Raw genomic sequence first — 57,092 nt, 5'->3', positions numbered from 1 at the left:
CGGGGCAAAGCCATCGATTATTATGTCGAGCCCAAGTTTCAGAATACCGCCAAAACCGTGTTCGGCAATACCCCGGCCATGCTGGACTTCTTTTCCAAGAAGCTAGGCGTAGAGTTTCCGTGGGAGAAATATGCGCAGGTGTCTATCCGGGACTTCGTTTCCGGTGCCATGGAGAATACATCGGCCACCACCATTCGGCAGGAGTGGACGCAGCTAACACCCCGGGAGCTGATCGACAAAACCTACCTCACCGAAGGTACCATTGCCCATGAGTTGTTTCACCAATGGTTTGGCGACTATGTAACGGCCGAGTCATGGTCGAATCTGCCCTTGAATGAAGCCTTTGCTGACTATTCGGAGCTACTCTGGGCTGAGTTCAAGTACGGGGCCGACGCGGCCGATCTGGTGCAGCAGGAGAAAGTAAGTCTTTACCTGAGTGAAGCTGAGAGTAAGCGCGAGCCGCTGATTCGCTACCACTATGCCGAGCGAGAAGATATGTTCGACCGCCACTCGTACGATAAAGGCGGCCGGGTACTACATATGCTCCGCAAATACGTGGGCGACGACGCCTTCTACGCCTCGCTGAATCGTTACCTGACGACCAATAAGTTTTCGGCTTCTGAAATCTCGAAGCTGCGCGTGGCTTTTGAAGAAACGACCGGTGAGGATCTGATGTGGTTCTTCGACCAGTGGTTTATGCAGCGTGGTCACCCGGAACTACAGGTTACGCACTCGTATGCCAACGGACAGGTAACGCTACGCGTGCGGCAGCTCCAAGATTCCACTTTTACGCCCATATATCGGTTGCCCGTTACCATCACCACCTGGATTAACAAGCAGGCGACCGATACGCGTATCGTGGTAACCAAGGCCGATCAAACTTTTCAGGTGGCCGCGCCTCAGCGTCCCAACCTCGTGAAGTTTGATGGGGAAGGCCAACTGCTGGCTAAAGTGCAGGAAGAACGCACCCAGGATGAGTTGCTGTTTCAATACTACAACGCCCGCAATTACCTGCAGAAGTACGAGGCCATTGATGAGCTTCGTAATAAAGTTGGTGACTTGGCAGTGAGTGGTATGCTACGAAACGCCCTCAATGACAACTTCTGGGCCGTCCGTAAGGCCGCGCTGGAGGCATTGCGCAAGTACAAAGGCCCCGAGGGCAATGCAATTCGCAAAGACATCAAGCGCGTGGCGGGTGGCGACGTCAAAAGCCAGGTTCGGGCTACTGCCTTAGCTACCTTGGCTACCTTTCCTAACGAAGATTTCGGCGACGTGTATAGTACCGCCCTCAACGACAGCTCCTACTTGGTCGCCGGCGCTGCCATCGATGCGCTAACCAAAGCTCCCACTGTAAGTACCCGGGACAGAATAAACGCCCTGCAGGAAACCTCGAGTTCAGCTATCCTGAGCTCTTTGGCCAAGTACTACTCGCTCAATGGTAATCTGGACCAATACCCGTGGTTCTTACGGCGTCTCAACGATGTAGCCGAGGATGATCTGTACAACTACCTGCAAGACTTTGGCACTCTGATGACGCGCATTCCGCCGATTGAGCGCGAAAAAGGGATTCAACGTCTAGAAGTATTAGCGCGCACCCATGCCAATTACACGGTAAAGTTGGGGGCTTACCGCGCCCTCAATACTCTTCTGGCTAGCACCCCAAGTCTGAAGCCTATCCTGCAGGACATAAAGTCCAAAGAGAAAAATGAACAGTTAAAGGCCTTCTATAGCTTATTGCAGTAGGAATAATCAAAAAAATAAACCGACAGCGGAGTACGCGTTTGGCTGGTGTTAACCAGACACAGTCAACGCATTACCCAGCTATAGTAGTCAGATTGAAGAATGTCGGCAGAAAAATATTGCGGTCTTTTTTAGGTGTGGGCTTGACTTGCATCAGAAAGCCACTAATTTTGCAACTCCTTTAGCAACCCACCCACTTTCAGGGAGGCAAACAAAGGGAAGAAACTGGCGCGAACGGCGCCGGTAGTAAAACTGGGGGTATCGCATAGCGGCAATTGCGGGTGACTGTAACTCACCTCCTTCGGGTTCATAGGTTCGAGTCCTGTTACCCCCACAGTAATGATTTGATGCGTTAGCAAACTGTGTGTGTTATAGCACGTAGTAGTTGGCGCATAAACGCGGGAGTAGCTCAGTTGGTAGAGCGGCAGCCTTCCAAGCTGCAGGTCGCGGGTTCGAGCCTCGTCTCCCGCTCACAGTAAATCAAAAAGTACCAGCCGTTTTAGCTCAGTGGTAGAGCACTTCCTTGGTAAGGAAGAGGTCATGGGTTCAAATCCCATAAATGGCTCACAGTTAGATTACGAATACCGACGAAGCAGCGCGACTGCACCGTTTGGATCTGTAAACCAGGTAAAGCGACGTGCAGGACCCCAAGCGGAGCTGTGTTTCGCTTTCTTGTAGTATAGTTCAGCCGCGTTCGTTTCTCATCTTCATCCCACAAAATCTCCTCTTAATCTCTTTACAATGGCCAAAGAAAATTTTGATCGTTCCAAGCCGCACGTGAACATCGGTACGATTGGGCACGTCGACCACGGCAAAACCACCCTGACTGCTGCTATCACAATGGTACTGGCGAACAAAGGTTTGGCCACGAAGCGTGACTTCTCGTCGATCGACAACGCTCCCGAAGAAAAAGAGCGCGGTATCACCATCAACACGTCGCACGTAGAATATTCTACCGTTAACCGTCACTATGCTCACGTTGACTGCCCTGGTCACGCTGACTATGTGAAGAACATGGTAACGGGTGCTGCCCAGATGGACGGTGCTATCCTCGTAGTAGCTGCTACCGACGGCCCAATGCCCCAGACGCGTGAGCATATCCTGCTGGCTCGCCAGGTAGGTGTTCCTCAGCTCGTGGTATTCATGAACAAAGTAGACATGGTGGATGATCCCGAGCTGCTTGAGCTCGTGGAAATGGAAATCCGTGAACTGCTCTCGTTCTACGACTTCGACGGCGACAACATTCCCGTTATCCAAGGCTCGGCTCTGGGCGGCCTGAACGGCGATGCCAACTGGGTTCCGAAAATCGAGGAGCTGATGGACGCTGTTGACAGCTTCATTCCAATCCCGGCTCGTCTGACCGACCTGCCCTTCCTGATGCCAGTAGAGGATGTATTCTCTATCACGGGTCGTGGAACGGTTGCTACCGGTCGTATCGAGCGTGGTATCATCAACTCGGGTGAGCAAGTTGATATTCTCGGCATGGGCGCTGCCCCCGGCCTGAAGTCGACCGTAACCGGTGTTGAGATGTTCCGCAAGATTCTTGACCGTGGCGAAGCCGGTGACAACGTAGGTCTGTTGCTCCGTGGTATTGAAAAAGAAGCCATCCGTCGTGGTATGGTTATTTGCAAGCCCGGCTCGGTAACTCCTCACCAGAAATTTAAGGCTGAGGTCTACGTTCTCTCGAAAGAGGAAGGTGGTCGTCACACGCCGTTCTTCAACAACTACCGTCCGCAGTTCTACCTGCGTACCACCGACGTTACCGGTATCATCACCCTCCCAGAAGGTGTTGAAATGGTAATGCCCGGTGACAACATCACCATCCAGGTTGAGCTGATCAGCAAGGTGGCGATGGAGAAAGGTTTGCGTTTCGCTATCCGCGAAGGTGGCCGTACGGTAGGTGCCGGTCAGGTAACCGAAATCCTCGACTAGTTTCGCCTAGAAACTGGTGAATCAAGACAATCCGCCTCTGATATTTTCAGGGGCGGATTTGTTTTGTTTAAAGACTTCAGTACATTTGCAGTCCCAATCCGGCTTTCTGGCCGTTTGCAACGCATCCACGGGCGTAGTTCAAGGGTAGAATAGAGGTCTCCAAAACCTTTGATGGGAGTTCGAATCTCTCCGCCCGTGCAAGAATGGCCACAATCAGGTGGCTAAGTAGTTTAAAGCCTAACCCGGCACCATGAGCAAGCTGACGAAATATTTCCGCGATACCACGGAGGAAATGCGTTACAAGGTAACGTGGTCTTCTTTTGAGGAACTGCAGAAGAGTGCTGGCTTAGTGCTCATCGGTTCGCTTGTTTTCGCAGCTGTCGTAGGCATTATGGACATTGTGTTCAAAACTGGCCTCGAAGCGTTTTACAACTCATTCCGTTAATCTAAGTCAGCAGAGATGGGAGAGTTGAAGTGGTACGTGGTTCGCTCAGTTAGCGGGCAGGAGAAGAAAGCCAAGCAGTACTTAGAAACTGAGATTGGCCGTCACGGCCTTTCCGAGTTGGTTCCTCAAGTATTGATTCCGGCTGAGAAAGTCTACGAGATGCGCAACGGTAAGAAGCGTGTTCGTGAGCGGAACTTCTTCCCTGGCTACATCCTGATTCACGCCGATCTGAGTCATGGTGAGGTTGACCACATCATTACCAGCACACCGGGTGTAATTGGATTCCTGAGCGACAAAGAAGGTAAAAGCGCGAACACCAAGCCGATTCCACTGCGTCTCGCGGAAGTGAACCGAATCCTGGGCATCGTTGATGAAGCAGAGGAAGAAACCGCTAGCCTCGAAACCCCATTTGTGGTAGGTGAGCTAGTGAAAGTGGTGGATGGTGCCTTCAGTGGCTTCTCTGGCAATGTATCCGAGGTGTTCGAAGAGCGGAAGAAGCTCAATGTAATTGTTAAAATTTTCGGTCGTAGCACTCCTATGGAGCTTAGCTACACACAGGTCGAAAAAGAATCATAAGTCAGGTAGTAGATCAGAGAACGTAATAGTCAGAAGCAGTCTTCTGAATATTACTCTCCCACTCTCAATCCTGGCAGAAAACGTCGTCAGTTATTCGCTCTGAGCTGACGGTGCTTCCACAAGAGCAATTTAAAAACTGAAGGTTGTGTGTGTTACGACACAAAACCCGAAGCCTTTCAAACCAATGGCCAAAGAAATAAGAGGTTATCTGAAACTTCAGATAAAGGGAGGCAGTGCGAACCCTTCGCCGCCGGTTGGACCTGCACTTGGTAGCAAAGGCCTTAACATCATGGAATTCTGCAAGCAGTTTAACGCTCGCACCCAGGATAAGGCCGGCCAAGTATGTCCTGTACTCATCACCATGTACACCGACAAGTCATTTGACTTCGTGGTGAAAACCCCTCCGGCACCAGTAATGCTGTTGGAAGCTGCTAAGCTCCAGAGTGGTTCGAAAGAGCCCAACCGGAACAAAGTAGGTTCGGTTTCGTGGGACCAGATCCGCACTATTGCCGAAGCGAAAATGGTAGACTTGAACGCCTTCAAGGTGGAGTCTGCTATGAAATCGGTAGCTGGTACGGCCCGCAGCATGGGTATTACCATCAAGGGCGATTCTCCCTTTGCTGAATAACTTTAAAGGAGAACAAGACTGATGGCAAACGTTAGCAAAAAGCGCAAGGAAGCCCTTGCCAAACACGACCTGACGCAAGTACGCAACCTGATTGAGGCAGCAAAAGTGGTAAAGGATATTACCTATACCAAGTTTGATGCTTCCGTTGACATTGATGTACGTCTGGGCGTTGACCCCCGTAAAGCCGACCAAATGGTGCGTGGCGTTGCTACGCTGCCCCACGGTACCGGTAAAACCGTACGCGTTCTGGCTCTGGTAACTCCTGACAAGGAAGCCGAAGCTACCGCCGCTGGTGCTGATTTCGTAGGCTTAGACGACTACATCTCTAAAATCGAGAAAGGCTGGACTGACATCGACGTGATTATCACGATGCCGTCGGTAATGGCCAAAGTAGGTCGTTTGGGCCGCGTGCTTGGCCCACGTGGTTTGATGCCAAACCCTAAATCGGGTACGGTAACAACCGACGTTGCTAAAGCAATTCAGGAAGTGAAAGCTGGTAAGATTGACTTCAAAGTTGATAAAACCGGTATCATTCACACCAGCATTGGTAAGGTTTCTTTTGATGATCAGAAGCTGGCTGAAAATGCCATTGAAGTAATTCAGACACTCAACCGTCTCAAGCCTTCTTCCGCTAAAGGTACCTACATCAGAAGCATCACCTTGTCGAGCACGATGAGCCCCGGCGTTCCGGTTGATACTTCGGTTACTTCCGCTTAATTCACAATCAAGACGATATGATCCGGGAAGAAAAACAAGCCCTCGTCGACGAGTTGAGCGAAAAGTTTCAATCGCACAACGCGTTCTACATTACCGATGCGTCGGGAATGTCGGTGGCGAAAATCAACGAATTCCGTCGCCTGTGCTTCAACCGCGGCCTGGAGTTCAAAGTATACAAAAACACGCTGATCCGCAAAGCACTCGATACGCTGAACACGGATACGGCTGAGTTGGATGCTGCCCTGAAAGGTCAGTCGGGCGTGCTGTTCTCGAAAGAGGCTGGCAATGCTCCTGGCAAGTTGCTGAAAGACTTTTATAAGTCGCAGGCATACGGCAAAAACGTAGTGCCCAAACCCGCTTTCAAAGGTGCTTACATCGATGCTGGCATCTATTTGGGTGCTGAGCAACTCGATATGCTGAGCACGCTGAAAGGCAAAAACGAGCTTATCGGTGAAGTTATCGGTCTGCTTCAGTCGCCTGCCAAAAACGTTATCAGCGCTCTGTCGAGCGGTGGCAATAAGCTGGCTGGTATCCTCAAGACGCTTTCCGAAAAAGAAGAGGTTGCTGCTTAACTGCCGCCCATCTTTTTCCCCCTCAATTCAAATTCAACAACCCCTTTTTTTTAACAATCTACAGAAATGGCAGATTTGAAAGCATTCGCTGAGCAGCTCGTTAACCTGACGGTGAAAGAAGTAAACGAACTGGCTACTATCCTGAAGGACGAGTATGGCATTGAGCCCGCTGCTGCTGCTCCCGTAATGATGGCTGGTGGTGGCGCTGGCGCTGCTGCTGAAGCTCCTGAGGAGAAAACGGCATTCGACGTGATCCTGAAGGCCGCTGGTCCAAGCAAGCTGGCCGTTGTGAAACTGGTGAAAGACCTGACCGGTCTGGGTTTGAAAGAAGCCAAAGAACTGGTTGACGGCGCTCCTAAGGCCCTGAAAGAAGGTGTTGCTAAAGACGAAGCAGAATCGTTGAAGAAGCAACTGGAAGAAGCTGGCGCTGAAGTAGAAGTTAAGTAAGCTGCCCCGCGCTTTTTCTCTTACAAACAAGGATAGGCCTGGCAACTAAGCCAGGTCTTTTCCTGTTTGTAGACTACGAGCTTTGCCAAATTGCCCTCAGATGCCGCATTGCGGCTTTTTGTGCCTACAGGCAACAGACGGGAAAGTGGCAAGAGTTTGCCAATAGTATAGTACGCTTCAGTGTCCATTTTTAACCTTCAACGCATTGGCTACACCGAAAGCACAGGCTTTGCAGAAAGTCGACGAGCGAATCAACTTCGCCAAGATTAAGAAAGTTATCGAGTATCCGGATTTCCTGGACGTGCAAGTTCGCTCGTTCATGGATTTCTTCCAGTTGGAGACGGCGGCCGAAAGCCGCACCGACGAAGGCCTATTCAAGGTATTCGCTGAGAACTTCCCCATCTCGGACTCGCGGGAAAATTTCGTGCTGACCTTCATGGATTACCATGTCGATCCGCCGAAGTATTCGGTTGACGAGTGTATCGACCGTGGTCTAACCTATTCAGTGCCGTTAAAAGCTAAGTTGCGCCTGGTCTGCAATGACTCGGACAACGAGGATTTTGAAACGATTGAGCAGGAAGTGTTCTTGGGAAATATTCCCTACATGACCGAAAAAGGCTCGTTCGTCATTAACGGGGCAGAGCGGGTTATCGTTTCGCAGCTGCACCGCTCACCGGGTGTGTTCTTTGCCCAGAGCAAGCACACCAACGGTACGAAGCTGTATTCAGCCCGTATTATTCCGTTCAAAGGTTCGTGGATTGAGTTTGCCACGGACGTGAACAACGTAATGTACGCCTACATTGACCGGAAGAAGAAATTCCCGGTAACGACTCTGCTCCGCGCCATCGGCTACGGTACCGACAAAGACATTCTGGACCTGTTCGGTTTGTCGGAGGAAGTGAAGGCTGAGAAGAAGGCTTTGAAGAAAGCCGTCGGCCGCAAGCTGGCTGCCCGGGTGCTGCGCACTTGGACGGAAGACTTCGTAGACGAGGATACCGGCGAAGTGGTATCTATCGACCGGAACGAAGTGCTGCTGGAGCGCGACTCGACCATCGAGGAGGACGACATCGACACCATCCTGAATGCTGGTGCCAAGTCGGTAATTCTGCACCGCGAGAACGTGAACATTGCGGACTTCGCAATTATTTACAATACGCTGCAGAAAGACAACTCCAACTCGGAGAAGGAAGCCGTGGAGCAAATCTATCGTCAGCTCCGGAACACGGAAGCACCCGATGAAGAAACTGCCCGCGACATCATCCAAAAACTGTTTTTCTCGGACAAGCGCTACGACCTTGGGGACGTAGGCCGCTACCGTATCAATAAGAAGCTCGGCCTCGACAAGAACTGGGAAGCTCGGGTACTGACCAATGAGGACATCGTCCTGATTGTAAAATACCTGATCGGCCTGATCAACTCGAAGGCTGTAGTCGACGACATTGACCACTTGTCAAACCGCCGGGTGCGTACCGTGGGTGAGCAGTTGTATGCCCAGTTTGGCGTAGGCTTGGCCCGGATGGCTCGTACCATTAAGGAGCGCATGAACGTGCGGGACAATGAGGACTTTAAGCCTGTTGACCTGATCAACGCCCGGACGCTGTCATCGGTAATCAACTCCTTCTTCGGCACCAACCAGCTGTCGCAGTTCATGGACCAAACCAACCCGCTAGCCGAGGTGACGCACAAACGTCGCGTATCGGCACTGGGGCCGGGAGGTCTGTCGCGTGAGCGGGCTGGTTTCGAAGTACGGGACGTTCACTACACGCACTACGGTCGTCTTTGCACCATCGAAACGCCGGAAGGACCAAACATTGGTCTGATTTCGTCGCTGTGCGTGCACGCCCGCGTGAACTCGATGGGCTTCATCGAAACGCCCTACCGCACGGTGGAGAGCGGCAAGGTGGACACCAGCTCGAATGTAAAGTACCTGACCGCCGAAGAAGAAGATACCCACCACATCGCGCAGGCCAACGCCCGCATCGATGAGAACGGTAACTTCATCAACGAGCTGGTAAAAGGCCGTTTCGAAGGTGACTTCCCCGTGGTAGGTCCCGACGAATACAGCTATATGGACGTTGCCCCGAACCAGATTGTATCGGTGGCTGCTTCCTTGATTCCGTTCTTGGAACACGATGACGCCAACCGCGCTCTGATGGGCTCGAACATGCAACGTCAGGCTGTACCGCTGCTCCGTCCGCAGGCCCCTATCGTGGGCACGGGCTTGGAAGGCCGCACCGCTATTGACTCGCGCACGCTGGTAGTAGCTGAGGGCAATGGCGTAATTGATTACGTTGATGCCAACCGTATCGTCGTGAAATATGACCTGACGGCAGATGATATCTTGGTAAGCTTCGACGCTGAGAAGATATCGTACGACCTGATCAAGTTCCGTCGGACCAACCAGGATACGTGCATCAACCTGACACCGCTGGTAAAGAAAGGCCAGCGCGTGACCAAAGGTGAGCCGCTTTGCGAAGGCTACGGCACGAACAAGGGTGAACTGGCTCTGGGGCGTAACATGCAGGTGGCCTTTATGCCATGGCAGGGTTACAACTTCGAGGATGCCATCGTTATTTCGGAGCGTGTCGTTCGTGACGACATCTTCACCTCAATTCACATTGAGGAGTTTGAACTTGAGGTGCGCGAAACCAAGCGTGGTGAGGAAGAGCTGACGTCGGAGATTCCGAACGTAAGCGAAGAAGCCGTCCGCAACCTCGATGACAACGGCATTATCCGTTTGGGCGCTGAGGTGAAGGAAGGAGACATCCTGATTGGTAAGATTACGCCGAAGGGCGAAACCGATCCGACTCCGGAAGAGAAACTGCTCCGTGCCATCTTCGGTGACAAAGCCGGTGATGTGAAAGATGCTTCGCTTAAGGCGCCGCCATCTTTGCAGGGTGTAGTAATTGGAACCAAGCTATTCTCGCGTCCGAAAAAAGACAAAAACCTCCGGGCCAAGTCGAAGAAGGAAGTAGAAGAGCTGAAGGATTCCTATGCCAAGGAGCTACGCGGGGTGAAAGCCGTGATGGTTGAGAAACTGGTGCAGCTGCTGGAAGGCAAGACTTCGCAGGGCGTGAAGCATAAGTTTGGCGACGAAATCCTGACCAAGGGGGTGAAATTTGGTAAGAAGAACGTCGCTGACGCTCTCTTCCCCGAGAAGAACCCTTACAAGGACGAAAGCAACTACGCCGTTCCGGAAGAGGTGAACATGTTCAAGGACCTGATCCTGGAAGGCTGGACCGCCGACGAGAAGGTGAATGGCATGGTGTTGCAGCTGGTGAAAAACTACGCTAAGCGCCGTAATACCATTACTGCTCGTTTCAAGCGTGACCGGTTTACGTTGGAAGTAGGTGATGAACTGCCCGCCGGTATCGTACAGCTGGCCAAAGTATACATCGCCAAGAAGCGCAAGCTGAAGGTAGGTGATAAAATGGCTGGTCGTCACGGTAACAAAGGGGTGGTAGCCCGCATCGTGCGCGATGAGGACATGCCGTTCCTGGCTGATGGCACTCCAATGGACATCGTGCTGAACCCGCTGGGCGTACCAAGCCGGATGAACATCGGGCAGATCTACGAAACCGTACTGGGCTGGGCCGGCCTCAAGCTGGGTCGCACCTACGCGACGCCAATTTTTGACGGTGCTACCGAAGAGGAAGTATCCAAAGAGCTGGCTGAAGCTGGGTTGCCCATCTTCGGTCGTTCGTATCTGCACGACGGTCTGACCGGCCAGCAGTTCGACCAGCCGGTAACGGTAGGGGTGATCTATATGCTGAAGCTGGGCCACCTTGTCGACGACAAGATGCACGCTCGTTCGATCGGGCCGTACTCGCTCATCACGCAGCAGCCGCTGGGTGGTAAGGCACAGTTCGGTGGTCAGCGCTTCGGCGAAATGGAAGTGTGGGCTTTGGAGGCCTTCGGTGCGTCGAACGTACTGCAGGAAATCCTGACCGTGAAGTCGGATGACGTGGTAGGTCGTGCGAAGGCCTACGAGGCTATCGTGAAAGGCGACGTACTGCCGAAGCCGAATATTCCCGAGTCATTCAACGTACTCATCCACGAGTTGCGCGGTCTGGCCCTGGAAATCACGCTTGACTAGTTTATAGATGGGTAGCTGCTGGCGTTTCGATGTTGGCAGTTACTTTTTCTGGCTTTCCAGAACCCGCGAGTAGGTGTTCCGGCAGTAAGGTTGCTCAGGGGTCGTTTCGAGATATGGTCAGAACGACGCTCAACGCTGAGTAGCCCGGCCGGCAAAACCGACTTGCGGGTTTTATGCCGATACATTTTACGATTAAGACCTGCTGAAATCTACTGCGCAGCATACCTATCTGTTCCGCAGAGCACTTTTGCCGGAGTCGAACTGTTCTATTTCTTGCGCCTCTCTGACGAGTAGGGAAGAAACAGGCAGCTAAAAGCCAACAGCTAACAGCTTAACAACAATCGAATGGCTTTCGCAAAGAATAAAAAACTGGTGCAGGACTTCTCGAAAGTCACTATTTCACTGGCCTCGCCCGAATCCATCCTGGAGCGGTCGAACGGCGAAGTAGTGAAGCCTGAGACGATCAACTACCGGACGTACAAGCCCGAAATGGGCGGCTTGTTCTGTGAGCGGATTTTCGGTCCCGTGAAGGACTGGGAATGCCACTGCGGCAAATACAAGCGCATTCGCTACAAAGGCATCATCTGCGACCGTTGCGGCGTGGAGGTGACCGAGAAGAAAGTACGCCGCGAGCGGATGGGCCACATCGAACTGGTGGTGCCCGTTGCGCATATCTGGTACTTCAAGTCGCTGCCCAATAAAATCGGCTACTTGCTGGGCATGCCCACCAAGAAGCTTGATCAGATTATCTATTACGAGCGGTACGTAGTTGTGCAACCCGGCACGCTAGCCGAAGAAGGCGTGCAGCAGCTCGACTTCCTTACCGAAGACGAGTACCTCGACATCATCGATAAGCTCCCCCGGGAGAACCAGATGCTGCCGAACGAAGACCCCAACAAATTCATTGCCCGCATGGGTGCTGATGCGTTGCAGCTTCTCTTGGAGCGTACCAACCTCGACGAACTTTCGTATAGCCTCCGCGACTCGGCGGCCCACGAAACGTCGCAGCAGCGGAAGGCGGAAGCCCTGAAGCGTCTGCGCGTCGTAGAGGCTTTCCGTGACGCCGCCACCCGCGTGGAGAACAAGCCGGAGTGGATGGTAATCCGTATGGTGCCCGTTATTCCGCCGGAGCTGCGTCCGTTGGTTCCGTTGGATGGTGGTCGTTTCGCTACTTCCGACCTGAACGACCTGTACCGCCGCGTTATCATCCGTAACAACCGCCTCAAGCGCCTGATCGAAATCAAGGCTCCGGAAGTGATTTTGCGGAACGAGAAGCGTATGCTGCAGGAGGCTGTCGACTCCTTGTTCGACAACTCGCGTAAGGTGAATGCCGTGCGTGCCGAAGGCAACCGTGCCCTGAAGTCGCTGTCCGACATGCTGAAAGGCAAGCAGGGCCGCTTTCGTCAGAACCTGCTCGGTAAGCGCGTCGACTATTCCGGTCGTTCGGTTATCGTCGTTGGTCCGGAGCTGAAGCTGCACGAGTGCGGTCTGCCCAAGAACATGGCGGCCGAGCTGTTCAAGCCCTTCATCATCCGCAAGCTCATTGAGCGCGGTATCGTGAAGACGGTGAAATCGGCCAAGAAAATCGTGGACCGGAAAGACGCCGTCGTTTGGGACATCCTGGAAAATGTGCTGAAAGGCCACCCGGTGCTCCTGAACCGGGCTCCAACTCTTCACCGTTTGGGTATCCAGGCGTTCCAGCCCCGTCTGATCGAGGGGAAGGCTATTCAGCTGCACCCACTGGTTTGTACGGCCTTCAACGCTGACTTTGACGGTGACCAGATGGCTGTGCACGTGCCCCTCGGGCCGGCTGCTATCCTGGAAGCCTCCATGCTCATGCTGGCTTCGCACAACATCCTGAACCCAGCCAACGGCGCACCGATTGCGGTACCGTCGCAGGACATGGTTCTGGGCCTGTACTACGTCACGAAAGGCAAGCGCACTACCGACGAAGAGAAAATCGACGGGGAAGGCATGATGTTCTACTCCGATGAGGAAGTAGTCATTGCCATCAACGAAGGCATTCTCTCGAAGCACGCATACATCAAGGTGCGCACCCAGATTCGCGACGAGGAAGACAACTTGGTGACCAAGATTGTCGAGACCGTAGCGGGCCGTGTGCTGTTCAACCAGCTGGTGCCAACGGAAGTAGGCTTCGTGGACGAGCTGCTGACCAAGAAAAAGCTGCAGCAGATTATTTCGATGGTGTTCAAGCGGACGGGCATGGCCCGCACCGCACAGTTCCTCGACGACATCAAGACGCTGGGCTTCCAGTCGGCTTACAAAGGTGGTCTGTCGATGGGTCTGGGCGACATCCAGATTCCGAAGGAGAAAGATGCCCTGATTCTGCAAGCGCAGAACGACGTGAAGGCCGTGACTCAGAACTACCAGATGGGTCTGATCACCGACAACGAGCGTTACAACCAGGTTATCGACATCTGGACGCGTATCAACAACCAAATCACTGAAACCCTCATGGGTCGCCTCGAAAAGGAGAACCAGGGCTTCAACTCGATTTACATGATGATGCACTCCGGTGCTCGTGGCTCGCGTGAGCAGATTCGTCAGCTCGGCGGTATGCGGGGTCTGATGGCGAAGCCACAGAAGTCGCTGCAGGGTTCGGTAGGCGAGATTATCGAAAACCCGATTCTGTCCAACTTCAAAGAAGGACTGGACGTAATCGAGTACTTCATCTCGACCCACGGTGCCCGGAAGGGTCTGGCCGATACGGCTTTGAAAACGGCTGACGCCGGCTACCTGACGCGTCGTCTGGTGGACGTATCACAGGACGTTATCGTGAACGAAAACGACTGCGGTACCCTGCGTGGCATCGAGACCTTCGCCCTGAAGGATAATGAAGATGTAGTAGAGCCGCTGTCCGAGCGTATCCTGGGCCGCGTTGCTGTCCACGATATCATCGATCCGCTAACGGATGAAGTAATTCTGACGGCTGGCGACGAAATCACCGAGGAAGTAACCCGTCGCGTGGACGCTACCAGCATCGAATCGGTAGAAATCCGCTCTGTGTTGACCTGTGAGTCGAAGCGTGGTATCTGCGCCCGGTGCTACGGTCGTAACCTGTCGTCGGGCCGTATGGTCCAGCGCGGAGAGGCCGTTGGTGTAATTGCTGCTCAGTCGATTGGTGAGCCTGGTACCCAGCTTACGCTGCGTACGTTCCACGTAGGTGGTACGGCTTCCAACATTGCGGTAGAAGCCAGCCTGAAAGCGAAGTTTGCTGGGGTAGTTGAGTTCGAAGATATTCGCACCGTGGATTCCCTGAACGCCGAAGGCGAGAAGGTCCGCGTAGTGATGGGTCGCTCGGGCGAGATACGGATTGTAGAGAAGGGTACCGGCAAGGTATTCATCTCGAACCACGTGCCGTATGGCTCTTTCCTGTTGGTCGAAGAAGGTCAGGAGGTAGAGAAAGGTCACGAGCTCAACAACTGGGACCCATACAACGCCGTTATTTTGGCTGAGTTTGATGGCACCATTCAGTACGATGCCATTACGGAAGGTGTTACCTACCGTGAGGAGTCGGACGAGCAGACGGGTCACCGTGAGAAAGTGATTATTGAATCGCGCGACAAGGCTCAGAACCCCTCCATCATTGTGAAGGCCGGGAAGAAAGACGCCGAAGAAGGTTCGAAAGGCTATAGCATCCCGGTAGGCTCGCACATCAGCGTTGAAAACGGGGAGAAAATCAAAGCCGGTCACATTCTGGCTAAGATTCCCCGGGCCGTGGGCAAAACCCGCGACATCACTGGTGGTCTGCCCCGCGTTACGGAGCTTTTCGAAGCCCGGAACCCCTCGAACCCAGCTGTTGTGTCGGAAATTGATGGTGTGGTAACATATGGCACGGTGAAGCGTGGTAACCGTGAAATCTTCGTCGAGTCGAAAGACGGCGTCAAGAAGAAGTACATGGTGCCGCTGTCGAAGCACATCTTGGTGCAGGACAACGACTTCATCCGGGCCGGTATGCCGCTTTCCGACGGTGCCATCACGCCATCTGACATCCTGAGCATTCAGGGGCCGGGTGCCGTGCAGGAGTACCTCGTGAACGAGATTCAGGAAGTATACCGCTTGCAGGGTGTGAAAATCAACGACAAGCACATCGAGGTGGTCGTTCGCCAGATGATGCAGAAGGTGGTTATCCTCGATGCCGGCGACACTACTTTCCTGGAGCATCAGGTAATCGACAAGATTATCTTCATGGAGGAAAACGATACCATCATCGATATGAAGGTGGTAACAAACTCCGGCGACTCGTCGAATATGAAGCCCGGCCAGATCGTGAGTGCCCGTCGTCTGCGCGACGAGAACTCCTCGCTCCGTCGTCGTGACCTAGCCTTGGTAGAGGTGCGTGAGGCTCAACCTTCCGTATCGCGGCCGACGCTGCAGGGTATCACTCAGGCTTCGCTGGGTACTCAGTCGTTCATCTCGGCCGCTTCCTTCCAGGAAACGACCAAGGTGCTGTCGGAAGCTGCCATCCGTGGCAAAGCCGACGAACTGTTGGGCCTGAAGGAAAACGTAATCGTAGGTCACCTCATCCCAGCCGGTACCGGTCTGCGCGAGTACACGCGTCAGATTGTCGGTTCGACAGATGAGCCCGAGGTTACGGCTCCCGTGAAGTCGGATACTCCCGAGCCTAAAGTGCGTGCTTCACGCGCCACTAAGCGGGAAGTATCGGCTGAGTAAGCTGTAGTAAAGCAAGAAAAGCCGACTGGAGCAATCCGGTCGGCTTTTTCTTTGCCCATATGAAGCGGATAGTAAAAACTGTTTTTTCCTTGCACCAGCCAGCACCCTAAGCTTTCTGAGGTACGGCTTTATTGTTACTACTTTCGTTGTAAGCCTCAACGTGTGTAGAAGGGGCGTAGCAGAACGGCTGGGGTATTATCCTCACAACTCGTATGGGCCCAATTCCTTGCACGGGTAGAATAAATACTTAATCGCTGGAAACAACCGAATCAATTCAAAATGGATCAATCAACCCAACCCGACCACAACGCACCTCAAGACCCGAACGCCATCAACATCGAACTGTCGGAAGCAATTGCTGAGGGCGAATATGCCAACCTGGCCATGATAGCGCACAGCAGCAGCGAGTTTGTCATCGACTTCATTCGCCTGATGCCCGGCTTGCCCAAAGCCAAAGTGAAAGCCCGCATCATAGTTACTCCTGAACATGCTAAGCGCCTGTTGTCAGCTCTGGCAGACAATATCGAGCGGTTCGAACAAACCTTCGGAGCCATCAAGCAACAGCCTGATATGCCCAGTTATCCAATGGGGTTTGGTGGAACGATGGGAGAGGCCTAATCTCAGCTCCAGGTAACCCCGGCGTTATCTCAGACAGCAGCCCTGCGGCCAAGTTGGCAGGGCTGCTGTCTGATTGGACAAGGCGGCCAGCAGACACTACTCACCGCTTTCCTTCTTATCTAAAACAAACTACTTCAACCTGTTTGCTATTCTAGCCTGACTTCTATACCTTTGCAAGCCTAATTTTTTGGGAGAGAACCCTCCTTGACAAACCATTCCGTAGATGCCTACCATTAACCAATTAGTACGAAAAGGCCGCGAGAAGCTGACGACGAAGTCGAAGTCGCCGGCTCTTGACTCGTGCCCGCAGCGCCGTGGCGTTTGCACCCGTGTGTACACCACCACGCCCAAAAAGCCGAACTCGGCTATGCGTAAAGTGGCCCGTGTGCGCCTCACCAACGGTAAGGAAGTTAACGCCTACATCCCAGGTGAAGGCCACAACCTGCAGGAGCACAGCATCGTGCTGATCCGTGGTGGGCGTGTGAAAGACCTTCCCGGCGTGCGTTACCACATCATCCGTGGTGCCCTCGACACCGCTGGTGTGGGTGGCCGTACCCAGCGTCGTTCGAAGTATGGCGCCAAGCGTCCGAAGCCAGGTCAGCCTGTTGCAACGGGCAAAGGCGGCAAACCAGCTCCCGGCAAGAAAAAGTAATTGAATACGAGTGAGGTAGCGCGTAGTGCCGGATAGCACATGGTTCTTATCCCACTTCCCGCTGCTTTACACTCATTTCTAAATTCATGAGAAAGTCAAAACCAAAGAAGCGCATCCTGCTTCCCGATCCGAAGTACAAGGAAACGCTGGTAACTCGTTTCGTCAACTACATGATGTATGATGGAAAGAAAAACCTGGCCTACACCATTTTCTACGATGCCTGCGAGCTTGTTGAGCAGCGCACCAAGGAAAACGGCCTGGAAATGTGGCGCAAGGCGCTGAACAACGTAATGCCAACTGTCGAAGTAAAGAGCCGCCGCGTAGGTGGTGCTACTTTCCAGGTGCCAATCGAAGTTCGCCCCGACCGTCGTATCTCGGTAGGTGCTAAGTGGATGATTCAGTATGCTCGTCGTCGTGGTGAAAAAACCATGAAGGACAAGCTGGCTGGCGAAATCATTGCTGCTGCGAAAGGGGAAGGTGCTTCCGTGAAAAAGAAGGACGACACCCACCGCATGGCTGAAGCCAACAAGGCCTTCTCGCACTTCCGCTTCTAACAATCGTTATTAGGTATTTGAGGTCTTAAGGACTTGGATTTTTTTGGCGGATTATTCTGTTGACGAACCCGAGACCTTAAGGCCTTACCTATCTAAGACATCAATAAAAGCAATGGCTGTTAATAAAGACCTGCAATACCTCCGGAACATCGGGATTATGGCGCACATCGACGCCGGTAAGACCACGACGTCGGAGCGCATTCTCTACTACACCGGTAAGACCCACAAAATCGGGGAAGTGCACGAAGGTGCCGCCACGATGGACTGGATGGAGCAGGAGCAGGAGCGTGGTATCACCATCACTTCGGCTGCTACCACCACGTTCTGGAACTACCCGACGGACGCCAACGGCGAGCCTACCCCGGAGACCAAGCAGTATAAAATCAACCTGATTGATACCCCCGGCCACGTTGACTTCACGGTAGAAGTTGAACGCTCGCTGCGTGTACTCGATGGTGCCGTTGCCCTGTTCTGCGCCGTTTCGGGCGTTGAGCCGCAGTCGGAAACCGTATGGCGTCAGGCTGACAAGTACAAGGTGCCCCGCATCTGCTTCGTCAACAAGATGGACCGTGCCGGTGCTGACTTCTTCAAGGCGGTTAGCGAAATCAAAGACAAGCTAGGCGCTAATCCCGTGCCGCTGCAAATTCCAATCGGTGCCGAAGATACCTTTAAGGGTGTTGTCGACTTGCTGACTGGTAAGGCTATCGTATGGGATGATGCTACCCAGGGCAAGGCCTACCACGAAATCCCGGTTCCCGAGGATCTGGTGGAAACCGTAGCCGAGTGGCGTCAGAAACTGGTAGAAAGCGTTGCCGAATACGACGACCGTCTGCTGGAGAAATTTTTTGACGATCCGGACAGCATTACCCGCGAAGAAATGATGGTTGTTATCCGCCAAGCGGTTATCGACATGAAGTTCTCGCCCGTAATGTGCGGCTCGGCCTTCAAAAACAAAGGTGTGCAGTCTATGCTGGATGGCGTAATGGCTTACCTGCCGTCGCCGCTCGACATGCCGGCCATCGTTGGTACCGACCCGGACACGGGTGCTGAAGTGATTCGTCACCCCGACAACAGCGAGCCGTTCACCGCCCTGGCGTTCAAGATTGCTACCGACCCCTTCGTTGGTCGTCTGTGCTTCTTCCGCTGCTACAGCGGCGTGCTCGATGCCGGCTCGTACGTGCACAACAACCGCACGAACAAGAAGGAGCGTATTTCGCGCCTGATGCAGATGCACTCCAACAAGCAGAACCCGATTGACAAGATCCAGGCGGGTGATATTGCGGCGGGTGTAGGCTTCAAGGACATCAAAACCGGTGACACGCTGACCGACGAGAAGTCGCGCGTGGTACTGGAGTCGATGAGCTTCCCGGAGCCCGTTATCGGTTACGCCATCGAGCCTAAAACTCAGGCGGACATGGATAAGATGGGTATGGCCATTGCCAAACTCGTGGAAGAAGATCCTACCCTGGTAGTACAGACGGACCCTGAGACGGGCCAGACAGTACTGAAAGGCATGGGTGAGCTTCACCTTGAAATTATCATCGACCGTATGCGTCGGGAGTTCAAGGTTGAAATCAACCAGGGTGCCCCGATGGTAGCCTACAAGGAGATTCTGACCAAGAAGGTGGAGCACCGCGAAACCTATAAGAAGCAGACCGGTGGTCGTGGTAAATTCGGTGATATCCAGTTCGAACTGGGCCCGAAAGAAACCGATCCGGAAAAGCCAGGTCTGGAGTTCGTAAATGGTATCACCGGTGGTGTTATCCCGCGCGAATTCATTGCCCCGGTTCAGAAAGGCTTCGAAGAGGCGATGAAGAACGGTCCACTGGCTGGCTTCCCAATCGAAGGCATGCGCGTGCGCCTGTTTTACGGTTCGTACCACGACGTTGACTCGGACGCCCTGTCGTTCGAACTTGCCGCCCGTGGTGGTTTCCGCGAAGCTGGTCGCTTGGCTGGTCCGAAACTGCTCGAGCCTATCATGGGCGTAGAAGTAGTTTCGCCCGACGAGTACACGGGTTCCGTAACCGGTGACCTTAACCGTCGTCGCGGTATCATGAAAGGTTTGGATACCAAAGGTGGTCTGAACGTTATCAAGGCTGACGTTCCGCTGTCGGAGTTGTTCGGCTATGTAACGACGCTGCGTACGATTTCGTCAGGTCGGGCTTCGGCTTCGCTCACGTTCTCGCACTACGACCAGGTACCACAAAACCTTGCCGAAGGCATCATTGCCAAGCAGAAGGGTAACTCCATTCGCTAATCCGCTTTCACTCAACATCACATGAACCAGAAAATTCGCATTAAACTCAAATCCTACGACCACAACCTAGTGGACAAATCGTCGGAGAAGATTGTGAAGGCGGTGAAGGCTACGGGCGCTATCGTAAGCGGGCCGATTCCCTTGCCGACCGACAAAGAAAAATTCACCGTTCTTCGTTCGCCCCACGTGAACAAGAAGTCGCGTGAGCAGTTCCAGCTCTGCACCTACAAGCGCCTCGTGGATATCTACTCGACTTCGTCGAAGACGGTAGACGCCCTGATGAAGCTTGAGCTGCCTAGCGGCGTTGACGTTGAAATCAAAGTCTGAGGACCGGTTTCATTAAATAATTAGAATAAACACCCCATCGGTTTCAGAGCCGGTGGGGTGTTTTCTTATATATACTACTCAACTTGCAACACCAATTCCGCACTATTAGGTGCGCTAATGGACAAGCTTACTTTCTGATGTATTTATAATGAAGTCACTGCTCACAGTTCCTCGGCTCACCGGTGCCGCCGCCATTTTCTGCTCATTCATCATCATCGGTTTGTTCGTTGCCAATTTTTTTCGAATTCTGCCCAGCATTGGTATCATTGGAGTGACCCTAACTGCCTTCTGTTACGCGACGTTGCATAGGTCCGAGCAGCCCATGCGTAATGATTGGCGTATGTATGCGGCGTTGGTGGGCGTCTTTGTCCTTCATGCGGCTGGGGGCTTCATAACGGAGCAGTCCAACATGAAGGAATATATCCGTGACGTGGTTCTACAATCTCCTTTCCTACTGTTACCGTTGGCTTTTTGGCTGCTGCCAGCACTACCCTCGCGGTATCTGAAATTGCTCTGGATACTCTTTATCAGCTGCGTTGTAGTATCGGCTCTACTGAGTACTAGTAACTACTTGCTGCATGCAACAGAAATCAATGACATGTATCTGCGGTCCAAGATTATGCCGACGGAGCCTGACCACATCCGGTTCAGCCTGATGGTAACGCTGGCTACGGCAGCCGCTTTGGCTCTATTGGCCTTCGACAACCTCGACAAGCAGATTCGGTCGTTATTGCTGGTAGCCGTAGTACTACTGGCCCTGTTTCAGCACTTGCTTGCTGTCAGAAGTGGGCTGGTTACATTCTATGCGGTAGGTATATTAATAATTGGTTGGTTGGTTGTCCGTGCCCGTCAGTACCAGCGTGCGGCTATAGTAGGTGCCACGCTTGTGCTACTGCTAGTAGTAAGCTATATGAGCTTTCCTACGTTCCGGAACAAGTTTGTCAACACCCAAGCCGACTTGGGTGAAGTAAAAAATGTCGATGCTGCCAACAATTACTCCTTAGTTGCTAGGGTCTATTCCTATAAGGTCGCAGCAAAGGTTATTAAAGCCAATCCACTGGTTGGCGTAAGCAAGGCTGATATGACACAGGAGTTGGCCGTGCACTATCGTACCGATTACCCCAGTATCCGCGAGGAGTCCTACATCATGCCTCACAATCAATTTATCTATCTGGCAGTCGCCTTCGGGCTAGTGGGAGTTTTGTTATTTACGTTGAGCTTCTATTATCCCCTGTTGTGGGCTTGGCCCCGCTTTGCGCCATTACTCATAGTCCAGTATACCATTGTCTCTCTCTCGTTTTTAGTTGAATATACTTTAGAAACTCAGGTGGGTCTAACATACTCTCTATTCTTTATTCTATTAGCCCTGAACGGGATTACGTCAGGGCAGCAACAAGTAGGGAAGGGGTGGCGACCTGCCTGAACAGTAACCGCCTTATTGTTTATTCGCTCTGTCAAGCTCCTTTCACTAGATGGGCACGTAGTCTGCGCTCTTCAAAAGTGCCAGTTAGTGTTAGCAAGTGTAAACGAGGCTGATCAGACCTTGATAATATGTCTTTCACAGAGCCAACTACGTGATTCTGAAAATATTTCGGAACGGGGTTGCAATATGACGTAACTATTTCCTAGCTTTGCACTCCCATTACGAAAACGCTATTTGGGCGTTTTCTCATTGCGTCTTTTCATAAAATCTAACAGAATGCCTGGCATCATCGGTAAAAAAATCGGTATGACAAGCCTCTTCACTCCGGACGGGAAAAACATTCCCTGCACGCTCATCGAGGCGGGTCCGTGCATAGTGACGCAGGTTAAAACAGTCGCGAATGACGGTTACACCGCCATTCAAATCGGCTACGGCGAGAAAAAAGCGAAGAACACGACCAAAGCACTTGCTGGTCACTTCGCTAAAGCCGGTACCACCCCCAAGAAAAAGCTGGTTGAGTTCCGCCTCACGGAGGAGTCAACATATGCAGCAGGTTCTACCATCGACGCTACTCTCTTCGAGGAAGGTGAGTTCGTGGACGTAGTAGGCACCTCAAAAGGTAAAGGTTTCCAGGGCGTAGTAAAACGCTACAACTTTGCCGGTGTAGGCGGGCAGACCCACGGTCAGCACAATCGTCTGCGTCACCCTGGTTCTATCGGTGCTTGCTCCTGGCCTTCGCGCGTATTCAAAGGAATGCGCATGGGTGGTCGCATGGGCAACGACCGGGTAAAAGTGCAGAACCTGAAGGTGATGCGCGTAGTAGCTGACAAGAATCTGATTCTGGTGAGCGGCTCTATTCCCGGTGCCAAGAACTCTTACGTGGTCCTGGAAAAATAACGCAAGATGGAACTGTCAGTATATAACATCAAGGGTGAAGACACCGGCCGCAAGGTCACGCTGTCTGACACCATCTTCGGCCTCGAGCCGAACGAGCACGTGATGTACCTCGACGTGAAGCAGTACCTGGCCAATCAGCGCCAGGGTACGCACAAGTCGAAGCAGCGCAACGAGGTGCATGGCACCACGAAGAAGCTCAAGAAGCAAAAAGGTACGGGCGGTGCCCGCGCCGGCAGCATGAAGTCGCCGGTATTCATTGGTGGTGGCCGTGTATTCGGCCCCGAGCCACGTGACTACGGCTTCAAGCTGAACAAAAAGACCAAGCGCCTAGCTCGTTTGTCCGCTCTGTCGGTCCTGGCTCAGGATGGCAAAATTGCTCTGGTGGAGAATATCACCTTGAGCGCTCCCAAAACGAAAGATTTCCTCTCGATTTTGTCGGGTCTGAAGCTGAATAACGGCAAGAAAACCTTGCTCGTGACCGGCGACGTTGACAAGAACGTGGTACTATCGGCCCGTAATATTCAGAAAGTGAAAGTATCGACGCCTGTGGCGCTGAACACCCACGATCTGCTGAACACGGATACCTTGCTGCTGTCGGAAGACGGGTTGAAATCTCTGGAACAACTCTATACTACCGCTGAGTAATGAGCACGCTGAAGAAACCCATCGTGACCGAGAAGGCCACGGCCCTGACCGAAAAAGGCCAGTACTCTTTCCAAGTAGAGCGTACGGCTAACAAGGTTCAGATCAAGAAGGAAATCGAGCAGCTGTATGGTGTTACGGTAACGGGCATTAGCACGATCCGCACCAACGGCAAGCTGAAGTCGAAATTCACCAAGGGCGGATCCGTTAGCGGCCGTCGTCCTCACGGGAAGAAGGCTATTGTAACCGTAAAGGAAGGCGACGTAATCGACTTCTATAACGGTATCTAAGTAGGGTAACCTACGCAACGCGCATTTTAAAGTAAAATGGCACTCAAAAAACTAAGACCAACATCACCGGGTCAGCGCTTCCGCATCGCCCCGGCCTTCGACGAGATTACGACGTCGACGCCGGAGAAGTCGCTGTTGGCACCCATGGAAAAATCCGGTGGCCGCAACAACGCGGGTAAAATGACTAACCGCTACGTAGGCGGTGGTCACAAGCAGAAGTATCGCATCATCGACTTCAAGCGTGATAAAGCTGGTGTTCCAGCCACGGTGAAGACGATTGAGTACGATCCAAACCGCACGGCTCGTATTGCCTTGCTGAACTACGCCGACGGCGAAAAGCGATATATCATTGCGCCCGCTGGTCTGGAAGTAGGTACAGTAATCGTATCGGGCCCGGGCATTGCTCCTGAAGTAGGCAATGCATTGGTTCTGCGTGAAATCCCGCTTGGTACCATCGTGCACAACATCGAGCTCATGCCCGGTGGAGGTGCTTCTATCGCTCGCTCGGCTGGCACTTATGCCCAGCTGGTAGCTCGTGAAGAGAAATACGCAACTCTGAAACTGCCTTCCGGCGAAATGCGCATGGTACTCGTGACCTGCATGGCTACGGTAGGTACTGTTTCGAATGGCGACCACATGAACGTGCGTCTTGGCAAAGCCGGTCGTAATCGTTGGTTAGGCCGTCGCCCACGGGTGCGTGGTGTTGCTATGAACCCAGTCGATCACCCAATGGGTGGTGGCGAAGGCAAGTCGTCGGGTGGTCACCCACGCAGCCGTAACGGTATCTTCGCTAAAGGTCAGAAGACCCGGAACAAGAATAAGTACTCCGAACAGCTCATCGTCAACCGTAAAGGCAAGAAATAATCAATGGCACGTTCACTAAAAAAAGGGCCGTACATTGACTTTCGGCTCGAGAAGAAAGTAGTGGCGATGGAAGGTTCCGGCAAAAAGTCGGTTATCAAAACCTGGTCGCGCCGCTCCATGATATCTCCGGATTTCGTGACGCACACTTTCGCGGTTCACAACGGTAATAAGTTCATCCCGGTTTTTGTCACAGAAAACATGGTAGGTCACAAGCTCGGTGAGTTTGCCCCAACCCGTAACTTCCGTGGTCATATTGCCAAGAAAGATAAAGGTAAGCGCTAAGAATGGAAGCTACTGCTAAACTCCGTAATGTGCCTACCTCGCCTCGCAAGATGCGTTTGGTAGCCAATCTGGTTCGTGGTCAGAAAGTGACTCGGGCCTTGGGCTTGCTGAAATTCGAAGCTAACTCCGGCGCTGAGCGTGTCGAGAAACTGCTCCTGTCGGCTTTGGCCAACTGGCAGCAGAAGAACGAGGACGAGCGCATCGAAGACGCTAACCTTTACATCAAAGAGATTTTCGTTGATGAAGGCCGTCAGTTAAAGCGTCTGCGTCCCGCCCCTCAGGGTCGTGGTCACCGCATCCGCAAGCGCAGCAACCACGTCACTCTTACGATCGACACGAAAGTAGAGCCATTGGGTAGCAAAGCTGCTGTACAGCAAGCCGCTGAAACCAAGCCTGCTGAAGCCAACGCTGATGCTACGGTGAAAACCACGCGTCGTAGCTCTTCGAAGAAAACCTCAACTCAGGCTGAAGCCACCGCATAAGTACTATGGGACAGAAAGTAAATCCGGTTGGCTTCCGTTTGGGCGTCATCAAAGGGTGGGACTCGAACTGGTACGGCGGCAAGGACTTTGCCGACAAGCTGGTTGAGGACGAAAAGATCCGCAAATATATCATGGCTCGTATCCCGAAAGGTGGCATTAGCCGCATCGTGATTGAGCGTACTCTGAAGCGTATCACCATTACTATCAACACGGCTCGCCCTGGTGTAGTAATCGGCAAAGGCGGTGCAGAGGTTGATAAGATCAAAGACGAATTGAAGCAAATCACTAACAAGGATGTGCAAATCAATATCTTTGAGATCAAGCGTCCGGAACTCGACGCGAAACTGGTAGGCGAGAGCATTGCTCAGCAGCTCCAGGCTCGTATCTCCTTCCGTCGCGCCATGAAGATGTCTATTCAGGCTGCTATGCGTGTTGGTGCCGAAGGCATCAAGATCCAGTGTGGTGGCCGTTTAGGTGGCGCTGAAATTGCCCGTTCCGAGCAGTACAAAGAAGGTCGTACTCCGCTGCACACGTTGCGTGCTGATATCGACTACGCTTTGTCGGAAGCTCAGACAGTTTATGGTAAGATTGGCATCAAAGTGTGGATCATGCGTGGGGAGGTGTTCGGCAAGCCGGACTTGTCGCCAAACCAGCAGCCTGCTAACCAAGGCAACGATACACGAGGTGGTGGTAATGATCGTGGCCCACGCGGTGACCGTGGTGACCGGGGTGGTGACCGTGGTCCACGTCGTGACCGTAATGACCGTGGCGGTGACAACCGTGGTGGTCAGGGCGGAGGCGGCCAGGCTGGCGGTGCACCGCGCCGCAGCGGTGGTGCCCCAGGTGGTGCCAACCGTGGTGGCCAAGGTGGCGCAGCTGGCGGCCCACGTCGCTAAGCCTTTTCTTTTTTCTGAAATTTCAATTTTCAATATCTCATGTTACAACCGAAACGGACCAAGTATCGCAAGATGCAAAAGGGTCGCGTGACAGGCTTGGCCTTCCGCGGCAGCTCCATAGACTTCGGTTCCTTCGCTATCAAATCGTTGGAAGTGGCTTGGATTACGGCTCGCCAAATTGAGGCTGCTCGTATCGCCATGACCCGCGCCATGAAACGGGAAGGTCAAGTATGGATCCGTATTTTCCCTGACAAGCCTATCACCAAAAAGCCCGCTGAAGTTCGTATGGGTAAGGGTAAGGGTTCCCCAGAATATTGGGTAGCCTGCGTGAAGCCCGGAACTATCATGTTCGAATCGGACGGCGTGCCGCTGGAAGTGGCCCAGGAATCCCTGCGTTTAGCTGCGCAGAAACTGCCAGTGAAAACTAAGTTTGTTGTTCGTCGCGACTACGAAGAGAACAAGTAAGATGAAGAACGCAGAAATTCAAGCCCTTTCGCTAGAAGCGCTGAAGGAGCAAATTAAGACTGAACAAGCCGGTGGACAGGCGATGCGTTTTGCGCATGCCATTTCTCCCTTGGAAAACCCAGTTCGCCTGAAGCATAGCCGCCGTACTGTAGCTCGTCTGAAGACTGAGTTAACCCGTCGCGAAAACGAGCAGGCAAACCAAACTGCTAATTAACGATGGCAACCAACGAAGAACAGCAGGCTACCACCGCCGCCGAGCGGAACCTGCGCAAAGAAATCATCGGGCGCGTCGCTTCTTCCAAAATGGATAAGTCCATTACGGTTGTTGTCGAGAGCAAAATGAAACACCCGATCTACGGTAAGTTCGTTACCAAGTCGACCAAGTTCATGGCCCACGACGAAAATAACGAGTGCGGCGAAGGTGATACGGTTCGCATTATGTCGACCCGGCCCCTGAGCAAAGGCAAGCGCTGGAGATTGGTAGAAATTGTAGAACGCGCCAAGTAAGATGATACAGCAAGAATCCCGTCTGACCGTCGCTGATAACAGCGGCGCCAAAGAAGTTCTCTGCATTCGTGTCCTCGGTGGCACGGGCAAGAAATACGCCAGCGTAGGCGATAAGATCGTTGTTTCGATCAAGTCGGCTATTCCCTCCGGCAATGCTAAGAAAGGCACTGTTTCGAAGGCTGTGGTAGTTCGTACGAAAAAGGAAGTACGTCGTAAAGACGGTTCATACATCCGCTTCGACGACAACGCCGCCGTGCTGCTCAACAACAACGACGAGCCCCGTGGCACCCGGATTTTCGGCCCCGTAGCGCGTGAGTTGCGTGAGCGTCAGTTCATGAAAATCGTTTCACTAGCTCCTGAAGTTCTCTAGCATATGGCAACGAAGACGAAAGCTCAGCCCGTGAAACTGCACGTAAAAACCGGTGATACCGTTTTGGTAATCGCTGGTGATGAGCGTGGCAAGACCGGCGTTATTAAGTCGGTAAACCGTTCAACGCAGCGCGTTATCGTGGAAGGCCTGAACTTGGTAACTAAGCACAACAAACCCAGTGCTAAAAACCCGCAAGGGGGTATCACCAAGATCGAAGCCGGCATCCACGTGAGTAACGTGAAGGCAGTTGATTCGAAAAACGCCTAACCCGGTACGACAATGGCTCGACTGAAAGATATATACCAAAAAGAAGTAGTACCCGCGCTCCAGGAGAAATTCCAGTTCAAGAGCATTATGCAGGTACCGCGCATCACCAAGATCTGCATCAACCGCGGTATTGGTGCGGCAGTAGCCGACAAGAAGCTGGTTGATAATGGTGTGGACGAGTTAACGACCATTACTGGTCAGAAAGCTGTTCCAACCATCGCCAAGCGTTCGGTTTCGAACTTCAAACTCCGTGAAGGAATGCCCATCGGTGCCCGCGTAACCTTGCGCGGTGAGCAGATGTACGAATTCATGGATCGTTTGCTAACAGTTGCGCTACCTCGTGTACGTGACTTCAAAGGCATCAACGATAAAGGCTTTGACGGCCGCGGTAATTACACCCTCGGTATTAAGGAGCAGATCATTTTCCCCGAAATCTCGATTGATAAGATCAAGTCGATTTCGGGTATGGACATCACCTTCGTAACGACGGCCGAAAACGACGAGCAGAGCTATGAGCTCCTCAAAGCTTTCGGAATGCCGTTCGCTAACGCCAAGAAACAGAACAATGGCTAAGGAATCCGTCAAAGCAAGAGAGAGAAAGCGCATCGCCACGGTAGAGCGTTATGCTGAAAAGCGTAAAGCCTTGAAAGCTGCTGGTGACTACGAAGGCTTGGATAAGTTGCCCCGCAACGCCTCGCCCGTACGCGTCCACAATCGGGATAGAATCAACGGTCGTCCTCGTGGTTACATGCGTAAATTCGGCATCAGCCGCGTTACGTTCCGCGAAATGGCTTTAGCTGGTAAGATCCCCGGCGTAACGAAGTCAAGCTGGTAATACAGCTTTTGCCTTACTAATACCAAGGCGCATTTTTGGCAGGTTGCCGAAAGAAACCATTGGCCGAGCCTCAATAAGTCGAGCCAAGTAGTCTTAACCGAAAATTTCGTCGCCACTTTTTAATGGCGGCGAAATTTTCATATCTTTGCGGCTCCCTAAAAATGGGCTGCTCTCATATACACAATGAATACAGATCCAATTGCCGATTTCCTGACCCGGGTGCGCAATGCCATCAAGGCAAACCACCGGGTAGTCGAAATTCCGGCCAGCAACATCAAAAAGGAAATCACGAAAGTGCTTTACCACAAGGGTTACATTCAGAGCTACCGCTTCGATGACTCTTCGGTTCAAGGTACCATCAAGATTGCCTTGAAGTACAATCCAGCCACGAAGATGCCAGCTATTACTAAGCTGGAGCGTGTGAGTTCCCCCGGTCTGCGTAAGTATGCCGACGTGGAGAACATGCCCCGCGTACTGAGCGGCTTGGGTATTGCTATCCTCTCTACTTCGAAAGGGGTGATGACGGAGAAAGAGGCGAAAGCCCAGAACGTGGGTGGTGAAGTATTGTGCCACGTTTACTAATCGAGGAGAAACGAGACTATGTCACGCATTGGTAAACTGCCGATCAGCCTGCCTTCGGGCGTTCAGGTTGAAGTAAGCAACGAAAACACCGTCACCGTGAAGGGCCCTAAGGGTACCCTGACTACCCCGGTTGACCGCGACATCACCGTATCGCAATCTGATGGCCAGTTGGTTGTTGAGCGTCCTACTGAGCAGAAGCGCCATAAGGCCATGCACGGTTTGTATCGCTCACTGATCAATAATATGGTCAATGGTGTTAGCAACGGTTTTGAGCTAAAGCTGGAGTTGGTAGGTGTGGGTTACAAAGCAACAATGGCCGGTACTACGCTGGAATTGTCGCTAGGGTACTCACACAATATCTTCCTGGCCTTACCCAAAGAAGTCACGGCTACGGCCCTGACGGAAAAGGGTAAAAACCCCATCGTTACACTGAACAGCATTGATAATCAGTTGCTGGGTCAGGTAGCTGCTAAGATTCGCTCCTTGCGCAAAGTTGAGCCCTACAAAGGCAAAGGCGTGCGTTTCGTGGGTGAGCAAATTCGTCGTAAGGCTGGTAAAACAGCTTCGAAATAATCTCGCATCATGGCTTTCGATAAAGCAACTAGAAGAAAACGGATCCAGCGCATCATCCGCACTAAGGTGGCTGGCACGTCCGAGCGTCCACGTTTGTCAGTGTTCCGCAGCAATACGGGTATTTATGCCCAGATTATTGACGACACTACCGGCAACACGCTGGCGTCTGCTTCCTCGAAGCACGTATCGGTGGAAGGGGGCAACGGAGTCGCCCTCGCTGCCGCAGTCGGCAAAGAACTTGCTGCCCGTGCTACAGGAAAAGGAATTTCGAAAGTGGTATTTGACCGTTCGGGTTACCTCTACCACGGCCGCGTAAAATCATTGGCAGAAGGAGCCCGCGAAGGCGGCCTCAATTTCTAAATCATCATGGCAGAATTCAATAATAACCCCCGTGGTGGTGGCAATGACCGTGGCGGCAATGACCGCCGTGGTGGTGGCAATGACCGTGGCGGCAACCGCGACCAAGCTTCCCGTGCCGGCGAGTCTGATCTTAAAGAGAAGGTAGTAGCCATCAACCGTGTTGCCAAAGTAGTAAAAGGCGGTCGTCGCTTCAGCTTCTCGGCTATTGTAGTAGTAGGTGATGGTAACGGTACTGTTGGTTTCGGCCTCGGCAAAGCCAACGAAGTTACTGACGCTATTGCTAAAGGTATCGACGATGCTAAAAAGAACCTGGTGAAAGTGCCGCTGTATAAGCATACTGTTCCCCATGTAATGGAAGGCAAATATTCCGGTGGCTTTGTATTGGTACAGCCAGCAGCAGCTGGTACTGGTGTAATTGCTGGTGGTGCTATGCGCGCTGTATTTGAAAGCGCTGGTATCAAAGATGTCTTGGCTAAGTCGAAAGGTTCTTCGAACCCCCACAACGTAGTGAAGGCAACGTTCGATGCACTTCTGAAGATGCGCGACCCGATGCAGATTGCTCAGCAACGTGGCATTACTCTTTCCCAAGTTTTCAACGGCTAAGCAGAGATGGCGCAGATCCAAATCAAACTCGTAAAAAGCGTTATTGACCGCCCTGAGCGTCAGAAACGTACCGTGAAGGCGCTTGGCCTCGGGAAAATTGGCAGCACGAAGGCAGTAGAAAATACGCCCGAAGTTGCTGGTATGGTAGCTGCAGTGCAGCACCTGTTGGAAGTAACTGAACTCTAGGATTTACCTCGATATGAATCTCAGCAATCTCATGCCCGCCGAAGGCTCAACGCGCAATAATAAGCGCTTGGGTCGTGGTACGGGTTCCGGCCGCGGCGGCACTTCGACGCGTGGTCACAAAGGACAAAAGTCTCGTTCGGGCTACTCCAAAAAATCAGGCTTCGAAGGTGGCCAGATGCCTCTGCAGCGTCGCGTTCCTAAGTTCGGTTTCAAGAACATTAACCGCGTTGAGTACAAAGGCATTAATTTGGATGCCCTGACTAGCCTGAACGAAAAAAGCACTACTTCTACGATGGATGTAGCTTACTTCGTAACTGCTGGTTTGGTGTCGAAGAACGCCAAAATCAAAATTCTTGGCCGTGGCGAAATCACCACTGCTCTGGAAGTTCATGCTCACGCATTCTCGAAATCAGCTATTGAAGCTATTGAGAAGGCTGGCGGCAAAGCTGTGACGCTGTAAAGTATTATCGGCGATGAAAAAGTTTATCGAAACGATAAAGAACATTTTTGCGATTGAAGATCTGCGTACGCGGATCTTCAATACGCTTTTTTTCATTGCCATCTATCGGCTGGGCTCTTACGTTGTGCTACCCGGTGTCGATCCGACACGGTTGAAGCAAGGTGGTGCTGAAGGACTGTTCGGTATTCTGGATACGCTCCTCGGCGGTGCTTTTAGTCAAGCATCCATCTTCGCTTTGGGTATCATGCCCTACATCTCTGCTTCCATCGTATTGCAGCTGCTAACTATCGCAGTGCCGTATTTCCAGAAGCTGCAGAAGGAAGGCGAGTCGGGTCGTAAAAAGATAAACCAATACACCCGGATTCTTACGATTCCGATTGTGCTGGCTCAGTCAGTTGGCTTCATTGCCACGATCAATCAGGAAGCTATCATAGCACCAGGGCCCCTGTTTACTTTCTCAACTATGCTCATCATTACGGCTGGAACGCTGTTTTGCATGTGGTTAGGGGAGAAAATAACAGACAAAGGAATCGGCAACGGTATTTCCATGATTATCATGATCGGGATTGTATCGCGCTTTCCGGGGGCTATCATTGGTGAGGCTGCCGCAAAAGGTATGCGTGGCTCACTCATCTTCCTGATAGAGCTGGTAGTGCTGTTCTTGGTAGTAATGGCGGTAATTGTTCTCACGCAGGCAGTACGTCGCATTCCAGTTCAGTATGCTAAGCAGGTTGGTGGTACCACTCAATTGAACGCTCAACGTCAATTTATCCCTTTGAAGGTGAATGCTGCTGGCGTTATGCCTATCATCTTCGCCCAGTCATTGATGTTCGTGCCTGCTATTGTTGCGTCAGTTTGGCAAAACGATAGTGATGCTGCGAACTACATTGGTCAGAAGTTTTCTGATTACACCTCGTGGCAGTACAACTTGGTTTTCGCTACGTTGATTATCGTTTTCACCTACTTCTACACTGCAATCAGCGTTAATCCCAATCAGATTGCGGATGACCTGAAGCGCAGTGGAGGGTTTGTGCCCGGTGTAAAACCCGGCCGCGATACTTCGGAGCACATTGACGAGATTCTGACTCATATCACGTTGCCTGGTGCGATTGTGCTGGCGCTCATAGCCATCTTCCCGGCTCTGGCTTTGTTGGCTGGTGTTACGCGTCCATTTTCGGCTTTTTACGGTGGCACTTCGCTCATCATCATGGTAGGTGTGGTACTGGATACGTTGAACCAAGTAGAAAGCTACCTGTTGATGCGTCATTACGATGGTATGATGAAGACTGGCAAACTGCGTGGACGCTCCGCTCAGAATGTCGCTTTGGCATCCTAGTTCGGTCATGATCATTTACAAGACCGAAGAAGAAATAGAACTCATCCGGGCTAGTGCGAAAGTACTAGCTCAAGCCCACGGAGAAGTGGCAGGCATGATTAAGGAAGGAGTTTCCACACGCGCACTCGATCAGCGCGCCGAGGAATTCATCCGTGACCATGGCGGTCAGCCTTCTTTCAAGGGGTATAATGGTTTTGAATACAGTCTCTGCATTTCGCCTAATTCAGTCGTAGTGCATGGTTTTCCGAGTGACTACCAGCTGAAAAGCGGTGATATTATCTCGGTAGACTGCGGAGTCTTGTTGGGCGGCTACCATGCTGATAGTGCTTATACTTACCCAGTAGGGGAGGTGGCACCGGAAGTTCTCAAACTACTAGAGGAAACCAAAAAGTCGCTGTATCTGGGCATTGAACAGGCAGTGGCCGGCAACCGGATGGGTGATCTGAGCTATGCCATCCAAAACCATGTTGAGAAACAGGGTTACGGAGTGGTAAGAGAATTGGTCGGCCACGGTATTGGTCAGAAGCTTCATGAGCGGCCAGAGGTTCCAAACTACGGTAAGCGTGGGGCGGGACTGAAGCTGCAAACGGGTTTAGTTCTGGCCATCGAGCCGATGGTGAATCTGGGAACGAAAAGCGTGATTCAGGAAAAGGATGGCTGGACTATCCGAACCAAAGATCTTAAGCCTTCGGCTCATTTTGAGCACACAGTAGTAGTACGAAAAGACAAAGCGGAGATCCTCACTTCCTTTGAATACATAGAAAAAGCCTTACAGTAGCCTTATGGCCAAACAATCCTCCATTGAACAGGACGGAGTCATTCTAGAAGCCCTTTCGAACGCCATGTTCCGCGTGGAATTAGAAAACGGTCACCAGCTCGTTGCTCACATTTCGGGCAAAATGCGAATGCACTACATCAAAATCCTGCCGGGCGATAAGGTGAAGCTGGAAATGTCCCCTTACGACTTGTCGAAGGGTCGAATTGTTTACCGTTACAAATAACCCGACGACATGAAAGTCAAAACCTCGGTCAAAAAACGCAGCGTTGACTGTAAGCTGGTTCGCCGCAACGGCAAACTGTACGTCATCAACAAAAAGAACCCACGCTTCAAGCAGCGTCAGGGTTAGTAGCACCAGACTTTTACAAAAGCACATGGCTCGTATTGCAGGGGTAGATATCCCGGACAACAAACGCGGTGAAATCGCGCTGACCTACATTTTCGGCATCGGCCGTCCCTCCGCTCAACGCATCTTGACCAAGGCCGGTATCGACCTGAGCAAGAAGGTGAAGGATTGGACGGAAGCAGAAGCCGGCGAAATCCGTAGCATTATTGCCGCGGAAGTGAAGACCGAAGGTGTTCTGCGCTCGGAAGTGCAGCTGAACATCAAGCGCCTGATGGACATCGGTTGCTACCGTGGTCTACGTCACCGTAAGGGTCTGCCGGTTCGTGGTCAGCGCACCAAGAACAATTCGCGGACGCGCAAAGGCAAGCGGAAAACCGTTGCCAACAAGAAAAAAGCTACTAAATAAATTGTAGCGGGAATCGAAGCCGGTTCAGGATTCTGGACCGGCTTCAACACCTTCCGCGGTTTTTTGCGATAACCAAATGGCACAAAAAAGAAAAGACAAAGCCAAAAAGCGCGTTGTCGTTGTCGAGCAGGTAGGCCAGATTCACATCAAGGCCTCGTTCAACAACATCATCATCTCCATCACCAACAACAATGGCCAGGTTATTTCCTGGGCGTCGGCTGGTAAGATGGGATTTAAAGGTTCTAAGAAGAACACGCCCTACGCTGCCCAGATGGCAGCTACGGATTGCGCCAAAGTTGCCCACGATCTGGGCATGCGCAAAGCCGAAGTATTCGTGAAAGGCCCGGGTGCTGGCCGTGAGTCAGCCATCCGTACGCTCCAAAACGTGGGCATTGAGGTAACTACCATCCGCGACGTGACCCCGCTGCCGCACAACGGCTGCCGTCCACCTAAGCGTCGTCGCGTCTGATATACTGAACTCGCGGACTATCTTGTCCGCCCCTGTGTCGGGTTTCCGATCCGGCTTGCCCTGCGGGTAAGCCGCATCCGAGAGGCCCGACACGCGTGGTTCAACCCCTGCAAAACTCAAATACCCCGAAATGGCACGTTATACTGGTCCTAAAACCAAGATTGCCCGTCGCTTCGCAGAGCCAATCTTCGGCCCAAGCAAGGCACTCAACAAAAAGAACTACCCTCCAGGCCAGCACGGTCGTGGCCGCCGCAAGAAGCAGTCGGAATACGCGGTGCAGCTGATGGAGAAGCAGAAAGTGAAGTACATGTACGGTGTACTGGAGAAGCAATTCGAAAACCTGTTCCACAAAGCAGCTGCTCTACCCGGCATCACCGGCGACAACCTGCTGGCGCTGCTTGAGTCGCGGCTGGATAACACGGTATATCGTTTTGGTATCGCTCCAACCCGTCGGGCTGCTCGCCAGCTCGTACTGCACAAGCACATTACGGTCAACGGTGACGTTGTGAACATTGCTTCGTACAAGCTGCGTGCTGGTGACGTAGTAGCTGTTCGCGAGAAATCGAAGTCGCTGGAAGCCATTACCACCAGCCTGAGCGCTCGCAACTCGCGTGCTTTCTCGTGGCTGGAGTGGGACGGCAAGGAATTGGTGGGCAAATTTTTGAACGCCCCTTCGCGTGACCTGATTCCGGAGAAAATCACGGAGCAGCTCATCGTCGAGCTTTACTCGAAGTAATTTGTGGAACCCGGCTTTTGGTCGGGTTCTTACTTCGTTTTTTCCTTGTTGTATTTTTAAAGCCCCACTTATGTCAATCTTAGCTTTTCAAATGCCGGAGAAAGTAGTGATGGAGAAATCCGACGACTTTTACGGAACATTTGAATTCAAACCGCTGGAGAAAGGCTACGGCGTCACGATCGGCAACGCATTGCGCCGCATCCTGCTGTCGTCGCTGGAGGGCTACGCCATTACGTCGGTCCGCACTTCCAGTGTGTTGCACGAGTTCATGACAATTGAAGGTGTGATTGAGGATATGTCCGAAATCATCCTGAACCTTAAGCAGGTTCGCTTCAAGAAGGTGAGCGACGCCATCGAAGATAAGGTCACGGTCCGGATCAAGGGCCAGGACACGTTTACAGCTGGTGATATCAACAAATTCACGACTGGCTTTGAAGTGCTCAACACAGATATGATTATCTGTCACGTAGATCCTTCGATAGAGTTAGAGTTTGAATTCACGATTCAGAAAGGCCGCGGCTACGTGCCGGCCGAGGAGAATCGTCCGGCCGACCAGGTGTTTGGGCAAATTGCCATTGATGCTATTTTCACGCCCATCAAAAACGTGAAGTACAGCATCGAGAACACTCGCGTAGAGCAAAAAACCGACTACGAGAAGCTCCTCATCGAGATTCAGACCGACGGTTCGATTCATCCGGAGGAGGCATTGAAAGGTGCCGCCAACATTCTGATTCAACACTTCATGTTGTTCTCGGATAATACGATGACCTTCGAAACGGCTAAGGCTGAAGAAGAGGAAACCGTAGACGAGGAGACGCTGCACATGCGTAAAGTTCTGAAGACGCCGCTGGCGGACATGGACCTGAGCGTACGGGCTTACAACTGCCTCAAGGCGGCTGACATTAAGACGTTGGGCGAATTGGTGCAGCTCGACATGAGTGACATGATGAAGTTCCGCAACTTCGGTAAGAAGTCGCTGACTGAACTTGAGAACCTCGTAGAGGAAAAGGGTCTGACCTTCGGGATGGACCTGGGCAAGTACCGCCTCGACGAAGACTAGCATACCCCAATAGGCTGATTGCCGCTACGCTGACTTATCTTCAGCCTGCAGCAGTCAGCCTGTTTTTTTTGATTCTTCACCCCACATTCACCAGTGTGCCCGAGGAGTGACGGTTCTAATGAGGTAGCTGCCTAGAGCATCGCTGCCCGCCGTGGTCGTCACGCGCAAGCACACACATTCATGCTGTAACAGCACACTACAATGAGACACGGTAAAAAAATCAACCACCTTGGCCGGACCGCTTCGCACCGTAACGCGATGCTGTCGAACATGGCTTCGTCGCTGATCATGCACAAGCGCTTGACCACGACGGTTGCCAAAGCCAAAGCCCTGCGCAAGTTCGTAGAGCCCCTGCTGACCAAGTCGAAGAGCGACACGACGCACTCGCGTCGGACGGTTTTCGCTACGCTGCAGAACAAAGAGTCAATTAAGGAGCTGTACGACGCGGTTGCAGGTAAAATTGCTACCCGTCCCGGCGGCTACACGCGCATCATCAAACTGAGCGACAACCGCCTGGGTGACAACGCTGAGATTTGCATCATCGAGCTGGTAGACTACAACGAGACGTTGTTGGAAGCCAAATCGGCTGGCGAAGCGAAGACGACTACTCGTCGTTCGCGCGGCAAAAAGAAGGCTGATGTAGCTGCTCCTGCCGCTGGCGGCGAAGCAGTAGCACCGGCTGCCGCAGTAGCTACCGAGGCTCCTGAAGCTACTTCGACCGAGACGCTGAAAGAAGGCGAAACCCGCGACGAGAAAAGCGAGGAAGCTGCTTCGTAGTTCGAACGCTTAGCATAGAGAAAAGGGACGTACCAATTGGTACGTCCCTTTTTTGTTTTACGGCAGCTTTGTGTGCCTGTGCAGAAGTACCCACATCCATAAAGCGGAGGCTTGATCTGACCTTCAATTAAACACGCTTACTGCTGCGTGATTACTTAGAGTGTGTTTGAGTTATTAAGAACGGTCATGCTGAACTTGCCTAAGCATCTCTACCACTCCGTCGAGTGGTTCCTACGAAGCGGTAGAGATGCTTTGACTTCGCGGATGCCAGATAAAGCACGACGTTCTTTTGACTTGCTAAACAGCTTCATTGCTGTTGCGGGGATTCAAACAATATTCGGCAAACAATTTAAATTGTTTGCCGAATATTGTTTGAATCCCCGCAAGCATTCTGGGACAGTCGGGTGGGAGGTGCGGGGCTGGAAGAACTGGCATCCCACGGCATAAGTAACGGATTGGCGGATTGCTTGAGATAGCACTGGGTCTGTCCGGAGATGGATTTGCTCAGTTCGCGGGATTTCTTGCGGACTTCATCGGAACGAACCTGGGAATGGAGCAGGAGAAGGCGTGTTTTGGCCATCTTCTCGCGATAACCCCAGTGCTATGAAAGCCCTTTTCACCAGTTTCCTTTTTCTGCTGACCTGCGGCGCGACCCTGGCCCAGCAACGTTTTAGTGTAAGTGGCCGCTTGCTCGATACTTGGCAGCAGCCGGTGCCATTTGCCACGGTAGCCTTGCTGGCTCCCGATTCGAGCGTGGTGGCCGCTACCCAAAGTACTGCTGCCGGCACCTACAAGCTGGGGAACGTGGTGGCGGGGCGCTACCGGGTGCGGACCTTGGCTATGGGCTACACCCAAGGCCGGAGTGGAGAGCTGGTGGTAGCAAAGGATGTGGTAGTGCCCGATCTGGTGTTGGTAGCGGCGGCGCAGGCGTTGCGGGAAGTGCAGGTGGTGGGCCGGAAGCCGCTGCTGGAAATGCAGGCGGGCAAGATGATTGTGAACGTGGCAGGCAGCCTGACGGCCGGCTCGACGGCGCTGGAGGCCTTGCAGAAAGTGCCGGGGCTGGTGGTGATGAATGACCGGCTTAGCCTGGCTGGCCGCGAAGGGCTGATTATTTTGCTCGATGACCGCACCACCCAGTACACGGACGTCGTGAGTGTGCTACGGGATTTTCCGAGCAGCAACATTGAGCGCATTGAGGTGTCGACGCAGCCGGATGCCAGTCGGGACGCGGCTGGCAGCGCAGGGATTATCAACATTATCCTGAAGAAGAATACTGCGGTGGGTACTAATGGCAGCCTCACGCTGGGGGCCGCCTACGGGAGGTTTGGTAAGGGGAATGCAGGCCTCGATCTGGCGCACCGTGCGCAGCGTCTGAGCTTGTTTGGCGGATATAGCCACGCGCTGCGCAAGACGTATGACCAGCTTAACACCGAGCGGCAGGCCGCCGAACCCGAGGCCCGCTACGCTCAGCAGAGCTACCAGCCCCGGACCACCAACGGGCACACGTTCCGGACTGGGGCCGACTATAGCCTGACTCGGCGGCAAACCGTGGGAGTGCTGCTGACGGGCTATACCAACCGCACGGCCGTGGCGGGCCAGAGCACTACCATTGCCGGGAACGGCAGTGCGGCAACGACGGACAATGCTACCCGCCGGCTGACCGACTCATACGCGGCTAACCTGAACTACAAGCTGAAGTTCGACACGCTGGGCCGGGAGCTGACCGCCGACGCCAACTACTCGCGCTACCAGTACACGGTGGGCAGCGACATTCTGAATACGATTCGGAGCAACCAGGGCCTGACGCTGCGGCAGCCGCTGCGCAACACCCAGCAGACGCTCATTGGGCTGCGCACGGCCCGGCTAGATTATGCCTGGCCCCTGCGCCAGGGCTTGCTGCTGAGCCTGGGCACGAAAACCAGCCAAGCCGATATCGAGAGTGCGCTGCAGCTCACGGCCACCGGCACGGGCGGCCCGACGCGGGACGATGATTTTCGGTATACGGAGCAGGTAAGTGCCGGCTACGGGCAACTCGAAGGCAGCGGCAAGCGCTGGAACTGGCAGGCGGGCCTGCGGGCCGAACAAACCCGCAGCACGGCCACGGCCCGCACCACCGACAGCACTGTAGCCCGAAGCTACACTCAGCTGTTTCCGACCCTGAGCATTGACCGGGTGCTGCTGAAGGCGGTATCCCTCAACGCAGCCTACAGCCGCCGCATCGACCGGCCCAGCTACCAGGATCTGAATCCGAGCATCGTGTACCTGGACCCTTATACGTCGCAACGCGGCAATACCCTGCTGAAGCCCCAGTTTACGAACAGCTACAAACTGGGCCTGCTTTACAATAAACAGCCCTTTTTGCTGCTCAACTACAGCCGGACCCACGATGCTATTAGCCTGGTAACAGCCACGGAAGACAGCGCCGTGTACTCGACTTCAGCCAACCTGGACCAGCTGGACCGGTACAGCGTTACGCTGAATCTGCCCGTGAACCTGGGCAAAATGCTGACGGGCTACGCTGGGGTAAACGTGTTTTATAACCAGTACCTGAGCCAATACTTGGGCAGCACCTACCGCAATGGTCGCACTTCGGCTACCTTCTACGGGCAGATGAACGTGAAGCTGCCGCTGCACCTGACGGCTGAAGCCTCGGGCTACTTCCAAACCAGTGGCCTGAATGGGCTGATTAGCTTCCGCTCGTTCGGGGCGCTGAATCTGGGGGTTCAGAAGACGCTGCTGCAGGAACGGGCCACACTGCGGTTGGGAATGAACGACGTGCTATTTACGGCTAAGCAGCGCGGCACGGTGCGCTACCAGGAGCTGGACGTGCGCTTTCTGAGCTACGGCGAGTCGCAGCAGGTGCAGATGAGCTTCAGCTACAAGCTTGGCAACCAGCAGCTCAAGGCCCTGCGCAAGCGGACCACGGGTCTGGAAGAGGAGCGGGGACGCGTGAAATTGGATAAAGAATAGCACCTTCAGGCTGTGAATATGTCCTGCCACTCTGCTCCATCACGCCACCCAAGGCGTTCCGACTGGCTCACCGCCGCTGGCTACTGGGTGGTTGTTACCATTGTACTGCTACCCGACTACATAGCAAACCATGACCTGTCGTTGGGCCTGCGCGGTATGGCCTACACGGTGCTGCTCGATTCGGCTACGGTGTACCTGTTGGTATTTCATCTGTTGCCCGCCTTGCAGATGCCCCAGACCCGCCGCCGGGCGCTGCTGCTGCTGCCGTTGTTTCTGCTGCTGAGCAGCGTGCTCTACTCGACGGGCTACGCGGTGGCTTTCAACGAAACCCAGGAGCTTAGTTGGGCTGCTTTAACCCCGGCCCGGTTGGCGGCTGGCGTGTGGCGCCACGCGCTGAGCTACGGCGTGCTGGCCGTGGTGCTGACGGGCAAGCGCTACTTCGAGATACAGCAGCGGCTGGTGCTGGCCCAGCAAGCCCAGACGGAAAGTGAGCTGCGTACCCTCAAGGCCCAGATCGATCCGCATTTTCTGTTCAACAACCTCAACGTGCTGCGCGGCCTCATTCAGCAGGACCCGGCCGTGGCCAATGAGTACCTGAACCGCTTTGCCAACCTCTACCGGTTCCTCATCCGCCACAAAGACGACGACTTCGTGACGCTGGAAGAGGAGTTGCAATTCGTGGATGAGTACATCTACCTGCTGCGCCACCGCTTCGGCGGGGCCTATGCTTTTCGGCAGGAGCGGCTCGCCGCCCCCGACCTTACGGGCTTGCTGGTGGTGCCGGGGACGCTGCAACTGCTGGTCGAAAACGCTATTAAGCACAATGTCGGCGATGAGGAGCAGCCGCTGCTGATTACCATTCGATTCACCGAGTCGGAGCTGGTGGTGGAGCATGCGCTACGCCCCAAGCTTACACCCGTCGACTCGACCGGGACCGGCCTGGCCAACCTGCGTGACCGGTACCGGCTGCTGTTTGGGAAGGCCATCATCGTGGAAAATACCGGGGCCGAGTTTCGGGTGCGGATACCGGTGCTGCGCCAGGCCCCGCGCCCGGCGGCACTGTCCACCACGCCCAGGGCCCACCCACAGCCCCAGCCCGCCACCCTGCTACCCGCGCGTCGATGACAATCCTGATTCTCGAAGACGAAGAAATTGCAGCCCGCCAGACTATTCAGTTTCTGAAACAGGCCGGCCTCCTCAACGAAGCGCCGCCGGTGGTGCGCAGCGTGGAAAAGGCCTTGCACTGGCTCCAGACTCACCCCATGCCCGACCTGCTGTTTTCGGACATTGAGCTACTCGACGGTAACGTTTTCTCGCTGTATGAGCGGTTTCGGGTGACGTGTCCCATTATTTTTACGACGGCCTACGACCAGTTTCTGCTGGCCGCTTTCCGGGGCAACGGCATTGCCTACCTGCTCAAGCCCTTCGACTACGCCCAGTTCCGGCAGGCGCTCGACAAGTATCAGTTCCTGCGCAGCAGCTTTGCCGCGCCCACCGCCTTGCCCGCACCAGAGGCCCCGCGGGCGGAGCTAAGCCCCGAGATACTGCGCGAGCTGAGCCAGGCGCTGCGCCACAATGCCCAGCCCACGTACAAGCAGCGCTTCTCGGTGCGCATGCGCAATGGCCTCTACGTGTTGCAAGTGGACGAAGTGGCCTACGTGCAGGCTGACGAAGGCATTACGTTTGCCGTGGATGGGGCCGGGGTGCGCTACCCGCTGGGCGGCACGCTCACGGAGCTGGAGCGCCAGCTCGACCCCGCCCGCTTTGGCCGCCTCAACCGCTCGGAGCTGGTCAGTATTGCGCATGTGGAGAAAGTGGAGCCGTATTTCAACGGGCGGCTGGCGGTGAGGCTGCGCGGCAGCAACACCACGCTTATTACCAGCGCGGCCCAAACGCCGGAGTTCCGGAAGTGGCTGGAAGGGTAGGCGCGTCCGTAGTGAATTCCTTACCTTTCGGCCCCGCAACCGGCCCTGCAGGCATGGGGCGGCGTTTTCCTTCTCCGGTTTCCATTCTTCACTCTTATTCCTTTCAACATGAGCATTATCTCAGCCATTCATGCCCGGCAGATTTTTGATTCGCGCGGTAACCCAACGGTCGAAGTAGATGTAACGACCGAGTCTGGCGTCGTGGGCCGGGCGGCCGTGCCATCGGGAGCCAGCACGGGCAAGCACGAGGCCGTAGAGCTGCGCGACGACGATAAGTCGAAGTACATGGGCAAGGGCGTGCTGAAGGCTGTAGAGAATGTAAACAGCCAGATTGCCGAAGAACTGATCGGCTTTTCAGTATTCGAGCAGGGGTTGCTCGACAAGATTATGCTGGAAATAGACGGTACGCCCAATAAGGCGAATCTGGGGGCCAATGCTATTCTGGGGGCTTCGCTGGCCATTGCCCGCGCGGCTGCGCAGGAGGCGGGCATGCCGCTCTACCGCTACGTGGGCGGCGTGGGCGCTACCACCCTGCCCGTACCGATGATGAACATCCTCAACGGCGGCTCGCACGCCGACAACAGCATCGATTTCCAGGAGTTCATGATTATGCCCGTGGGCGCCTCGTCGTTCTCGGAGGCGCTGCGCTGGGGAACGGAGATTTTCCACCACCTCAAGGAAGTGCTCAAAAAGCAGGGCTTCAGCACCAACGTGGGCGATGAGGGCGGCTTTGCGCCGAATATAAAATCCAACGAGGACGCCATTAAGATTGTCATTCAGGCCATCGAAAAGGCCGGCTACAAGCCCGGCGATGATGTCATGATTGCCATGGACGCGGCAGCTTCGGAGTTTTATTCCGATGGGCACTACCACTTCAAGAAAAGCACCGGCGACAAGCTGACGTCGGCCGAAATGGTAAGCTACTGGACCGACTGGACCAAGAAGTACCCCATCATCAGCATCGAGGATGGCATGGACGAGGACGACTGGACCGGCTGGAAAAACCTCACCGACAGCATCGGCAGCACCACCCAGCTGGTGGGCGACGATTTGTTCGTGACCAATGTGCAGCGGTTGCAGCGCGGTATCGACGAGAAGATTGCCAACTCGATTCTGATCAAAGTGAACCAGATCGGCACGCTCACCGAAACCATCGATGCCGTGAACCTGGGCCGCCGCAACGGCTACAAGAGCATCATGAGCCACCGCTCGGGCGAAACCGAGGACAACACCATTGCCGACCTGGCCGTGGCCCTGAACACCGGCCAGATCAAAACCGGCTCGGCTTCGCGCTCCGACCGGATGGCTAAGTACAACCAATTGTTGCGCATCGAGGAAGAGCTGGGTGAAATTGCGTATTTCCCCGGCCGCAAGATGTAGCGCTTGGATAATTCCACGGCTTTTAGTGAAATTTAAAGGGTCCGGTCTGTACACAGACCGGACCCTTTGTTTTATCTTTGAGGGCTATGCAGTTACTCCAGTTATTTCAACGGGTGCCCCGTTTTTTGCGCAGCTTTTATTTCCTGGCGGGCGTGGGCTTTCTGGTCTGGATGCTGGTATTCGACTCGAATGATCTGGTGAAGCAATACGACATGTATGCCAAGTGGCGCGAGCTGCAGGGCGAGAAGGAATATTACCTGAACAATATTGAGCTAGTGAAAAAAGACCGGGCCGAGCTACTGAGCAGCCCCGAGCTCCTGGAGAAATTCGCCCGGGAGAAGTACATCATGAAACGCCCCGGCGAAGACGTATTTATTCTGGTGCCCCACCCAGCGGAGTAGCGCCAGCTTTGGCACTTGCTGGGCGCGCACCTGCCTGCATCCCACCTTGTATTTCCCGTTCACAACAATCTGGCTGACTGCCGGGCTGCTGGCGCTGCCAGCGCATTTTAGCTTATTTTCTTACCCACCGTGTATGACACAACACTACGCTTACAACACCCGCCACTCCACTGCCGGCTACAGTTGGCGGACCTTAGTAGCGGCGCTTCTGGTACTGCTGACCGGGCCCGCCATAGCCCAGACCTATACCATGCCCACCACGGGCACTACGGCCATTACCACCTGTAGCGGCACGCTCTACGACAACGGTGGGGCCACGGGTACCTACTCCGGTAACGCCAACGGGGTCGTCACCATCTCGCCTGCAACGGCTGGCAACAAGGTGCGTCTGCAGTTCAGCACCTTCTCGGTGGGCTACTACGACCGGCTGACGATTTATGACGGCTCGTCTATTTCTGCTCCGGTTATCGGCACCTACTTCGACTACCAGAGCCCCGGCACCGTGTATGCCACCAACAGCACCGGCACGCTGACGGTGCGCTTCGCCACCGACTACTACACCAGCGGCTACAGTGGCTTCGCGACCGATATTGCCTGCGTAACCACTGTGCCGCAGTCAGATCTGGCGATTCAGGGCGCTTCCGTAACGCCCGTAGCAGCGGTGCCAGGCAGCAGCCTGACGCTTTACAGCTCCATCTACAACCTATCGGGTACCACAGCCACCAGCAGCAACATTGGCTACTACCTGTCGGCGAATGCTACTCTGGACGCGGCCGACGTATTGCTGGGTAACTCGACGGGCGGTAGCCTATCGGTGGGAGCCTATTCGAGCCGCAATAGCTACCTGCAGCTGCCTGCCACCACTACGCCCGGTGCCTATTACGTGCTGTTTGTGGCCGACTACCAGAATGTGGTGAGCGAGAGCAACGAGCAAAACAACATCGCAAGCGTGTATCTGAACGTGGTGCCGCCCACCGTGGATTTAATAATTCAGCAGCCCTCGGTGAACCCCACCAGTACGGCTCCCGGCAATATGCTGGCGCTTGCCTGCTCCATCACGAACCAAGGCAATGCCACGGCCACCTATAGCAGCGTTGGGTTTTACCTTTCCAGCAATACCACGCTGGACGCCAGCGACCAGTTGCTTGCTTCCGCTTACGGCGGCGTGCTGGGCGCAAATTACCCTTCGTACCGTAGTGCAAGCACCAACGTGCCATCGGGTACGGCACCGGGTACTTACTACATCCTGTTTGCGGCCGACTACCAAAACGTGGTGGGCGAGAGCAACGAGCAAAACAACGTGGCCGCCGTCGCCCTCACGGTGGCCGCTCCCTCCGTCGATCTGATTGTGTCGCAGGCCAGCCTGGGCTACTACACGCTGTCGGCCGGTACGGCTGTCAGCGCCAGCGCGTATCTCTATAACCAAGGCAATAGCACGGCTGCCTCCAGCAACCTCGGCTATTACTTCTCCTCCGATGCTACCCTGTCGGCCAACGATGTACTGCTCGGTAGCAGCACCGGCGGCGCGCTGACAGCCGGCTACGGCAACTATCCCGGCGCGACGCTCACCATTCCGGCTACGGCTACGCCCGGCACCTACTATATCTTGTTTGCGGCCGATTATCAGAATCAGGTACCCGAGTCGAATGAGCAGAACAACGTGCGCAGCGTGACCATTACGGTGGTGGCCCCCAGCATCGACCTGGTCATTCAGTCGGCTTACCTGAACTCGACAACGACCACTGCCGGCACCACGATTACCGGCAATCATTATGTGGTGAACCAAGGAAATACGGTGGCCCCCAGCTCCAGCGCCGGCTATTACCTTTCGACCAACACGTTGCTGAGTGCCGATGACGTTTTGTTATCGGCTACAACGGGTGGCCCATTGAGCAGCGGTGGGTACTCCACCCGCTATCCTTCCCTGACGATTCCGAGTGGTACGGCGGCCGGCACGTACTACGTACTGTTCGTGGCCGACCATCAGAACCAGGTTACGGAAACCAACGAGCTCAATAACGTTGCTTTTGCGAGTCTGACGGTGGTAGCTCCCGGCATCGATCTGGCGGTGATTCAGCCCGGCCTGGCCCGTATATCGGCGGCGGCGGGTGCCAGCCTGAACATGGGCGCGACCGTCATTAACCAAGGCAATAGCTACTCCGCCATCAGCACCCTGGGCTTTTATCTGTCGACGGATAATGCGCTGAGTGCGAATGACGTCTTGTTGGGCTCCGCAACTGGTCCTGCTCTCTACGCCAATGGCTACGCCTACCTTTCCGCTACTCCCGTTATTCCGGCTACTACGACGGCCGGTGCTTACTACGTGTTGTTTGTGGCCGACTATCAGAGCCAGGTGAATGAGACGAATGAGCTTAATAACGTGGCTTCTAACGTTCTGACCATAACCGCGCCGTTCAGTGGAGTGGTGGTGCCTGCCAGCGGTAGCGCTACCGTCACGACGTGCAGCACGACCGTAACCGACCACGGCGGCGACGATTATTACAGCAACAATGCCAATGGCTCGCTGACCATCAACCCCGCTACTACCGGCAGCAAGATCCGCTTGTCGTTCAGCTTTTTCTCGGTAGAGTCTTGCTGCGACGGGCTGACGATTTATGACGGTCCGACGACCAGCTCGCCGGTCATCGGGTATTACACCTACAACCCCGGCATCATCACGGCTCAGGGTAGCTCGGGCGCTTTAACCTTGCTCTTCACCAGTGATGGTAGCATTACCAACCCAGGCTTCCAGGCTTCCGTGTCGTGCGTTGCTACTACAGCCCTGCCTGTCGATCTGGACGTGCAAACGCCAACGCAGTCGTCGAGTTCGGTAACTGCTGGCGGTACCCTCGGACTGGGCGCCACGATACGCAACCGCGGTACCGGCGACGCCAGCAGCAGCCAGCTGGGCTACTACTTGTCGCTGAACACCACGCTCGATAGCAATGACCTGTTGCTGGGCAGCAGCAGCGGCGGCGTATTGGCCGCTGGCCTGAGTGCCTCGCGCGCCGGCGTGTTCAGCATTCCAACCGGTGTCGTGCCGGGTTCCTACTACATTGTATACGCCGCTGACCCCTTCGGAACGGTAGTCGAAAGCAACGAGACCAACAATACGGTAGCCCAGTCGGTGACAGTGGTGGCGGCGCTGCCCGATCTGGTAGTGTCGCAGCCTTCCGTAAATCCGACGGCCGTCCAAGCGGGTAACACGGTAGCCGCTTCCTGCCTGCTGACTAACTCGGGTACGGCGGCGGCGGGCCAGAGCACCGTTGCTTTCTATCTGTCGGCCGATGCCGTACTGAGCAGCGCTGACGTGCTGCTGGCTACTGTGGCTGCGGCTACAATGCCAGCAGGGGCTGGTAACACCCGCGCCACTTCTTTTGCCATTCCGGCTACCACTACGCCCGGCAACTACTACGTGCTGTATGTAGCCGATTACCAGGGTGCGGTAACCGAATCGAATGAGCAAAACAACGTCATCAGCCGCGCCCTGACGGTAACGCTGACTACTGGGTTGAAAGAGCAGCTGAACGGTTTCACGCTCAGTGTGTATCCTAACCCCGTAACGGCCGGCGCTTTCTCCGTGCAACTGGACGGGCCCAGCACCGGAAAAGTAGCCGAGCTTACGCTCTACAACAGCATTGGCCAGCAAGTGAGCCGGCAGCAGCAGACGCTGACGGCTGGGCGAACCCCGACCCGCTTTGCTACCGATGGCCTGAATAGCGGCGTCTACACGTTGCGCATCACGGGCGAGAACCTGAATGTAACCCGGCGCGTCGTTATCGACTAGCGCCTGCGGTAAGTAACATGGCGAAAAACGGCGACACTAGCTCCGGAAGATATCTTCCGGAGCCGGTGCCGCCGTTTTTGTGCCCGCTTGCGGTACGTGGCCCCGTATTTGACAGGGAGCCGACAATGAAATTACGTTCCCTGACTACGGGTTGGCACGCACGCTCCTGGGCCCGCGTCGGCGTCTTGCTGCTGCTTTTACTACCGCTGGCGGGGCCGGGAGCAGCCCGGCCGTCGCAGGTGCAGGTGGCCCGGCAGTTTTTGCTGGCCGTGCTGCGTGGGGAGTACACTACAGCCTACCAGCTGCTGGCTCCCCAAGTGCGGGCTACTACCACGGCCAAGCAGTTTCGGCGGGCGGCTCAGCCCTTATACGACCAAGGGCAGCAGCGCGGCACGTCCATCGACCTGTATAAGCTGGGCTACCGGATGGGAGAGAACAACGACGTGCGCAGCTTCTACAGCTTCACTTTCAAAAGCGACTCGCTGGCGGCAGTGCCCACGGTGCAGCTGGATGTGACGTTCCGGGATTCGACCGCCACCCGCATCCTGAGCTTTGGGCTGATTCCGGCTCCGCAAACAACCCGTAAGTAAGCTGCTTTAGGCCGGAAACGAGAGTTTACCCAGCGTAATGGCCGGCACCGCCTGCGCCCCGGTTCCTATGGGCCGAGCATCGCCCACCAAGGTTTCGTTGGCCAGAATGGCAAACAGAACTGCCTCCTTGGCGTCGGGGTCGATGCCCAGCGCCGCGGTAGTTGAAAACCGACAATCGGCCAGCTCCCGCGCCAGCGCGGCCATCAGGGTCGGGTTGTGCATGCCGCCTCCGCTGACATACACCGTGAATTCTGGGTTGGTACCAAATGCCTGCTTAATGGCCCTAGCAACCCCGGCGGCGCTGAAAGTTGTGAGCGTAGCCAATAAATCAGTGGCCGACAGATCGTGCGTGCCCGTTTGAGCCTGCGCCGCTTTAACGTAAGCCACATTGAACAACTCTGGTCCCGTGGTCTTAGGAAGTGTGGCCACGAAAAAAGGATGATGGAGCAAAGCGGCCAGTAGCTGGGGCTGTATCGTGCCCTGGGCCGCCAGGGCCCCGTTCTCATCGTACTGAGTGCCGGGATATAACTCCCGCACGAAGGCATCGAGTAAGGTATTGCCCGGTCCGGTATCGGTGCTGAATACGGCGGCGGCGTTAAGGCTGCCAGCCAGATAGGTGAAGTTGGCAATGCCGCCCAGGTTGAGCAGCAGCCGGTCTTCGCCGGGCTGGGAGAAAATCAAGTAGTCGCCGTACACGGCCAGCGGCGCGCCCTGTCCGCCGGCTGCCACGTGTTTCTGCCGAAAGTCGCTAAGAGTCAGAATGCCGGTGCGGACGGCCAGATGGTCGCCGTCGCCGAGCTGGAGCGTAGCGTTGGGCCAGTCGGGTAGTTGGTGCTGGTGTCGGGGCGCGTGAAATACTGTTTGGCCGTGGCTGGCCAACGCATCGACTTCGGCGGGCTCCACCTGCCACTGGGCCAGGCACGCCAGCACCATATCGGCGTGCAGGGAGCCTAGCCAGGCGTGTAGTAGCGTAAGATGCTGCAGCTCTACCTGCGGCTGGGCAAACACCCGCCGGATTTCGTGTCGGATGTGCGCCGAATAGGGGACCGTCGCAAAATGCTCTACCGTGACCTGCGTGGCGGGGCCGTGGCCCACAAAGCGGCACAGCGCCACGTCCAGGCCATCGAGAGAAGTACCCGACATCAGCCCGATGATGCGGCGGGCCGGCTTCTGGGCGGCCGTAACCAGCCGGGTGAGATTTGCATTCATGCCCGTAGCACCTACTCTATCTTCTTGCCGGTCATGGCCTGCTTGATAGAAATGTTCATTACCCGCTCGGCAAACGGGCTGGTGAGAACTTCCAGCTCATCCACGGCCTTCAGAATGGTGTCCTTGTCGTTGGATTCGAGCGCCTCGCGTAGCAGCTGGGTCTGGGCCGCAGTTTGGGTGATTTCGTCTTCGGTCAGGTACTGGGAGTTTTTGTCGACGAAGCGCTCCACCTGGTACAGCATCTGATCGGCCATGGTGCGGGCCTCAATCACCATGCGGGCCGCCACGTCTTGGCGGGCATTCGTGAGCGAATCCATCAGCATCTGCTCCACCTGCTCGTCGGTGAGGCCATACTGGGGCTTTATTTCCACGGCCTGTCGGGTGTTCGAGCGCAGCTCGATGGCTTCGACCTGCAAAATTCCGTCGGCATTGAGCAGGAAGTTGACGTCAACTTTGGGCAAGCCCGCAGGCATGGCCGGAATACCGCGCAGGTCGAATTCGGCCAGCTTGCGGTTCTCCTTCACCAGGTCTCGCTCGCCCTGGTACACCGATATTTTCAAGTTCACCTGCCCATCCACGGAAGTGGTGTATTGACGGCCGGCTTTGGTCGGGATTTTGGAGTTGCGCGGGATGATGGAATCCATCAGGCCGCCCAGCGTCTCGATGCCCAGTGTGAGGGGCGTCACGTCCAGCAGCAGTACGTCGCGGCGGTTGCCCGCCAGAATATCGGCCTGAATGGCGGCCCCCAGCGCTACTACCTCGTCGGGGTTCAGCGAGTTGTTGGCCGGCTGCTGAAAAAACTCCGATACCGAATCGTACACCAGCGGCACGCGGGTAGAGCCACCCACCAGCAGCACTGCGTCAAGATCCTGCGGGGTCAGCCGGGCGTCCGTCAGCGCCTGCCGGCACGAGACGATAGTGCGCTCCACCAACGGCTGGATCAGGGCATTGAACTCGGTTTTGGTGAGGCGCAGCACGAGGTCGTTGAAGTTGGCTCCGAAGTCGTGGTGCTGACTGAGGTACTTTTTGGCCGCTTCCGCCAGCAGGCGCAGCTCCTGCTGCAACGAGCCGCTGGCCGCTACGGCCGCGCCCAGGTTGTGCTGAGTAGTCCAGTGGTTGATGATGGCCCGGTCGAGGTCGTCGCCGCCCAAATAGGTGTCGCCGTTGGTGCTGAGTACTTCGAAAATGCCCTGCTGAATGCGCAGGATACTGACATCGAACGTGCCACCGCCCAGGTCGTACACGGCTACTGTTTTCTCCTCGTCGGGGCTCAGGCCAATGCCGTAGGCCAGGGCCGCCGCCGTGGGCTCATTCACGATGCGGAGCACTTCGAGCCCGGCCAGGCGGCCGGCGTCGCGCGTGGCCTGGCGCTGCGAATCGTTGAAATAGGCCGGCACAGTAATTACGGCCTGATTCACGGGCGTTTTCAGGGCGTGCTCGGCGCGGGTGCGCAGCTCTTTGAGAATCTCGGCCGACAGCTCGATAGGGGAGTAGAACCGGTCGTTAACCCGAATCCGGACCAGCCCCTCCGTGTTGTCGTCGATTACTTTATAGCCCAGGTGCGCCGCTTGGCCACCCAGGTCTCGGTACGATTTGCCGAGCAGGCGCTTCACCGAATAAATCGTGTTCTGGGGCTCAGTGAGCAGGTACTGTTTGGCCTCGGTGCCCACAATGGGGTCTTGGGCATCGGCGGGAAAGTAGACCACGGACGGCACGATGGTACCCCGGCCCTGGTCGTTGATGGCCATTGGCTCGCGGCTGTCCGGGCGAATGTAGGCTACCAGGCTGTTGGTGGTGCCCAGGTCAATTCCTACAATGATTTCTTCCTGCTGAATGCTCCCCGTAGAGAGGTTGATTGCGACTTTGGCCATGGGTATAAAATGCCCGCGCCGGGACGCGGAGGTATGCTACTTCAGATAGGGAAAAGAATGCTGCGCTCAGCACTAGCAAGCAGGCAAAAGTAGCGAAGAAATGTGGGTAGGATGGGAGAACAACCCATTGATACAGGTTGAGTTGACTTAGGTGGCATTTTTCCGGAAAAAAGTTTTACCAAATCCAATCCAAACCTTGCCTGCCTTCCGTATAGCTCAAACCAATATGCCTACTAACATCAGGTAGCTACCCCGAGTATCCCGCTCCTTTTATCTGCGCGTAGAGTGGCGCCTTCGCCCTCTCGTCGTGCCACCTCCGGCCGCTCCCTACCTATTGCTCCGTCTTCTTTGATACTTCCCTGCGCACCGGGAATTTAGTTGTGTTTCCCTTTCATCACACCCAAACTTTTTTATCATGAAAAAGACCTTTACCCGTCCGATTCTCCACATGGGATTAGCTGCTACTGCCATTGTAGGAGCTCTCGCCTGGAGCGGACAGAACACCCGCCTGGAAGCTTCGAGTCACCGGGAAGCGCCACTTATTGCCGACGATCCTCTGGCCGACAACACCGACCTGTACGCCTTCCGTGACCCCACCAATCCGGAGCTGATCAACATTATTGCCAACTACATTCCGTTGGAGCTGCCTCAGGGTGGTCCCATCTACAACACATTTGGAGAAAACATACGCTACGAAATTCACGTCAAGAACAAAACGACCTCGACGGGTGATGACCTGACGTATCGTTTCACGTTCACCAAGACGAACGAAGATCCGACTACTTTCTTCCGTGTCCGTCTGGGCAAGGAAAACCAGAAAACCACTTACACGGCAGAGCTGAGCGTAAACGGTGGTGCTTTCACGACCATCGTAAGCAATGGCATCGTGCCGCCACCGAACATCGGCCCACGCTCTATTGCAGGTGCTAATGGCCTGAACACGCCCTACAACACGCTGATGACCGGTGCTATCCGGACGCTGGCCAATGGCACGAAGGTATTCTGCGGCCCCGTAGACGACCCATTCTTCGTTGATCTAGGCGGCATCTTCGACTTGGGCGGCGTTCGTCAGAACAACGCTCGTGACGGTGTAGCCCGCAAAAATACGCACACCATCGCGTTGCAAATTCCGATTTCGGTGCTTCAGAAAGATGGCAAGACGGGTGCGCAAGCGGCTAATATCCTCGACTCAGACTACATCATCGGGGTATGGGCTTCGGCTAGCCGTCAGGCTATCCGTACGCTGAACGTAGATGGTACGCAAACCAGCACCGGCAATTTCGTGCAGGTGTCGCGCTTGGGCATGCCGCTCACCAACGAGGTAGTTATTCCAATCGGCCAAAAGGATGAGTGGAACGCAGGCAACCCGTACGGGATGGTGCCTAAGTTCGACGAAAACGCCATGAACCCCGAGTTGGCTCTCTACATGGATGCCAGCCGCTTCGCCGGTGCAGTACCCGGTTTCAACCCGCTGCGGATTCAGACCAACTCCCTGCAAGCTTTCGACTTCCGTAATGGCAAGGACGGCTTGGCTAACCTGACGGCCGCTCAACGCGCTGGCACCGTGTTTGCCGACCCAACCTTTGGTCCGTATTTACTGCGTCCAGGCAAGCCACGCTCGGTAGACATTCTGCCAATCTTCCATACTGGTGTTCCAAACCTGCCACCGTATCAGTTGGCTACGGGCAAACCTGCTCGTAACCCGCTCGCTGCTGGCAAGCCGTTCATCAACAACTTCCTGCCCACGCTCGGCGACATGCTGCGCCTGAACATGGCCGTGCCTGCTACGCCCCGCACCTTGGCTAACGGCGTAACGCCAAACCCCGATTTCAGCTCCGAAGGTCTGTTGGCCGCTGCTGTACTGGGTCTGACCGATACGCGCTTCAACGGTAGCGCCGCGCTGCAAAATATTCCAAACATGGACGGCTTCCCCAACGGACGTCGCCTGGAAGATGATGTAACGCGCATCGAGCTGCAAGCCGTAGGTGGTCTCGTACTGGCTGCAATTGGCCTGTTCTACGACGACTACTCGGCTACGGCTACCAGCGGGGTGACACCTCAGCTGCTGAGCGTAGTTAATTTCCGGACTGGTGTTGAAGCCAATGACACTACATTCAAGGCTGCCTTCCCCTACATGCAGACGCCTTGGAGCGGCACGAAAGCGCAGCCCACGGTTACGTCGCAGCGCGGTAGCGTAGGCATGGGCCTGCAGCCTGCGCCGGTTGAAGTTGCTCAGAACTATCCTAACCCCTTCACCGACAAGACCACCATCCGCTACGAAGTAGGCGTGAAAGGTCGCTTGACGATTGAGGTAACGGATATGATGGGTCGCCACGTAACCACCTTGGTAAACAACAAGGAGCACAAGCCCGGCACGTACGAAATGCCGTGGAAAGTACAGAACCTGGCTGCCGGTACTTACATTGCCACGGTAAAATCGGGTGAGACGGTACTGCGTTCCATTAAGCTGGTGCACACCAACTAACCTAAGCTGACCACCGATGAAACGACAGCCAAGGCCTGCTTTGGCTGTCGTTTCTGAAGGTAGTCGTTATGAAAGCCGAACCTGGATCAGTTCGGTTATCTTGCTGGTCAATACTGAGTCCGGCTTCGCGCCGGATTCTTTTTTCCACCATTAGCCACCGCCGCTTTGCGCAAATATCTTTACCCTATTCTGGTGGTATGCTTTGGCCTGGCCGTAGCTGCCCTGTTCTTTTTCCGCAAGCCCGAGCCCATTCCTAAGCTTAAAGCCCGTAATGGTGACTTGTCGCTGGGGGGCGAATGGCTGAACACCAAAAATGCCATTGGGGGCCTGATGGCGCAGTTGCGCGACAAGCCCGACGACAACAAAGCGAAGCTTCTGCTGGCCCAGGCTTACATGCAGGAAGCCCGCGTAACCGGCGACCACCCCTACTACGATATGGCCGCCATGCAGCTGCTGAACAGCATTCTGCAAAAAGAACCCGAAAACTTTGAGGCTCTGTGCTGCAAAGCATCGTTGAGTCTCACCCAGCATCACTTCTCGGAAGGCCTCGCCATTGCCGAGCAAGCCGTGGCCCTGAACCCACACAACGCTTTCGTATACGGTCTGCTGTGCGATGCTAACGTGGAGCTGGGCCGCTACCCTGAAGCCGTGAAAATGGCTGATAAGATGAACACCGTGCGCCCTGACCTGCGCTCTTATTCCCGCGTATCCTATCTGCGGGAGATATACGGGGACTACCCCGGCTCCATTGAGGCCATGACGATGGCTGTGAAAGCCGGCTATCCGGGCTTGGAGCAAACCGAATGGTCGCGCATTACGCTCGGCCATTTGTATGAAAATACCGGTGACCTGGCCAATGCCGAGAAGCAGTACCAGATGGCTCTGCTCGGGCGGCCTTACTATGCGTATGCGCTGGCCGGACTGGGCCGGGTGGAAAAGGCCCGCAAAAACTATCCGGCCGCTATTGAGTATTTCCGCAAAGCTCGGGCTACGGTGCAGGACTATGCCTTTGCCGATGAGCTTACCGATTTGTACCGCCTGAACAAGGAGCCGGCCAAAGCTACCCAAATGGCCAAAGAGGCCATTTCAATGCTGGCCAACGATGCCAAAGAGGCCGATGACAACGAGGAAATGGGCCACTATGCCGACCGGGAGTTAGCCTATGCCTATCTGAAAACCAACGAGCTGGACAAAGCCCTGGAGCACGCTAAAATTGAGTACGCGCGTCGTCCGGACAACATTGATGTGAGTGAAACACTGGCTTGGGTGCATTACAAGCGCGGCGAGTTCAAGGAAGCCCAAAAGTTAATTACTACGGCTTTGCGCACCAACTCGCAGAACCCAACTCTGCTGTGCCGGGCTGGTTTGATTGCGACCAAAAACGGGCAGGCCGAAAAGGGGCAGGCGCTGATTCGCAAAGCCTTGTCCACCAATCCGTACCTTGACTTCGACTTGGCTGACGAGGGCAAGAAGATGCTGGCTCTTAACTAGTAACGGGGTGCCTGGACTTACGACGGCAACGGATAGGCGTGGGGAAGTAGCGGGCCGCTGTGCCTTGCTGGTTGTGGCCGCGTTGCTGCTACCGCAAGTGGCTGCCGCTCATGTGTTCGACGTGGACGTGAGCAAACTCTCGCGCACGGATATTCTGAGTACCTATCTGAAGCTTGGCTTCACCCATATTCTGCCCCTCGGCCTCGACCATATTCTGTTCGTGCTGAGTATTTTTTTCCTTGAACCCCGGCTCAAGCCAGTGCTTTTGCAGGCTACGGCCTTCACCGTGGCGCACTCCATCACGCTGGGGCTGGCCATGTACGGGCTCATTTCGCCACCGGCTTCTATTGTCGAGCCCATTATTGCGCTTTCTATTCTGTTCGTGGCCATCGAAAACATCATGGCCGACAAGCTTAATCCGTGGCGCGTGGCCATTGTGTTTGGCTTCGGCCTGATTCACGGTATGGGCTTCGCCAGCGTACTGACGTCGTTGGGCCTACCCCGCGCTATGTTTGTTGAATCCCTGATTTCTTTCAACATAGGAGTGGAATTGGGCCAGGTAACCGTCATTCTGCTGGCTTGGCTGTTGGTCGGCCGCTGGTTTGCCGATAAGCCCTGGTACAAGCAGCGGGTAGTGGTGCCGGTATCAGTCGTTATCGGGCTTATTGCGGCTTACTGGACTGTGGAGCGAGTGTTTTTTGCGTAGCCACGGCTCGGCTGTACCCTATTTGTGCTGATTTTTCGATCTTTTAATTAATCCGATGCTTCGCTCCTGGCTCGTGCTGCTGCTGCTCGCCAACTACCTTCTGGTAGTAGGAGCCGGCCTCGTGAACCGGCCCGAGCTTCCGCGCTACTCAGCTGCGCACCCCTATGTGCACAGCCACAATTGCCAGCAGAAGCACTACCTCATGGTCGACTGCTTCGACCGATGTAACGGCGACCAGCAGGCCATTCAAAAGCGCTCAGCGCCCGAAACCGCAAAGAATTTACTGTCGGTTGTGAAGGGAATCGATGTGCATTGCCTGACCGAGACAGTACGTATCTCACCAATCTATTACGCTAGTCAACCTACCCCGCCCGTGGCTGCGGCTCCCGCCGTTTCCACGGGTTTTCAGGCTGAATTTTATTCGCCTCCCTGCCAGGGATAAGCTCCGCGCCGGATGTCTTGTACGTCCGGCAAACAGCCGCGCTCTGCTGAGGGGCCGCGCTGGTGCTTACTCAACTCATCCGGCCGCGCTGTGCCACTAGCGAGAAGTGACGCGGCAGCAGGCCATGTTTCCTGGCTCTATGAACCCTCGATTTCTACGCTTTCACCTCCTCGGTGCTTTATTCCTGTGCCTGTGCAGCACCACAGGCTTTGCCCAAACTAGTCTTTCCAGCAGTATTCGGGGCATCGTCACCGATTCCGCCTCGGGCCAGCGCCTGCCCGGCGTCGGTATCCGGTTGGAAGGCCTAACGGCGGCTACCGCTTCGGATGCGCTGGGCGCTTTTCGGCTCGGAAACCTGCCGGCGGGTACCTATACCGTGCGGGCCACGGCCTTGGGCTACCGCAGCCCGGCCACGACCGTGACCCTGGGTGCCGGAGCCACGCAAACCGTAACTCTACGCTTGTCGACGGTGGCCCTGAGCCTGCGGGAAGTGACGGTGTCGCAGCCGCGCGACCCGAACCAGTCGCTGGCTACCATCACCCAGATCGACCGGGTGCTGCGGCCGCTGAACTCGGCCCAGGACCTGTTGCCGCTGGTGCCCGGCTTGTTTATTGCCCAGCATGCGGGCGGCGGCAAAGCCGAGCAGATTTTTATCCGGGGCTTCGATGTAGACCACGGCACCGATTT

Annotated in this window: 59 protein-coding genes and 4 tRNA genes (2 of these 63 cut by a window edge); 61 read left to right on the top strand and 2 right to left on the bottom strand. The window is 54.7% G+C overall.

The window, feature by feature from the left end; genetic code table 11:
- The 56 genes from E5J99_RS02170 to E5J99_RS01895 all read left to right on the top strand — a co-directional run.
- Positions 1–1,743: the 3' portion of a M1 family aminopeptidase gene (locus E5J99_RS02170; protein WP_245318672.1), read on the top strand. Its footprint begins 720 nt before the window's first position; the window shows 1,743 of its 2,463 coding nt (coding positions 721–2,463); the start codon falls outside the window, past its left edge; the stop codon is at positions 1,741–1,743.
- Positions 1,744–1,994: 251 nt separating this feature from the next.
- A tRNA-Tyr gene (locus tag E5J99_RS02165) sits at positions 1,995–2,074 on the top strand.
- A 64-nt stretch (positions 2,075–2,138) separates the two neighbouring features.
- Positions 2,139–2,211 (top strand) — tRNA-Gly (locus E5J99_RS02160).
- 22 nt (positions 2,212–2,233) lie between these two features.
- Positions 2,234–2,305: transfer RNA gene (locus E5J99_RS02155), tRNA-Thr, on the top strand.
- A gap of 176 nt (positions 2,306–2,481) precedes the next feature.
- Complete coding sequence (gene tuf, locus E5J99_RS02150; RefSeq protein WP_135496062.1) at positions 2,482–3,672, top strand: elongation factor Tu; 1,191 nt, start codon at positions 2,482–2,484, stop codon at positions 3,670–3,672.
- A gap of 127 nt (positions 3,673–3,799) precedes the next feature.
- Positions 3,800–3,870 (top strand) — tRNA-Trp (locus E5J99_RS02145).
- A 52-nt stretch (positions 3,871–3,922) separates the two neighbouring features.
- A complete protein-coding gene (gene secE / locus E5J99_RS02140; RefSeq protein ID WP_135464436.1) occupies positions 3,923–4,117 on the top strand; it encodes a preprotein translocase subunit SecE in 195 nt (64 codons plus the stop codon).
- 15 nt (positions 4,118–4,132) lie between these two features.
- On the top strand, positions 4,133–4,693 hold the full coding sequence (gene nusG, locus E5J99_RS02135; RefSeq protein WP_135496061.1) for a transcription termination/antitermination protein NusG: 561 nt from the start codon (positions 4,133–4,135) through the stop codon (positions 4,691–4,693).
- 184 nt (positions 4,694–4,877) lie between these two features.
- Positions 4,878–5,321, top strand: a complete 444-nt coding sequence (gene rplK / locus E5J99_RS02130; RefSeq protein WP_135496060.1) for a 50S ribosomal protein L11 — start codon at positions 4,878–4,880, stop codon at positions 5,319–5,321.
- Positions 5,322–5,342: 21 nt separating this feature from the next.
- Positions 5,343–6,038 carry a 50S ribosomal protein L1 gene (rplA, locus tag E5J99_RS02125; RefSeq protein ID WP_135496059.1) on the top strand — a complete coding sequence of 232 codons (696 nt, stop codon included), beginning with the start codon at positions 5,343–5,345 and terminating at the stop codon, positions 6,036–6,038.
- Positions 6,039–6,055: 17 nt separating this feature from the next.
- Positions 6,056–6,610: a 50S ribosomal protein L10 gene (gene rplJ / locus E5J99_RS02120; RefSeq protein ID WP_135496058.1), complete on the top strand. Its 555-nt coding sequence runs from the start codon at positions 6,056–6,058 to the stop codon at positions 6,608–6,610.
- 66 nt (positions 6,611–6,676) lie between these two features.
- Positions 6,677–7,057 carry a 50S ribosomal protein L7/L12 gene (rplL, locus tag E5J99_RS02115; RefSeq protein WP_135496057.1) on the top strand — a complete coding sequence of 127 codons (381 nt, stop codon included), beginning with the start codon at positions 6,677–6,679 and terminating at the stop codon, positions 7,055–7,057.
- Positions 7,058–7,262: 205 nt separating this feature from the next.
- Positions 7,263–11,153: a DNA-directed RNA polymerase subunit beta gene (gene rpoB, locus E5J99_RS02110; protein WP_394345936.1), complete on the top strand. Its 3,891-nt coding sequence runs from the start codon at positions 7,263–7,265 to the stop codon at positions 11,151–11,153.
- Between the two features lie 345 nt (positions 11,154–11,498).
- The gene (rpoC, locus tag E5J99_RS02105; protein WP_135496056.1) at positions 11,499–15,848 is read left to right on the top strand and encodes a DNA-directed RNA polymerase subunit beta'; all 4,350 of its coding nucleotides are present in this window, start codon (positions 11,499–11,501) and stop codon (positions 15,846–15,848) included.
- A gap of 279 nt (positions 15,849–16,127) precedes the next feature.
- Positions 16,128–16,466 carry a DUF3467 domain-containing protein gene (locus tag E5J99_RS02100; RefSeq protein ID WP_135496055.1) on the top strand — a complete coding sequence of 113 codons (339 nt, stop codon included), beginning with the start codon at positions 16,128–16,130 and terminating at the stop codon, positions 16,464–16,466.
- A gap of 223 nt (positions 16,467–16,689) precedes the next feature.
- Positions 16,690–17,118 (top strand): 30S ribosomal protein S12, encoded by a 429-nt coding sequence (rpsL, locus tag E5J99_RS02095; protein WP_135496054.1) that lies wholly within the window; start codon positions 16,690–16,692, stop codon positions 17,116–17,118.
- 86 nt (positions 17,119–17,204) lie between these two features.
- Positions 17,205–17,672, top strand: coding sequence for a 30S ribosomal protein S7 (gene rpsG, locus E5J99_RS02090; protein ID WP_100337277.1), 468 nt, complete (start codon positions 17,205–17,207; stop codon positions 17,670–17,672).
- 112 nt (positions 17,673–17,784) lie between these two features.
- Entirely contained in the window at positions 17,785–19,929 is a 2,145-nt protein-coding gene (fusA, locus tag E5J99_RS02085; RefSeq protein WP_135496053.1) for an elongation factor G, read from the top strand.
- Positions 19,930–19,950: 21 nt separating this feature from the next.
- On the top strand, positions 19,951–20,256 hold the full coding sequence (rpsJ, locus tag E5J99_RS02080) for a 30S ribosomal protein S10 (RefSeq protein WP_022822123.1): 306 nt from the start codon (positions 19,951–19,953) through the stop codon (positions 20,254–20,256).
- A gap of 148 nt (positions 20,257–20,404) precedes the next feature.
- Positions 20,405–21,679: an O-antigen ligase family protein gene (locus E5J99_RS02075; protein WP_135496052.1), complete on the top strand. Its 1,275-nt coding sequence runs from the start codon at positions 20,405–20,407 to the stop codon at positions 21,677–21,679.
- Positions 21,680–21,955: 276 nt separating this feature from the next.
- Entirely contained in the window at positions 21,956–22,576 is a 621-nt protein-coding gene (rplC, locus tag E5J99_RS02070; RefSeq protein WP_135496051.1) for a 50S ribosomal protein L3, read from the top strand.
- Between the two features lie 6 nt (positions 22,577–22,582).
- Complete coding sequence (gene rplD / locus E5J99_RS02065) at positions 22,583–23,221, top strand: 50S ribosomal protein L4 (protein WP_135496050.1); 639 nt, start codon at positions 22,583–22,585, stop codon at positions 23,219–23,221.
- Entirely contained in the window at positions 23,221–23,508 is a 288-nt protein-coding gene (gene rplW / locus E5J99_RS02060; protein WP_135496049.1) for a 50S ribosomal protein L23, read from the top strand. Before rplD ends, rplW begins: the two co-directional genes overlap by 1 nt.
- Positions 23,509–23,544: 36 nt before the next feature.
- Entirely contained in the window at positions 23,545–24,372 is an 828-nt protein-coding gene (rplB, locus tag E5J99_RS02055; RefSeq protein ID WP_135496048.1) for a 50S ribosomal protein L2, read from the top strand.
- A 3-nt stretch (positions 24,373–24,375) separates the two neighbouring features.
- Positions 24,376–24,654, top strand: a complete 279-nt coding sequence (gene rpsS, locus E5J99_RS02050) for a 30S ribosomal protein S19 (RefSeq protein ID WP_135496047.1) — start codon at positions 24,376–24,378, stop codon at positions 24,652–24,654.
- Between the two features lie 2 nt (positions 24,655–24,656).
- Positions 24,657–25,136 (top strand): 50S ribosomal protein L22, encoded by a 480-nt coding sequence (gene rplV / locus E5J99_RS02045; protein ID WP_135496046.1) that lies wholly within the window; start codon positions 24,657–24,659, stop codon positions 25,134–25,136.
- A gap of 5 nt (positions 25,137–25,141) precedes the next feature.
- The gene (gene rpsC, locus E5J99_RS02040) at positions 25,142–26,032 is read left to right on the top strand and encodes a 30S ribosomal protein S3 (RefSeq protein WP_135496045.1); all 891 of its coding nucleotides are present in this window, start codon (positions 25,142–25,144) and stop codon (positions 26,030–26,032) included.
- Positions 26,033–26,071: 39 nt separating this feature from the next.
- A complete protein-coding gene (rplP, locus tag E5J99_RS02035) occupies positions 26,072–26,497 on the top strand; it encodes a 50S ribosomal protein L16 (protein ID WP_135496044.1) in 426 nt (141 codons plus the stop codon).
- 1 nt (position 26,498) lies between these two features.
- Positions 26,499–26,711 carry a 50S ribosomal protein L29 gene (rpmC, locus tag E5J99_RS02030; RefSeq protein ID WP_135496043.1) on the top strand — a complete coding sequence of 71 codons (213 nt, stop codon included), beginning with the start codon at positions 26,499–26,501 and terminating at the stop codon, positions 26,709–26,711.
- A gap of 2 nt (positions 26,712–26,713) precedes the next feature.
- Complete coding sequence (rpsQ, locus tag E5J99_RS02025) at positions 26,714–27,004, top strand: 30S ribosomal protein S17 (RefSeq protein WP_135496042.1); 291 nt, start codon at positions 26,714–26,716, stop codon at positions 27,002–27,004.
- 1 nt (position 27,005) lies between these two features.
- Complete coding sequence (rplN, locus tag E5J99_RS02020; RefSeq protein WP_073107059.1) at positions 27,006–27,374, top strand: 50S ribosomal protein L14; 369 nt, start codon at positions 27,006–27,008, stop codon at positions 27,372–27,374.
- 3 nt (positions 27,375–27,377) lie between these two features.
- Positions 27,378–27,641: a 50S ribosomal protein L24 gene (gene rplX / locus E5J99_RS02015; RefSeq protein WP_135496041.1), complete on the top strand. Its 264-nt coding sequence runs from the start codon at positions 27,378–27,380 to the stop codon at positions 27,639–27,641.
- A 12-nt stretch (positions 27,642–27,653) separates the two neighbouring features.
- Positions 27,654–28,214: a 50S ribosomal protein L5 gene (gene rplE, locus E5J99_RS02010; protein WP_135496040.1), complete on the top strand. Its 561-nt coding sequence runs from the start codon at positions 27,654–27,656 to the stop codon at positions 28,212–28,214.
- Positions 28,207–28,476 (top strand): 30S ribosomal protein S14, encoded by a 270-nt coding sequence (rpsN, locus tag E5J99_RS02005; protein ID WP_135496039.1) that lies wholly within the window; start codon positions 28,207–28,209, stop codon positions 28,474–28,476. The genes rplE and rpsN overlap by 8 nt, the downstream gene beginning before the upstream one ends.
- A gap of 183 nt (positions 28,477–28,659) precedes the next feature.
- Positions 28,660–29,058 (top strand): 30S ribosomal protein S8, encoded by a 399-nt coding sequence (gene rpsH / locus E5J99_RS02000; RefSeq protein ID WP_135496038.1) that lies wholly within the window; start codon positions 28,660–28,662, stop codon positions 29,056–29,058.
- A gap of 18 nt (positions 29,059–29,076) precedes the next feature.
- Entirely contained in the window at positions 29,077–29,631 is a 555-nt protein-coding gene (gene rplF / locus E5J99_RS01995; RefSeq protein WP_135496037.1) for a 50S ribosomal protein L6, read from the top strand.
- Between the two features lie 9 nt (positions 29,632–29,640).
- On the top strand, positions 29,641–29,991 hold the full coding sequence (rplR, locus tag E5J99_RS01990; protein ID WP_044515439.1) for a 50S ribosomal protein L18: 351 nt from the start codon (positions 29,641–29,643) through the stop codon (positions 29,989–29,991).
- A 6-nt stretch (positions 29,992–29,997) separates the two neighbouring features.
- Entirely contained in the window at positions 29,998–30,594 is a 597-nt protein-coding gene (gene rpsE / locus E5J99_RS01985) for a 30S ribosomal protein S5 (protein WP_135496036.1), read from the top strand.
- 6 nt (positions 30,595–30,600) lie between these two features.
- Complete coding sequence (rpmD, locus tag E5J99_RS01980) at positions 30,601–30,780, top strand: 50S ribosomal protein L30 (protein ID WP_135496035.1); 180 nt, start codon at positions 30,601–30,603, stop codon at positions 30,778–30,780.
- Between the two features lie 13 nt (positions 30,781–30,793).
- Positions 30,794–31,240: a 50S ribosomal protein L15 gene (rplO, locus tag E5J99_RS01975; protein ID WP_135496034.1), complete on the top strand. Its 447-nt coding sequence runs from the start codon at positions 30,794–30,796 to the stop codon at positions 31,238–31,240.
- Between the two features lie 13 nt (positions 31,241–31,253).
- The gene (gene secY, locus E5J99_RS01970; RefSeq protein ID WP_135496033.1) at positions 31,254–32,576 is read left to right on the top strand and encodes a preprotein translocase subunit SecY; all 1,323 of its coding nucleotides are present in this window, start codon (positions 31,254–31,256) and stop codon (positions 32,574–32,576) included.
- Between the two features lie 7 nt (positions 32,577–32,583).
- On the top strand, positions 32,584–33,354 hold the full coding sequence (gene map / locus E5J99_RS01965) for a type I methionyl aminopeptidase (RefSeq protein WP_135496032.1): 771 nt from the start codon (positions 32,584–32,586) through the stop codon (positions 33,352–33,354).
- A gap of 4 nt (positions 33,355–33,358) precedes the next feature.
- Positions 33,359–33,577: a translation initiation factor IF-1 gene (gene infA, locus E5J99_RS01960; protein WP_086592757.1), complete on the top strand. Its 219-nt coding sequence runs from the start codon at positions 33,359–33,361 to the stop codon at positions 33,575–33,577.
- A 9-nt stretch (positions 33,578–33,586) separates the two neighbouring features.
- Positions 33,587–33,703: a 50S ribosomal protein L36 gene (rpmJ, locus tag E5J99_RS01955; RefSeq protein ID WP_046246595.1), complete on the top strand. Its 117-nt coding sequence runs from the start codon at positions 33,587–33,589 to the stop codon at positions 33,701–33,703.
- A gap of 25 nt (positions 33,704–33,728) precedes the next feature.
- Positions 33,729–34,106, top strand: coding sequence for a 30S ribosomal protein S13 (gene rpsM, locus E5J99_RS01950; protein ID WP_135496031.1), 378 nt, complete (start codon positions 33,729–33,731; stop codon positions 34,104–34,106).
- Between the two features lie 76 nt (positions 34,107–34,182).
- A complete protein-coding gene (gene rpsK / locus E5J99_RS01945) occupies positions 34,183–34,575 on the top strand; it encodes a 30S ribosomal protein S11 (RefSeq protein WP_100337301.1) in 393 nt (130 codons plus the stop codon).
- Positions 34,576–34,705: 130 nt separating this feature from the next.
- Positions 34,706–35,311, top strand: a complete 606-nt coding sequence (gene rpsD / locus E5J99_RS01940) for a 30S ribosomal protein S4 (protein WP_135496030.1) — start codon at positions 34,706–34,708, stop codon at positions 35,309–35,311.
- A 70-nt stretch (positions 35,312–35,381) separates the two neighbouring features.
- The gene (locus E5J99_RS01935) at positions 35,382–36,371 is read left to right on the top strand and encodes a DNA-directed RNA polymerase subunit alpha (protein ID WP_135496029.1); all 990 of its coding nucleotides are present in this window, start codon (positions 35,382–35,384) and stop codon (positions 36,369–36,371) included.
- 201 nt (positions 36,372–36,572) lie between these two features.
- The gene (gene rplQ / locus E5J99_RS01930; protein WP_135496028.1) at positions 36,573–37,148 is read left to right on the top strand and encodes a 50S ribosomal protein L17; all 576 of its coding nucleotides are present in this window, start codon (positions 36,573–36,575) and stop codon (positions 37,146–37,148) included.
- A 603-nt stretch (positions 37,149–37,751) separates the two neighbouring features.
- The gene (locus tag E5J99_RS01925) at positions 37,752–40,118 is read left to right on the top strand and encodes an outer membrane beta-barrel protein (RefSeq protein ID WP_135496027.1); all 2,367 of its coding nucleotides are present in this window, start codon (positions 37,752–37,754) and stop codon (positions 40,116–40,118) included.
- Between the two features lie 18 nt (positions 40,119–40,136).
- Positions 40,137–41,243: a sensor histidine kinase gene (locus E5J99_RS01920; protein ID WP_135496026.1), complete on the top strand. Its 1,107-nt coding sequence runs from the start codon at positions 40,137–40,139 to the stop codon at positions 41,241–41,243.
- Complete coding sequence (locus E5J99_RS01915; RefSeq protein ID WP_135496025.1) at positions 41,240–42,043, top strand: LytR/AlgR family response regulator transcription factor; 804 nt, start codon at positions 41,240–41,242, stop codon at positions 42,041–42,043. Before E5J99_RS01920 ends, E5J99_RS01915 begins: the two co-directional genes overlap by 4 nt.
- 108 nt (positions 42,044–42,151) lie before the next feature.
- On the top strand, positions 42,152–43,423 hold the full coding sequence (gene eno, locus E5J99_RS01910) for a phosphopyruvate hydratase (protein WP_135496024.1): 1,272 nt from the start codon (positions 42,152–42,154) through the stop codon (positions 43,421–43,423).
- A gap of 86 nt (positions 43,424–43,509) precedes the next feature.
- Positions 43,510–43,824: an FtsB family cell division protein gene (locus E5J99_RS01905; protein WP_135496023.1), complete on the top strand. Its 315-nt coding sequence runs from the start codon at positions 43,510–43,512 to the stop codon at positions 43,822–43,824.
- A gap of 133 nt (positions 43,825–43,957) precedes the next feature.
- Positions 43,958–47,611 carry a CARDB domain-containing protein gene (locus tag E5J99_RS01900; RefSeq protein WP_135496022.1) on the top strand — a complete coding sequence of 1,218 codons (3,654 nt, stop codon included), beginning with the start codon at positions 43,958–43,960 and terminating at the stop codon, positions 47,609–47,611.
- Between the two features lie 125 nt (positions 47,612–47,736).
- Positions 47,737–48,201 (top strand): hypothetical protein, encoded by a 465-nt coding sequence (locus E5J99_RS01895; protein WP_135496021.1) that lies wholly within the window; start codon positions 47,737–47,739, stop codon positions 48,199–48,201.
- Positions 48,202–48,207: 6 nt separating this feature from the next.
- On the opposite strand, the gene E5J99_RS01890 is transcribed toward E5J99_RS01895, so the two are convergent.
- On the bottom strand, positions 48,208–49,410 hold the full coding sequence (locus E5J99_RS01890) for an anhydro-N-acetylmuramic acid kinase (protein ID WP_135496020.1): 1,203 nt from the start codon (positions 49,408–49,410) through the stop codon (positions 48,208–48,210).
- 11 nt (positions 49,411–49,421) lie between these two features.
- Positions 49,422–51,281 (bottom strand): Fe-S protein assembly chaperone HscA, encoded by a 1,860-nt coding sequence (hscA, locus tag E5J99_RS01885; RefSeq protein WP_135496019.1) that lies wholly within the window; start codon positions 51,279–51,281, stop codon positions 49,422–49,424.
- 415 nt (positions 51,282–51,696) lie between these two features.
- Here hscA and E5J99_RS01880 point away from each other — a divergent pair, with 415 nt between their 5' ends.
- From E5J99_RS01880 to E5J99_RS01860, 5 genes are all read left to right on the top strand, one after another.
- The gene (locus E5J99_RS01880) at positions 51,697–53,766 is read left to right on the top strand and encodes a DUF4331 family protein (RefSeq protein WP_135496018.1); all 2,070 of its coding nucleotides are present in this window, start codon (positions 51,697–51,699) and stop codon (positions 53,764–53,766) included.
- A 165-nt stretch (positions 53,767–53,931) separates the two neighbouring features.
- Entirely contained in the window at positions 53,932–55,257 is a 1,326-nt protein-coding gene (locus tag E5J99_RS01875; protein WP_135496017.1) for a tetratricopeptide repeat protein, read from the top strand.
- A gap of 7 nt (positions 55,258–55,264) precedes the next feature.
- A complete protein-coding gene (locus E5J99_RS01870; protein ID WP_245318671.1) occupies positions 55,265–55,963 on the top strand; it encodes a HupE/UreJ family protein in 699 nt (232 codons plus the stop codon).
- A 55-nt stretch (positions 55,964–56,018) separates the two neighbouring features.
- Entirely contained in the window at positions 56,019–56,405 is a 387-nt protein-coding gene (locus tag E5J99_RS01865) for a hypothetical protein (protein WP_135496016.1), read from the top strand.
- Positions 56,406–56,544: 139 nt separating this feature from the next.
- Positions 56,545–57,092: the 5' end (the start) of a TonB-dependent receptor gene (locus E5J99_RS01860; RefSeq protein WP_167851937.1), read on the top strand. 1,747 nt of this gene lie beyond the right edge of the window; the window shows 548 of its 2,295 coding nt (coding positions 1–548); it begins with the start codon at positions 56,545–56,547; its stop codon lies off the right edge, out of view.

This window comes from Hymenobacter elongatus (assembly GCF_004745955.1).
GTDB classification, from domain to species: Bacteria; Bacteroidota; Bacteroidia; order Cytophagales; family Hymenobacteraceae; genus Hymenobacter; species Hymenobacter elongatus.
Note: the sequence above shows the minus strand (reverse complement) of the source record. Positions and strands in the feature narration are given on the sequence as shown.

Excerpts from the sequence above, each read along its gene's own strand:
- rplD (WP_135496050.1), top strand. The coding sequence starts at position 22,583 with ATGGAACTGTCAGTATATAACATCAAGGGTGAAGACACCGGCCGCAAG.
- E5J99_RS01865 (WP_135496016.1), top strand. The coding sequence starts at position 56,019 with ATGCTTCGCTCCTGGCTCGTGCTGCTGCTGCTCGCCAACTACCTTCTG.
- E5J99_RS01905 (WP_135496023.1), top strand. The coding sequence starts at position 43,510 with ATGCAGTTACTCCAGTTATTTCAACGGGTGCCCCGTTTTTTGCGCAGC.
- fusA (WP_135496053.1), top strand. The coding sequence starts at position 17,785 with ATGGCTGTTAATAAAGACCTGCAATACCTCCGGAACATCGGGATTATG.
- secY (WP_135496033.1), top strand. The coding sequence starts at position 31,254 with ATGAAAAAGTTTATCGAAACGATAAAGAACATTTTTGCGATTGAAGAT.
- rpmC (WP_135496043.1), top strand. The coding sequence starts at position 26,499 with ATGAAGAACGCAGAAATTCAAGCCCTTTCGCTAGAAGCGCTGAAGGAG.
- E5J99_RS01920 (WP_135496026.1), top strand. The coding sequence starts at position 40,137 with ATGTCCTGCCACTCTGCTCCATCACGCCACCCAAGGCGTTCCGACTGG.
- E5J99_RS01935 (WP_135496029.1), top strand. The coding sequence starts at position 35,382 with ATGTCAATCTTAGCTTTTCAAATGCCGGAGAAAGTAGTGATGGAGAAA.
- rpsQ (WP_135496042.1), top strand. The coding sequence starts at position 26,714 with ATGGCAACCAACGAAGAACAGCAGGCTACCACCGCCGCCGAGCGGAAC.
- map (WP_135496032.1), top strand. The coding sequence starts at position 32,584 with ATGATCATTTACAAGACCGAAGAAGAAATAGAACTCATCCGGGCTAGT.
- rpsK (WP_100337301.1), top strand. The coding sequence starts at position 34,183 with ATGGCACAAAAAAGAAAAGACAAAGCCAAAAAGCGCGTTGTCGTTGTC.
- nusG (WP_135496061.1), top strand. The coding sequence starts at position 4,133 with ATGGGAGAGTTGAAGTGGTACGTGGTTCGCTCAGTTAGCGGGCAGGAG.
- E5J99_RS01890 (WP_135496020.1), bottom strand. The coding sequence starts at position 49,410 with ATGAATGCAAATCTCACCCGGCTGGTTACGGCCGCCCAGAAGCCGGCC.
- rpsS (WP_135496047.1), top strand. The coding sequence starts at position 24,376 with ATGGCACGTTCACTAAAAAAAGGGCCGTACATTGACTTTCGGCTCGAG.
- rplN (WP_073107059.1), top strand. The coding sequence starts at position 27,006 with ATGATACAGCAAGAATCCCGTCTGACCGTCGCTGATAACAGCGGCGCC.
- rplF (WP_135496037.1), top strand. The coding sequence starts at position 29,077 with ATGTCACGCATTGGTAAACTGCCGATCAGCCTGCCTTCGGGCGTTCAG.
- rplE (WP_135496040.1), top strand. The coding sequence starts at position 27,654 with ATGGCTCGACTGAAAGATATATACCAAAAAGAAGTAGTACCCGCGCTC.
- E5J99_RS01925 (WP_135496027.1), top strand. The coding sequence starts at position 37,752 with ATGAAAGCCCTTTTCACCAGTTTCCTTTTTCTGCTGACCTGCGGCGCG.
- E5J99_RS02075 (WP_135496052.1), top strand. The coding sequence starts at position 20,405 with ATGAAGTCACTGCTCACAGTTCCTCGGCTCACCGGTGCCGCCGCCATT.
- hscA (WP_135496019.1), bottom strand. The coding sequence starts at position 51,281 with ATGGCCAAAGTCGCAATCAACCTCTCTACGGGGAGCATTCAGCAGGAA.
- rplA (WP_135496059.1), top strand. The coding sequence starts at position 5,343 with ATGGCAAACGTTAGCAAAAAGCGCAAGGAAGCCCTTGCCAAACACGAC.
- rplL (WP_135496057.1), top strand. The coding sequence starts at position 6,677 with ATGGCAGATTTGAAAGCATTCGCTGAGCAGCTCGTTAACCTGACGGTG.
- E5J99_RS01900 (WP_135496022.1), top strand. The coding sequence starts at position 43,958 with ATGACACAACACTACGCTTACAACACCCGCCACTCCACTGCCGGCTAC.
- rpsM (WP_135496031.1), top strand. The coding sequence starts at position 33,729 with ATGGCTCGTATTGCAGGGGTAGATATCCCGGACAACAAACGCGGTGAA.
- infA (WP_086592757.1), top strand. The coding sequence starts at position 33,359 with ATGGCCAAACAATCCTCCATTGAACAGGACGGAGTCATTCTAGAAGCC.
- rplB (WP_135496048.1), top strand. The coding sequence starts at position 23,545 with ATGGCACTCAAAAAACTAAGACCAACATCACCGGGTCAGCGCTTCCGC.
- rplP (WP_135496044.1), top strand. The coding sequence starts at position 26,072 with ATGTTACAACCGAAACGGACCAAGTATCGCAAGATGCAAAAGGGTCGC.
- eno (WP_135496024.1), top strand. The coding sequence starts at position 42,152 with ATGAGCATTATCTCAGCCATTCATGCCCGGCAGATTTTTGATTCGCGC.
- rplR (WP_044515439.1), top strand. The coding sequence starts at position 29,641 with ATGGCTTTCGATAAAGCAACTAGAAGAAAACGGATCCAGCGCATCATC.
- rplV (WP_135496046.1), top strand. The coding sequence starts at position 24,657 with ATGGAAGCTACTGCTAAACTCCGTAATGTGCCTACCTCGCCTCGCAAG.
- E5J99_RS02100 (WP_135496055.1), top strand. The coding sequence starts at position 16,128 with ATGGATCAATCAACCCAACCCGACCACAACGCACCTCAAGACCCGAAC.
- rpsD (WP_135496030.1), top strand. The coding sequence starts at position 34,706 with ATGGCACGTTATACTGGTCCTAAAACCAAGATTGCCCGTCGCTTCGCA.
- rpoC (WP_135496056.1), top strand. The coding sequence starts at position 11,499 with ATGGCTTTCGCAAAGAATAAAAAACTGGTGCAGGACTTCTCGAAAGTC.
- rpsL (WP_135496054.1), top strand. The coding sequence starts at position 16,690 with ATGCCTACCATTAACCAATTAGTACGAAAAGGCCGCGAGAAGCTGACG.
- rplW (WP_135496049.1), top strand. The coding sequence starts at position 23,221 with ATGAGCACGCTGAAGAAACCCATCGTGACCGAGAAGGCCACGGCCCTG.
- rpmJ (WP_046246595.1), top strand. The coding sequence starts at position 33,587 with ATGAAAGTCAAAACCTCGGTCAAAAAACGCAGCGTTGACTGTAAGCTG.
- rpsN (WP_135496039.1), top strand. The coding sequence starts at position 28,207 with ATGGCTAAGGAATCCGTCAAAGCAAGAGAGAGAAAGCGCATCGCCACG.
- rplO (WP_135496034.1), top strand. The coding sequence starts at position 30,794 with ATGAATCTCAGCAATCTCATGCCCGCCGAAGGCTCAACGCGCAATAAT.
- tuf (WP_135496062.1), top strand. The coding sequence starts at position 2,482 with ATGGCCAAAGAAAATTTTGATCGTTCCAAGCCGCACGTGAACATCGGT.
- rplX (WP_135496041.1), top strand. The coding sequence starts at position 27,378 with ATGGCAACGAAGACGAAAGCTCAGCCCGTGAAACTGCACGTAAAAACC.
- secE (WP_135464436.1), top strand. The coding sequence starts at position 3,923 with ATGAGCAAGCTGACGAAATATTTCCGCGATACCACGGAGGAAATGCGT.
- rpsG (WP_100337277.1), top strand. The coding sequence starts at position 17,205 with ATGAGAAAGTCAAAACCAAAGAAGCGCATCCTGCTTCCCGATCCGAAG.
- E5J99_RS01895 (WP_135496021.1), top strand. The coding sequence starts at position 47,737 with ATGAAATTACGTTCCCTGACTACGGGTTGGCACGCACGCTCCTGGGCC.
- rplJ (WP_135496058.1), top strand. The coding sequence starts at position 6,056 with ATGATCCGGGAAGAAAAACAAGCCCTCGTCGACGAGTTGAGCGAAAAG.
- E5J99_RS01915 (WP_135496025.1), top strand. The coding sequence starts at position 41,240 with ATGACAATCCTGATTCTCGAAGACGAAGAAATTGCAGCCCGCCAGACT.
- rplQ (WP_135496028.1), top strand. The coding sequence starts at position 36,573 with ATGAGACACGGTAAAAAAATCAACCACCTTGGCCGGACCGCTTCGCAC.
- rplK (WP_135496060.1), top strand. The coding sequence starts at position 4,878 with ATGGCCAAAGAAATAAGAGGTTATCTGAAACTTCAGATAAAGGGAGGC.
- rplC (WP_135496051.1), top strand. The coding sequence starts at position 21,956 with ATGCCTGGCATCATCGGTAAAAAAATCGGTATGACAAGCCTCTTCACT.
- rpmD (WP_135496035.1), top strand. The coding sequence starts at position 30,601 with ATGGCGCAGATCCAAATCAAACTCGTAAAAAGCGTTATTGACCGCCCT.
- rpsJ (WP_022822123.1), top strand. The coding sequence starts at position 19,951 with ATGAACCAGAAAATTCGCATTAAACTCAAATCCTACGACCACAACCTA.
- rpsH (WP_135496038.1), top strand. The coding sequence starts at position 28,660 with ATGAATACAGATCCAATTGCCGATTTCCTGACCCGGGTGCGCAATGCC.
- rpsC (WP_135496045.1), top strand. The coding sequence starts at position 25,142 with ATGGGACAGAAAGTAAATCCGGTTGGCTTCCGTTTGGGCGTCATCAAA.
- rpsE (WP_135496036.1), top strand. The coding sequence starts at position 29,998 with ATGGCAGAATTCAATAATAACCCCCGTGGTGGTGGCAATGACCGTGGC.
- E5J99_RS01880 (WP_135496018.1), top strand. The coding sequence starts at position 51,697 with ATGAAAAAGACCTTTACCCGTCCGATTCTCCACATGGGATTAGCTGCT.